This is a genomic window from Paraglaciecola arctica BSs20135, from assembly GCF_000314995.1.
GTDB classification, from domain to species: Bacteria; Pseudomonadota; Gammaproteobacteria; order Enterobacterales; family Alteromonadaceae; genus Paraglaciecola; species Paraglaciecola arctica.
The window spans coordinates 403701-457629 of sequence record NZ_BAEO01000062.1 but is presented as its reverse complement, the minus strand read 5'-3'; the positions used below and the strand labels follow the sequence as shown (position 1 = coordinate 457629).

40 protein-coding genes and 1 pseudogene (1 of these 41 running past the window's edge) are annotated in these 53929 nt (G+C 41.0%); 21 read left to right on the top strand and 20 right to left on the bottom strand.

The features are described from left to right. Window positions 1-99 precede the first annotated feature (99 nt). On the top strand, window positions 100-525 hold the full coding sequence (locus GARC_RS22240) for a PaaI family thioesterase (protein WP_007624746.1): 426 nt from the start codon (window positions 100-102) through the stop codon (window positions 523-525). Between the two features lie 96 nt (window positions 526-621). Here GARC_RS22240 and GARC_RS22235 read toward each other — a convergent pair whose 3' ends face one another. Next, the gene (locus GARC_RS22235) at window positions 622-1287 is read right to left on the bottom strand and encodes a DUF642 domain-containing protein (RefSeq protein ID WP_007624745.1); all 666 of its coding nucleotides are present in this window, start codon (window positions 1285-1287) and stop codon (window positions 622-624) included. Window positions 1288-1449: 162 nt separating this feature from the next. Next, the gene (locus GARC_RS22230) at window positions 1450-1881 is read right to left on the bottom strand and encodes a DUF4389 domain-containing protein (RefSeq protein ID WP_007624744.1); all 432 of its coding nucleotides are present in this window, start codon (window positions 1879-1881) and stop codon (window positions 1450-1452) included. A 306-nt stretch (window positions 1882-2187) separates the two neighbouring features. Here GARC_RS22230 and GARC_RS22225 point away from each other — a divergent pair, with 306 nt between their 5' ends. The 4 genes from GARC_RS22225 to GARC_RS22210 all read left to right on the top strand — a co-directional run bounded on the left by GARC_RS22225 (window position 2188) and on the right by GARC_RS22210 (window position 5305). Continuing rightward, window positions 2188-2748 carry an HdeD family acid-resistance protein gene (locus GARC_RS22225; protein ID WP_007624743.1) on the top strand — a complete coding sequence of 187 codons (561 nt, stop codon included), beginning with the start codon at window positions 2188-2190 and terminating at the stop codon, window positions 2746-2748. 334 nt (window positions 2749-3082) lie between these two features. Next, entirely contained in the window at window positions 3083-4078 is a 996-nt protein-coding gene (locus GARC_RS22220; RefSeq protein WP_007624742.1) for a permease, read from the top strand. 22 nt (window positions 4079-4100) lie between these two features. Beyond that, a complete protein-coding gene (locus GARC_RS22215; RefSeq protein ID WP_007624741.1) occupies window positions 4101-4337 on the top strand; it encodes a thioredoxin family protein in 237 nt (78 codons plus the stop codon). A gap of 59 nt (window positions 4338-4396) precedes the next feature. Further along, complete coding sequence (locus GARC_RS22210) at window positions 4397-5305, top strand: cation diffusion facilitator family transporter (RefSeq protein ID WP_007624740.1); 909 nt, start codon at window positions 4397-4399, stop codon at window positions 5303-5305. Window positions 5306-5529: 224 nt separating this feature from the next. Here GARC_RS22210 and GARC_RS22205 read toward each other — a convergent pair whose 3' ends face one another. Then, window positions 5530-7413 (bottom strand): propionyl-CoA synthetase, encoded by a 1884-nt coding sequence (locus GARC_RS22205; RefSeq protein ID WP_007624735.1) that lies wholly within the window; start codon window positions 7411-7413, stop codon window positions 5530-5532. A 252-nt stretch (window positions 7414-7665) separates the two neighbouring features. Between GARC_RS22205 and argJ the strand changes: the two genes are divergently transcribed. Further along, window positions 7666-8910 carry a bifunctional glutamate N-acetyltransferase/amino-acid acetyltransferase ArgJ gene (gene argJ / locus GARC_RS22200; protein ID WP_007624732.1) on the top strand — a complete coding sequence of 415 codons (1245 nt, stop codon included), beginning with the start codon at window positions 7666-7668 and terminating at the stop codon, window positions 8908-8910. A 165-nt stretch (window positions 8911-9075) separates the two neighbouring features. On the opposite strand, the gene GARC_RS22195 is transcribed toward argJ, so the two are convergent. Then, on the bottom strand, window positions 9076-10356 hold the full coding sequence (locus tag GARC_RS22195) for a spinster family MFS transporter (protein WP_007624730.1): 1281 nt from the start codon (window positions 10354-10356) through the stop codon (window positions 9076-9078). Window positions 10357-10685: 329 nt separating this feature from the next. Here GARC_RS22195 and GARC_RS22190 point away from each other — a divergent pair, with 329 nt between their 5' ends. Together GARC_RS22190 and GARC_RS22185 are read left to right on the top strand one after the other, a co-directional pair. Next, on the top strand, window positions 10686-10916 hold the full coding sequence (locus tag GARC_RS22190; protein ID WP_007624726.1) for a hypothetical protein: 231 nt from the start codon (window positions 10686-10688) through the stop codon (window positions 10914-10916). A gap of 78 nt (window positions 10917-10994) precedes the next feature. Continuing rightward, the gene (locus tag GARC_RS22185) at window positions 10995-12188 is read left to right on the top strand and encodes an MFS transporter (protein ID WP_007624724.1); all 1194 of its coding nucleotides are present in this window, start codon (window positions 10995-10997) and stop codon (window positions 12186-12188) included. A 33-nt stretch (window positions 12189-12221) separates the two neighbouring features. Here GARC_RS22185 and GARC_RS22180 read toward each other — a convergent pair whose 3' ends face one another. After that, a complete protein-coding gene (locus GARC_RS22180; protein ID WP_039990238.1) occupies window positions 12222-13232 on the bottom strand; it encodes a LacI family DNA-binding transcriptional regulator in 1011 nt (336 codons plus the stop codon). 373 nt (window positions 13233-13605) lie between these two features. On the opposite strand from GARC_RS22180, the gene GARC_RS22175 reads away from it, so the two are divergent. From GARC_RS22175 to GARC_RS22155, 5 genes are all read left to right on the top strand, one after another. Beyond that, a complete protein-coding gene (locus GARC_RS22175) occupies window positions 13606-16596 on the top strand; it encodes a TonB-dependent receptor (protein ID WP_081587605.1) in 2991 nt (996 codons plus the stop codon). A 122-nt stretch (window positions 16597-16718) separates the two neighbouring features. Next, window positions 16719-18338 (top strand): glucoamylase family protein, encoded by a 1620-nt coding sequence (locus GARC_RS22170; RefSeq protein ID WP_226989276.1) that lies wholly within the window; start codon window positions 16719-16721, stop codon window positions 18336-18338. Between the two features lie 39 nt (window positions 18339-18377). Continuing rightward, on the top strand, window positions 18378-20696 hold the full coding sequence (gene bglX / locus GARC_RS22165) for a beta-glucosidase BglX (protein ID WP_007624714.1): 2319 nt from the start codon (window positions 18378-18380) through the stop codon (window positions 20694-20696). A 306-nt stretch (window positions 20697-21002) separates the two neighbouring features. Further along, a complete protein-coding gene (locus tag GARC_RS22160; RefSeq protein WP_007624711.1) occupies window positions 21003-23153 on the top strand; it encodes an acetyl-CoA hydrolase/transferase C-terminal domain-containing protein in 2151 nt (716 codons plus the stop codon). A 452-nt stretch (window positions 23154-23605) separates the two neighbouring features. Beyond that, the gene (locus tag GARC_RS22155) at window positions 23606-24499 is read left to right on the top strand and encodes a DMT family transporter (RefSeq protein ID WP_007624710.1); all 894 of its coding nucleotides are present in this window, start codon (window positions 23606-23608) and stop codon (window positions 24497-24499) included. Between the two features lie 219 nt (window positions 24500-24718). Here the strand turns inward: GARC_RS22155 and GARC_RS22150 are convergent, their stop codons facing one another. The 3 genes from GARC_RS22150 to GARC_RS27070 all read right to left on the bottom strand — a co-directional run bounded on the left by GARC_RS22150 (window position 24719) and on the right by GARC_RS27070 (window position 26246). Next, window positions 24719-25324, bottom strand: coding sequence for an outer membrane beta-barrel protein (locus GARC_RS22150; protein WP_007624709.1), 606 nt, complete (start codon window positions 25322-25324; stop codon window positions 24719-24721). 196 nt (window positions 25325-25520) lie between these two features. Continuing rightward, window positions 25521-25970 carry a nuclear transport factor 2 family protein gene (locus GARC_RS22145; protein ID WP_007624708.1) on the bottom strand — a complete coding sequence of 150 codons (450 nt, stop codon included), beginning with the start codon at window positions 25968-25970 and terminating at the stop codon, window positions 25521-25523. A gap of 105 nt (window positions 25971-26075) precedes the next feature. Next, complete coding sequence (locus GARC_RS27070; RefSeq protein WP_162832684.1) at window positions 26076-26246, bottom strand: hypothetical protein; 171 nt, start codon at window positions 26244-26246, stop codon at window positions 26076-26078. A gap of 614 nt (window positions 26247-26860) precedes the next feature. On the opposite strand from GARC_RS27070, the gene GARC_RS22140 reads away from it, so the two are divergent. Further along, window positions 26861-28084 (top strand): apyrase, encoded by a 1224-nt coding sequence (locus tag GARC_RS22140; protein WP_007624704.1) that lies wholly within the window; start codon window positions 26861-26863, stop codon window positions 28082-28084. Between the two features lie 585 nt (window positions 28085-28669). Here the strand turns inward: GARC_RS22140 and GARC_RS22135 are convergent. The 4 genes from GARC_RS22135 to GARC_RS22120 form a co-directional block, all read right to left on the bottom strand. Then, entirely contained in the window at window positions 28670-29743 is a 1074-nt protein-coding gene (locus GARC_RS22135; RefSeq protein ID WP_007624698.1) for a hypothetical protein, read from the bottom strand. Between the two features lie 221 nt (window positions 29744-29964). Next, complete coding sequence (locus GARC_RS22130; RefSeq protein ID WP_007624696.1) at window positions 29965-30867, bottom strand: SAM hydrolase/SAM-dependent halogenase family protein; 903 nt, start codon at window positions 30865-30867, stop codon at window positions 29965-29967. 14 nt (window positions 30868-30881) lie between these two features. Beyond that, window positions 30882-33293: a TonB-dependent receptor plug domain-containing protein gene (locus GARC_RS22125; RefSeq protein ID WP_007624694.1), complete on the bottom strand. Its 2412-nt coding sequence runs from the start codon at window positions 33291-33293 to the stop codon at window positions 30882-30884. 663 nt (window positions 33294-33956) lie between these two features. Further along, the gene (locus GARC_RS22120) at window positions 33957-34781 is read right to left on the bottom strand and encodes a helix-turn-helix transcriptional regulator (protein WP_007624692.1); all 825 of its coding nucleotides are present in this window, start codon (window positions 34779-34781) and stop codon (window positions 33957-33959) included. Between the two features lie 189 nt (window positions 34782-34970). Between GARC_RS22120 and GARC_RS22115 the strand changes: the two genes are divergently transcribed. The 3 genes from GARC_RS22115 (at window position 34971) to GARC_RS22105 (ending at window position 37761) form a co-directional block, all read left to right on the top strand. Continuing rightward, the gene (locus GARC_RS22115) at window positions 34971-35681 is read left to right on the top strand and encodes a phytanoyl-CoA dioxygenase family protein (RefSeq protein WP_007624689.1); all 711 of its coding nucleotides are present in this window, start codon (window positions 34971-34973) and stop codon (window positions 35679-35681) included. Window positions 35682-35779: 98 nt separating this feature from the next. Continuing rightward, entirely contained in the window at window positions 35780-36781 is a 1002-nt protein-coding gene (locus tag GARC_RS22110; RefSeq protein ID WP_007624687.1) for a Gfo/Idh/MocA family protein, read from the top strand. A gap of 188 nt (window positions 36782-36969) precedes the next feature. Continuing rightward, window positions 36970-37761, top strand: coding sequence for an SDR family oxidoreductase (locus tag GARC_RS22105; RefSeq protein ID WP_007624685.1), 792 nt, complete (start codon window positions 36970-36972; stop codon window positions 37759-37761). 312 nt (window positions 37762-38073) lie between these two features. Here the strand turns inward: GARC_RS22105 and GARC_RS22100 are convergent, their stop codons facing one another. Next, complete coding sequence (locus tag GARC_RS22100) at window positions 38074-38943, bottom strand: EamA family transporter (protein ID WP_007624681.1); 870 nt, start codon at window positions 38941-38943, stop codon at window positions 38074-38076. 222 nt (window positions 38944-39165) lie between these two features. Between GARC_RS22100 and GARC_RS22095 the strand changes: the two genes are divergently transcribed. Beyond that, entirely contained in the window at window positions 39166-40923 is a 1758-nt protein-coding gene (locus tag GARC_RS22095) for a DEAD/DEAH box helicase (RefSeq protein WP_007624680.1), read from the top strand. On the opposite strand, the gene GARC_RS26540 is transcribed toward GARC_RS22095, so the two are convergent. Further along, window positions 40916-41047 carry a cold shock domain-containing protein gene (locus GARC_RS26540; protein ID WP_007624678.1) on the bottom strand — a complete coding sequence of 44 codons (132 nt, stop codon included), beginning with the start codon at window positions 41045-41047 and terminating at the stop codon, window positions 40916-40918. The two genes, GARC_RS22095 and GARC_RS26540, sit on opposite strands and share 8 nt — an antisense overlap. Window positions 41048-41418: 371 nt before the next feature. On the opposite strand from GARC_RS26540, the gene GARC_RS22090 reads away from it, so the two are divergent. After that, window positions 41419-42006 (top strand): porin family protein, encoded by a 588-nt coding sequence (locus tag GARC_RS22090; RefSeq protein ID WP_007624676.1) that lies wholly within the window; start codon window positions 41419-41421, stop codon window positions 42004-42006. Between the two features lie 248 nt (window positions 42007-42254). Here GARC_RS22090 and GARC_RS22085 read toward each other — a convergent pair whose 3' ends face one another. From GARC_RS22085 to GARC_RS22055, 6 genes and pseudogenes are all read right to left on the bottom strand, one after another. After that, on the bottom strand, window positions 42255-43124 hold the full coding sequence (locus GARC_RS22085; RefSeq protein WP_007624673.1) for a hypothetical protein: 870 nt from the start codon (window positions 43122-43124) through the stop codon (window positions 42255-42257). Between the two features lie 820 nt (window positions 43125-43944). Continuing rightward, a pseudogene (locus tag GARC_RS22080) lies at window positions 43945-44214 on the bottom strand (SbcC/MukB-like Walker B domain-containing protein); the annotation flags it as partial. A 501-nt stretch (window positions 44215-44715) separates the two neighbouring features. Next, the gene (locus tag GARC_RS22070) at window positions 44716-48387 is read right to left on the bottom strand and encodes an AAA family ATPase (RefSeq protein ID WP_007624669.1); all 3672 of its coding nucleotides are present in this window, start codon (window positions 48385-48387) and stop codon (window positions 44716-44718) included. Then, entirely contained in the window at window positions 48384-49619 is a 1236-nt protein-coding gene (sbcD, locus tag GARC_RS22065; RefSeq protein WP_007624667.1) for an exonuclease subunit SbcD, read from the bottom strand. Before sbcD ends, GARC_RS22070 begins: the two co-directional genes overlap by 4 nt. Before the next feature lie 205 nt (window positions 49620-49824). Then, window positions 49825-50997 (bottom strand): endo-1,4-beta-xylanase, encoded by a 1173-nt coding sequence (locus GARC_RS22060; RefSeq protein ID WP_007624664.1) that lies wholly within the window; start codon window positions 50995-50997, stop codon window positions 49825-49827. Between the two features lie 254 nt (window positions 50998-51251). Then, window positions 51252-52364 carry an MCP four helix bundle domain-containing protein gene (locus GARC_RS22055; protein ID WP_007624663.1) on the bottom strand — a complete coding sequence of 371 codons (1113 nt, stop codon included), beginning with the start codon at window positions 52362-52364 and terminating at the stop codon, window positions 51252-51254. Between the two features lie 216 nt (window positions 52365-52580). Here GARC_RS22055 and GARC_RS22050 point away from each other — a divergent pair, with 216 nt between their 5' ends. Together GARC_RS22050 and secD are read left to right on the top strand one after the other, a co-directional pair. Beyond that, window positions 52581-53162, top strand: coding sequence for a hypothetical protein (locus GARC_RS22050; RefSeq protein WP_007624662.1), 582 nt, complete (start codon window positions 52581-52583; stop codon window positions 53160-53162). 180 nt (window positions 53163-53342) lie between these two features. Continuing rightward, window positions 53343-53929: the 5' end (the start) of a protein translocase subunit SecD gene (gene secD, locus GARC_RS22045; RefSeq protein WP_007624661.1), read on the top strand. 1285 nt of this gene lie beyond the right edge of the window; the window shows 587 of its 1872 coding nt (coding positions 1-587); the start codon lies at window positions 53343-53345; its stop codon lies beyond the right edge, outside the window.

Sequence of the window (53929 nt, the reverse complement as noted above, 5' to 3'; positions counted from 1 at the left end):
TTAGTTTGAATCAACTCTGCCACTTTTTGTAGCGTCTGTTGCATCGAGCAAAAATCACCATTATTCTTCTTACAATATTAATTAAAAATAAAGGTATTTATGAAGAACAAAAAAATGGCTATTGAACAAATAAACAACCGCGCTCCAAAATTCCTTGGAATGCTTGGTGGGGAACTCATAGATTTCGATACTAAAAAAACATCTTGTACCTTTGAATTCAATATCAGTAAAGACTTCTGCCATTCAATTGATATTGTTCAAGGTGGATTTGTTACCGCCATGCTTGATGCAGCCATGAGCCATGCTATTTTTATCGGCGATCAAGAAATTGTAAGTGTCTCATCTCTCGAAATAAAAACATCTTACCTTGAGGCAACCCGAGCAGGAAAACTTCGCGTTGTAGGCTGGGTGATAAAACAAAGCTACAAAACAGCTTTTATGGAAGGTCACCTCTATAACGAAGCTAATGAGCTAACAGCGACCGCAAGCTCGGTAGCAAAATTAATTCGAGCATCCAAGCAATAAACAGTGAACCTGACTGCTTTATTGTTTGGATCTAATCGCAATTGTTTTATACACCTTCAAAAAAGGCGATTTCACACAATCATAACTGCTCACAAGCTATTTATTTTGAGTGATTTTGCCTTTAAATTTTTTGCGCATCATAAACAACAAACCAAATCCGGCTAAAAATAAACCACTGGGTTCTGGCACCTCGGCAGCTAATTGCTTATTAGCAGTTGATGCGATGATTTTAATATCGTCTAAAAAATTTCCTACTGTGGCAAACTCTGGATAAACCGACGTAAACCTTAAAGTTGTGGATCCACTAGTCGCTTTAAAGCTGTTGTTGTATTGACTCCATTTTTTAACTTCGTGGTCATCAATCAATTGAGATAACATATCAGTGTTATCTGCTGCAAAAAGATTAAGTAGAAATGCTTCATTATTACTGCTCCTAGCAGCATAAGAAAAGCTAAGATCGTAAGTTATGCCTGCCGTAGTATCAAAGGTTTGAAAGATTGAAAAGGCCTCACCATTGGATGGATGAGCATTAAGCTCAGCTAACTGATTGCCTTCGGCTGCTGAAAATATGGAATAATTATTCCATATCTCGATATTACTTCCTTGCCAGCCGTTTACGCCCGATGAATTAAACCATGCCCACTGTCCATTGCCCACAGTGGTATCTTCGAAGCTACCATTGGTGATTAAATTAGCCATAGCAGGTAAAGTTGTGCTGAATAAGGAAATAGTTATCAACACTTTTAGTAATTTAAAATTCATTTTGATGCTTCTTATTAAGCCCGCTAGAATGTTTACTATACCTAGCCCCAAAACATTAAAATATGGCTAAACTGTCCAAAATTTGAAGATCGAACAGCCAGCATATTGAATTTTAAAAGAACAACTATCGGACAGCATAAAGCGAAATCCCCCTAATTGGTTTTACCCATTAGTTGCATCATCCTTGGTATCTTTTACCGCCCTTATTTCATCTTTGACATCTTCTTCTGTGACATCAACAGGCGCTTCATCATTTATTGTCGTAGTCTCGTTAGTGGCGTTATTTCCTTCATTACCCTCATTAATATTTAATTCCGGTGTGCCATCAGGAAAAGGGCGAAATGGAAATGGCATATCATCAGTTTTGAAGGTTAAAAACAAGGTAATTTGATACAGATAGGTACTTAAGTTTTGACCAAAAGGTATCATTTCTTCATTAGTCTGCCCCTTAAAAAGAAGCGTGATAAATTGAAAAAGTGCAACCAAGGTTACAATCAATTTTGCCACTCCCGAAATTATGGTAAAAACAACCATAAATAAACCGCGTTTCCAAGTATCCAGATTAGCTAATGTTGTTTTAGTTTTTTGGTCCATTTTAGTCTCCTGATGACATTGTTATGAGTTGTATGCTTCACTTGAAGATAGCAAGTATGAGGCCAACAAAAATCACAATTAAATCAACCAGTTAGAAACGTACTTTAACTATCCGATATACAAGTCACTAGTTAATGCGTTTTCTAGCCAAATTGTGATAAAAATGACCTATTAGATTATCTTTTGTTTCTGCACCAAAAATTTTAATTTCTATGTATTTATAAGTACCTATCAATGTAAATGCTCTGCCCCTATTAATCTTGTGCTACCTTGACTGTCTAAAACTAACCCAAAAAGGCGATTATTTTGGATTCAAAAAAACAACAAATAAAAATCAATTTTAACGAATTTATGCAGCTTCATGTTAAAGGCATTAGAAACACTGGTATTGTCTTGTTTGTGGTCGGTGTGTTAGCCCTTATCCTGCCCATGGCTGCCGCCCTAGCTATTGAACTAATACTAGGTTGGCTGATATTACTTGCAGGCATCGCTCAGGTAATACATGCGCTGCGTAGTAAAGGTTCTAGTCGTTTTTGGTGGGAAGCAGGCATTGGTGTGTTGTATTGCTTGGTGGCATTTTCTTTATTATTGAATCCCCTGCAAGGACTAATAACACTAACCTTACTGCTGACTATTTTATTTATTGCAGAAGGCATATTTAAAGTTATATTAGCTTTGCAACTTAGACCTGCATCAACTTGGGTTTGGTTGCTGATAAGTGGATTATTGTCTTGCGCACTTGGCTTCATCATTCTGACTAATCTTTCAGGCAATGCCCGTTGGGTGTTAGGTATGATGGTAGGGATTAATTTTGTGTTTGCCGGATGGGCATTGATTAAACAAGCTAGCCACTTTAACAAGCAGTAGGGCATTTTAATGTATTTATAAAAACCCTCATGTTAATTTCAAATAAATTGTAGAGTGTTTTGGCTTGCAGATATTGGTGTAAATTAGGGATAAATTAAGGATTGTAGCAGGCCATCCGTTTTAATTAATCGCGAGACAGTTATTGCAACTCCCCTAGCTCATATCTATTGCTTGCGAGCCAAAGACATACCTTAAATCCGGTCACTGTAAAATGTTGATACAGGTCAGTATCAAAAACTAAGAAAGATATATGCTTGTCATTCGACAGAATAATCAGAAAATGCAAATTAGCTGATACCTCCAATACTAGTCATCCATGGTTGGGACAATCATAATGTTTCAAATATTCACAGATTTCGCGGCTTGGCTGACATACTCAATTTTTGGTTTATCAACTGATAGTAAGTTGGGTGATGCCGTTCATTTTTTCATCGAAGATGTGAGCAAAATATATGTGCTTTTAATCATAATGATTTATGTAATAGCACTTTTGCGTGCATCCCTAAATATAGAGGCCGTTCGTGATTATTTAGCGGGTAAACATAGGGGTGTCGGGTATGTAATGGGTTCTGCTTTTGGAGCAATCACACCCTTTTGTTCCTGTTCGAGTATCCCCATTTTCCTTGGATTTACTTCTGCAGGTATTCCAGTTGGGATCACCATGGCATTTTTGATTACTTCTCCATTGATCAATGAAGTTGCGGTACTTTTATTAGTGAGTTTACTAGGTTGGAAGTTCACCATTTTATATATCGTTATTGGTGTATCTGTCGGTATATTAGGAGGTTTATTCCTCGATATGATCAAGGCTGAACGCTGGCTTCAATCATTTGCAGCTGATGCATTAAAGCGCGCTCAAACTAGCGCTGGCACCACAAATTCATCAGGGCATAATGTCACACTGACTTTTACAGATAGGCATAAGTTTGCGATAACTGAGTCTAAAGAAATATTTGCTCGGGTATGGATATGGGTCATCATAGGCGTAGGGATTGGTGCTGCTCTGCATGGCTTTGTACCAGAAGGATGGATTAGTGCTAATTTAGGTGAAGGCCAATGGTGGTCTGTACCTACTGCGGTTCTGCTCGGGATCCCATTATATTCAAATGCGACTGGTGTCATTCCTGTTATGGAAAGTTTGATAATTAATGGCCTTCCAGTAGGCACTGCCCTAGCCTTTTGCATGAGTACAGTAGCCGCAAGCTTTCCTGAATTCATCCTTTTAAAACAAGTTATGCAATGGAAGTTATTAGCTATTTTATTTGTACTGTTATTAGTCTCATTTACCATTGTTGGTTGGATTTTTAACGCTTTTCTCCCCTATATTTGAAGTATCATTTGAGGTATCACATATGAAAAATATCCTAGTGCTTGGCAGTGGTTGCGCAAAATGCAAAAAAACCGCTGAAGCTATCGAAAAAATGGCAGGGCAGCTTGATGTAAAAGCCACAGTCACAAAAGAGACAAGCCCGCAAGTTTTGATGAGTTATGGAGTCATGAGTACTCCCGCGGTTGTAGTCAATGAAAAACTAGTACATAGCGGCTCTATTCCAAATACTGAAACCATAATCAGTTGGCTTAAGGAATAGTAATTTGCGACTTACGTCTGTATCTCAGCAAAACCAAACTCCATTGGTAGAAATTAATTATGCATAGTCACAACCACAATCATGCAACCGACAGCAATAGCGACGCCTCTAGAAGAATTGGTTGGGCATTTTTTCTTAATGTCGTATTTACTATTATCGAGTTCATTGGTGGATGGTTGACTAACAGTACTGCCATCATGGCCGATGCAGTTCATGATTTAGGTGATAGTTTGTCTATTGGCAGCGCATGGGTGTTGAATAAGCTCAGTGACAAAAAGGCAGACAATACTTTTTCCTATGGTTACAAACGTTTTTCATTATTAGGCGCATTAATCAACGGTATGGTGCTGACGCTTGGCTCAATATGGATCTTACTTGAATCGATCCCAAGACTGATCGAGCCAGAAATGCCCCAAGTTGAGGGCATGTTATTACTATCAATATTTGGTATCGCAGTGAATGGATTTGCTGCCTATAAGTTAAGCGAAGGTAACTCACTCAACGAACGTGTGCTTAACTGGCATCTACTCGAAGATGTTTTAGGTTGGGTGGCCGTACTGATTGTTTCGATAGTACTGATGTTCAAGCCTTGGCCAATATTAGACCCCGTTTTATCCATTGGTTTCACACTGTTTATCTTGTTTAACGTTGGCAGAAACTTGAAAGAAACCATACTGTTATTCTTTCAAGCCACACCAGATAATAAACAGTTACATGAGGTGCGAAGTATTCTCACCTCTAAGCCAGAGGTAAAAGAACTACATCATTTTCATATTTGGTCATTAGACGGTGAGCATAGTGTGATGACAGTGCACCTTGTATTAAATGCTGAGATCACTGTGGCACATATTAAAAACCTAAAAACCCAGCTACAAAAGGAACTTAAAGTATTTGAATTCGTCCATACAACGATCGAACTTGAATTTACAGATGAGGTTTGTAGGGATGACAATTCTCATAGGTTGTAGCTATGTATCAAAAGCTAAAAAATCTTATATCTATAGGGATTAATCTAGGTACTTAACGGCTCTGCAATATTGATTTAAATTACCCACCCTAAGCCATTTTTCTACCACCCAATTCATGACTAACCTGAATTCGATGTTGTCGGCAATTGCCGACATATTCAACGAATATAGGCACAATAATAGCGTTTTTGGACGGTATGACTTATCTCCCGAGTTCAGGTTACTTAATCTCTTACCATTTTCAACATAGGAGAAAGTTCAGCTAAAACCTCTGGATCTTCAATGGTAGAAGGCACCATCACCTCTTCTCCATCAACTATTTGCCGAAGCGTTTTTCTAAGAATTTTACCGGAGCGGGTTTTAGGTAATCTTTCAACTACTAAGACATCTTTTAACGCGGCAATGCCGCCAATTTCAGCCCTAATCCGCGCTTTAAGCTCTTTGACCAATTCTTCATTTGTTTGGCTAATGCCATTTTTGAGCACCACTAGGCCTAATGGTACCTGTCCTTTTAGGTCGTCATGAATTCCGATTACCGCACACTCAGCAACTGCTGGGTGATCGGTTAATATTTCTTCCATTTCACCGGTAGAAAGTCTGTGACCTGCAACATTGATAACGTCATCGGTTCTACCCATGATAAATAAATAACCTTCATCATCAATATAACCACCATCACCGGTAACATAATAGCCAGGTTGAGAAGTCAGATAACCGGCTTTAAAACGGGCAGAATTCTGCCATATTGTCGATAAACATCCAGGCGGCAATGGCAACTTGATGGCAACACAGCCCTGCTTATTAGCTTCAGTGGGGTTGCCGTGTTCATCTAAAATTTCCACATTATAGCCAGGTACGGGTAAACCAGCAGAGCCAGCTTTAGTTTTTTGCTGTTGTGTACTTAATGGGATACTAGCAATTGCCCAGCCCGTTTCGGTTTGCCACCAGTGGTCAATCACATGGACTTGGGTTTTTTCTTTTAACCAATGATAGGTTGCTGGATCTAAACGCTCTCCAGCTAAATATAAACGTTCTAATGAAGATAAATCATAGTCTTGCATCAATGCAGCTTCTGGATCTTCTTTTGCGATGGCTCTAAAGGCGGTAGGCGCACTGAACAGTGCCTTAACCTTATATTCTTCACATACCCGCCAAAACGCGCCGGCATCTGGTGTTCTAATTGGCTTTCCTTCATACATTATGGTGCTACAACCTGCCAGCAACGGCCCATAAACAATATACGAATGACCCACCACCCAACCTACATCAGAGGCAGCCCAAAATACATCACCGCTTTGCATACCATACACATGCCGCATGCTATAAAGCATGGCAACGGCGTGACCACCGTTATCACGCACTACGCCTTTGGGTTTTCCTGTGGTGCCTGATGTATATAAAATATACAGCGGGTCGGTGCTTTTTACTGGCGTTGGCGGCACGGGTACGGCATTAACCATTAACGCTTGCCAGCTGAAATCACGATTTTCTTGTAACTCTGCTTTAAGCATATCTCTTTGAAAAACAATGCAATAACTAGGTTTGAAAGCGGCACTAAGAATGGCTTGATCAATTAAGGGTTTATAAGGGATTATTTTATCAATTTCCACGCCACAACTGGCACTGACAATGACTTTAGGCTTGGCATCATCAATTCGCACGGCCAATTCATGAGCCGCAAAACCACCAAACACAACAGAGTGTATCGCACCTAATCGAGCACACGCGAGCATCGCTATTGCTGCTTGTGGGATCATCGGCATATAAATCAGCACTCGATCACCTTTTGCAACACCTTGTGCACGCAATACATCAGCAAATTTGGCAACTTGCTCAGTAAGCTCGTGATAAGTAAATTGTTGTTTTTGATTAGTGACGGGCGAGTCGTAAATAAGCGCTATCTGTTCGCCACGTCCCTGTTCAATATGATAATCGAGAGCAAGATAACTTGTGTTCAGCTCTCCATCAGCATACCAGTCGTGCCAATCATCACTATTTGTCGACAATATTACTTCTGGCTTTTTAAACCAAGTAAGGAGTTCTGCTTGTTCTTTCCAGTATACATCGGGCGATTGAGTTGAATATTTGTGTTTAGTGACATAATCCATTTTTTTATCTCTTTGGCGAAATATTGTACTAACTATAGAACTGTCGACAAAATAAAGGAATAAGACCTTGGGCTTATACGCTTGATATTAACTTAATGGTGTTTTTAGGCTGAGATCAACAAAAGTATGTCACCCTAAGTAGTTAAAATGGAAATTAGTTGTCGTGACTTAAATTTAACTATCAATGCTTTTGCATATCATCACTAGGAAAAGTAGTATTCGCGGCAACTATTATTATCTCATCTATTGAATATGCCTGTAAATTTACCTTCTATTGAAAATCAAATATTACCACCCGTGCCAGGGGTTCGTTTAGGTTGGTCCGAAGCCAATATTAAAAAAGCAAATCACAAAGATATATTAGTGATTGAAGTGGCCGATGGAAGCCGTGTTTCTGGTGTTTTTACCCAAAATCGATTTTGTGCCGCACCAGTTCATATTTGTAAACAACACTTAACTGAATCAGCTCAAATAAAAGCTTTAGTGATCAACACTGGAAATGCTAATGCAGGAACCGGTGAGCAAGGCATGCAAGACGCTATTGCTACCTGCGAACATCTGGCAAACCTATTACAGGTTCCGGTTAATTCTATTTTGCCTTTTTCTACTGGGGTTATTTTGGAACACTTGCCAATGGATAAGTTGTTGCCCGGATTAGCGCCAGCTGTTAGCCGCTTATCAGAAGATGCCTGGCACCCAGCCGCTTGGTCAATTATGACAACCGATGTTGCACCCAAGGCATACGCAACTTCTTGTCAGCTTGGTGAACACTCTGTTCAAGTAACAGGTATTTCTAAAGGGGCGGGAATGATCCACCCTAATATGGCCACTATGCTTGGATTTATCGCAACCAACGCGGCTATTTCTCAATCATTGTTAGATGAGATCACTAAACAAATTGCGGACTTATCTTTCAACTGTATTTCAGTGGATGGTGATACCTCGACCAATGATTCTTTTATTATGATTGCCACCGGTCAGGCCGGAAACACAGAAATCACTAGCCGTGAAGATGAAGGATTTGAGGTTATCTTTCAGTCTTTATTAGAAAGCGCCCAATATTTAGCTAAAGCGATAGTACGAGATGGTGAAGGCGCGACCAAGTTTATTACAGTGAATGTAGAAAGTGCCCTAACCCATGATGAAGCAAAAGCGATTGGATATGCCATAGCAAAAAGCCCATTAGTCAAAACGGCGATGTTTGCTTGCGATCCTAATTTAGGCAGAGTGCTGGCGGCAATTGGTTATGCATCGCGTGATTGTGCGTCTCTTGCGGATCTTGATGTCGATAATATCGAGCTTTATTTTGCAGAGGTTTTGGTGGCAGAAAAAGGCGGAAGAGCACAGAGTTATACTGAAGAAGCGGGTCAAAAAATCATGCAAAAAGCTGAAATTGATATCACTGTAAAACTTAATCGCGGCACGCAAAAAGCCACAATTTGGAGTTGCGACTTTAGTTACGATTATGTTCGGATTAATGCAGAGTACCGCACTTAGTTTTACCTAACGAAGGCAGGATCCAGCTCCTTACGTTTACCCCCGATAATTTTGAATGTGACTTTGCTCTTTCCTTGCAAAGTCACATTTCAAAAAAAATACACCAAATGTAACTTATTCCCCAATAGCAAATTCACCTAATAAATGGCGAGCTTTGAATCGATGTCAAGCATCCGCTTGACGTCCCTCATCGGCATGTTTTGATAATGCTGAGCCACTGCGAATATATTGAACAACAGCGATCAGCACAACAAGGCTAGAAAAAATCAATGCATAACGCAGCGATTCTACACCATACTCTGGTGCCAAATAGTCACTGACCATCCCCGTTACCACAGGTCCACAACCCAAGCCCACTATATTAAGTATAAAGAACAAAATAGCTGAAGTTGTGGCTCGCATAGATGGCTTTACCAAATGATGGGCAATCGCAATGGTTGGACCGAGATAACAGGACATAAACACATTACTGATAAATATACAGACCAATACCGCATTCAACGATTCTAGGGTCAGAGCCAACATACTAAAAGGCAACGAAATTAGGGCCCCCAAGCCTGGAACCCACATGTACCAACGTATATCGCTCTTGCCCAACTTGTCTGCCAAGTAGCCACCACTGATGGCGCCAATCATACCTGATACACCAATTATAAGACCTAGGGCAACACCCACTTCCGAGACACTCATTGCATGACTGCGAATTAAGAAAGAAGGAATAAAGGTTAATGTAGAATACCCCGCAAAGGCACAGAAACCGGCTGCGAAGGAGCCCGTTCGAAAAGCCTTAGACTTCCATAGATAACTAAGCGTCTCTTTAAAAGTAAAGCTTTCGCCAACACTAGGATCAGACACCATGTCAGCGCCACCACGAGGAGGCTCTTTAAGCGTTAAACGCACCACAACGGCCATCAATATACCGGGTAACCCCACAGCAAAAAACGCCATACGCCAACCAATTTTGTCGGCCAACCAACCACCTAATAAAAGGCCAACCAGAATACCAATATACAACCCCATGCTGTAAATAGACATGGCTGCGCCACGCTCTTCAGGGGCATAATAATCAGAAAGCATCGAGTGAGAGGGAGGACTGGCCCCCGCTTCACCTATACCTACACCAATCCTTGCGAGCAGCAATTGAACATAGTTTTGTGCCAACCCCGATACCGCAGTCATACCACTCCAAACCACCAAGGCCAGACTGACAATGTTTCGGCGATTTCCAACATCTGCCCAGCGAGCGATCGGAATACCCACTACAACGTAGAATAAAGCGAAGGCAAAACCGGTTAATAAACCAAGCTGAGTGTCGGACAGGCCAAGCTCAGCTTTGATCGGCTCCTGTAGAATGACCAAAATCTGTCGATCGACAAAATTAAATACATAAACCAAGGTAAGTATAAACAGTACATACCGTCGATAACTGCGTGTTTCCGCATCCATAGAGCATTCTCGAGTGATTATTTTTATTTAGTATGCCACTAAATATTTTACGCTCAAGCATCACTAAACGAGGTAAGTAGCCTCTTTTTTCAAACGGTTAGGCCTCTACGCGTTTACATTCGCGCTACAAGACGATTACAAAGTACATACAGAGGCATTTATTTTAATTATGAATGTTTTGCTATCGGATTTTATCAATTGTTGTTGGACGAATGGGATTTCGTTAGGAATAACCGTGAGGATCTCTCTGGCTCTGCCATCTTGATCATAAAACACCTTTTTATAAGTTGCCTAATTTTGCCTCCTAGCCTATCGCGGATTTTTATGAGATGACCAATAGCGCCGCTGCTAGCGCAAAACACTTTACCGATAAAAACGGACAACGCATAAGTGTTGCACTCAAATCTATTTTCCCCCCTTCAAACATCGAAAATGCCAATGCAAGACGCGCCATCACAATAGTGCAACAACGTCCCATTCAAGCATCACTCAGAAAAGAAAACCTCAACAACGGCTTAATGGCACTCGCCATAGGTTTGGGTTCAAAGACAGTAATTTAGCCTTTAGCTCATGGTAGTTCTATCATATGATGAGTAAATGTTATCAATAGCAGCCTTCTCAAATAGCCTTTTCTCTATATGAAAATCACGTTTTACCCTTCGTTATTAAAAGAGCAATCCTTGCCTTATTGGCGTCTTTCAAGTGTTTATTTTTTTAACTGTTTGATATTGGGGCTTGTTTTACCCTACTGGGGGATCTACCTAGATTTTATTGGACTCACGAGCAGTCAGATAGGGATCAGTAGTGCGTTATTGTTAATGTCTAATATCATAGCGCCTTTTTTTTGGGACAAATTAAATAACCGATTTGAGAATTCGATAAAAATCATCAAAATTGGCATTTTGTTAGCATTCATTTGGTCATTCACGCTGTTTGATTTGCATACTTTTTTGTCAACCTCATTGTTTATTTTATTTTTAAGCTTTTGTTGGCAGGGGATAAACCCTTTATTAGAATCATTAACACTTTCACATTTAGGACATTTATCGTCCCACTATGGTCAGATTAGGCTGTGGGGATCTATAGGTTTTGTGGTGTCTGTCTCCGGCTTAGGTTTGGCATTTGAATATATTGCCATCGATAATTTCCCGATTATTCTTAGCTGTTTCATCTTCTTTATGTTGATTAGCACACAGATGCTGCCTGGCAGAGCATATAGTGGCGAGAAAGCCCAAACGCTAGGCTTTTTAAGTACGTTAAAAGCAAGTGGATGTGTGGGTTTATTTACAGCCATTTTTTTTGCACAAATAAGTCAGGGGGCTTATATCGGCTTTTTTAGTTTATACCTGCAGGAACACGATATAGGAATGGGCGCTATCGGAAACTTATGGTCTGTTGCGGTAATAGCGGAAGTGATAATGTTTCTTTTTTCTTATCGATTAATTTCCAATTTTGGTGCAGATAGACTGCTCATTTTTAGTTTACTTATAACGGCAATTCGTTGGGTATTTGTGGCACTTTTTGTCGAATTGTTACCGCTATTATTTATTGCACAGCTTTTTCATGCCTTTACTTTTAGCGCCACACACTCGTCAGTTATTGAGCTTATTCGCCAACAATTTACGGATAAAAATCAAGACAAAGGAATGGTAATTTACTGCACCGTTTGTTTGGGTGGAGGCACTGCAATAGGTTCAGTATTGAGTGGCTATTTATGGCAGCAAGGTTCATCAAAAACCTTTATGGTTTCAGCGGTGATAGCAGTTATTTCTGTGTTGATAGCCAGTTATTGGGTTAAACAAAGAAACACTATTGAAAAGCACCTTCAATAGGATCTTTAGGAATACAGACTCAAATACCTAGTTTTATTTGCGAGCAATGAATGGCCCAGTACTTTCACGACATACAAGGAAGTGCGGTAATAATGACAGTTTATTTTGCGGTGCTTTTTTCTCAATAAGATCTATCAAGGTTGTCATTGACAGTTCACCTATTTGGTCCATTGGTTGAGCAACTGTTGTCAGTGGTGGGTTGCAAAATGGAGCCTGGGAAATATTATCGACACTGATAACTGAAATTTGTTGCGGTACTTTAAACCCTAATTTACTCAGCATATGTAAAATGCCAATCGACATTAAATCGCCAAAACTAAAAATAGCAGATATATCCGGAAAATCAGTGACCAGTTGTTTGGCTACTTGTGCTCCGGTTTCAGGTGAATATTCTGCATAATAAACCAAATTAGGGTCGTAACTAATATTAGCCTGCTGTAAAGCCAATTTATAACCTTGCAATCGGTCATTACAACTTTGCAGGTTTTTAGTTCCGCTGATAACCGCAATACGTTTATGTCCCAGCTCTAAAAGATGGGATGTGGCTAACTTTCCTATGGCCACGTTATCGACTCCTACACGGTAAATATCTTCATTTTCTACCAGCTCAGATACGCTGACCAAAGGTGGAATTGTAGTATTAAAATTTAAATCAAAAGGAAGACGTTGTGAATTAATGATAATACCGTCGGCTTGTTTAGATTGAACCATCTTTGCGTAAGATTGTTCTCTTTCTGGAGTGTCCTGAGTATCACCTAAGAGTACCGAATACCCCCGTAAATTTGCAGTTCTTTCCATTGAACGAACAACAGGAGAAAAATATGGATTGGTAATATCGGGAACCAAAACCACAATATTAAAGGTTCGGCCTTGTTTCAAACTCGCACCTAATCGACTAGGTGTAAAACCAAGATTGTTGGCAGCGTTCATAACTTTATCCCGGGTTTTTTGGGAAACTTTATGGGGCTCTCTAAATGCTCTAGAAACGGTAGCATTACTGACACCCGCTATTAACGCTATGTCATTTACATTTAATTTGGTCACAAATTATTCATCTATTTAAAATGACTTATTCTTATGGATCATAACATTTGGCCTTAGGCGATTCACTATTTCATATTCAACAAAGTAGCATGCTAATGGGATATTCAAAGCCTGACTGCTGCTTATCTAAGATTTTTCGGACAGAGAATGTTGGTTATTGAAAGACCAAATAACACTGCCCTACTGTTCACGTATTTTAAATTTTTTCCATTCAAGAATATTACCTCATCTATGCTGGTGCAAATGCATATTTGTGTGTTTAGGGTGAAAACAGGATTAATTTTATTTCTATTGTATACGTATACATTATGATTTAACATTTACATAACAATAAAGTATTTATTTTAATATTTTTGCTTCAGTTGAGGGAATCATGAGAATTCAATGCAACAAGAAAACTAACCTAATAGCCGCAGCCATTTTGGGATGCAGCGTAAGTGTAATGCCTATTGCCAATGCAAATGTTGGTGACTCATCGGTTAAAGGTCACGTTATCCTGGCGGGTCAATCGGCTAGCGAAGGCGTAAATATCACCATTATCAATGTTGATACCGGCAACAAATTAAACGTCACCACCAATGCAAACGGCAATTACACATTAACAGGCTTAAAGCCCGGAAATTACAGTATTCAAATCGGTGAGTCTGCCCGACTAAGTGATGTGTTCAATATTCAGGTTGGACAATCAAAGGTGATGGATCTAGATGATTCTGCGACATCTACAAGTGATGAAAACATTGAAGTCATAAGTATAGTCGGCAATACAAACAACTTTGATGTGACCTCTGAAGTGGGCACTAGTGTTTCAGCAATGCAAATTCAACGTTTACCGCAAATAAACCGTAACTTTTTGGCCTTTGCAGACCAAGCCCCCGGCGTAAATTTAAGTGTTAGCCAAGCTGATGGCAGTATTAAGGTGAGCAGCGGCGCGCAAACCGCAAGTGCAGTGAATGTATTTATTGATGGTATTGGACAAAAAGATTATGTCTTAAAAAGTGGTATCTCAGGTCAGGATAGTAGTCGAGGCAATCCTTTCCCACAAACCGCAATTGGCGAATACCGTATCATTTCGTCAAATTATAAGGCTGAGTTTGAACAGGTTTCCAGCGCTGCTATTGTTGCTGTGACTAAATCAGGCACCAATGAATTAAAGGGTGGCGTTTTCTATGACTTCACTGATTCAGGCTTACGTGAAAAGACCCCTATCGAAGAAACTAATGGTGAAAAAGCAGACAGTCAACAGGAGCAATTTGGATTTTGGCTGGCGGGCCCGCTCATTAAAGATACATTACATTATTTTGCTACCTATGAGCGTAAACAGAATGATGATTTGCGGGAAGTAAGAGTCAATAGACAAGACTTGGTGGATAATTATCCGCAGTTTTTACAGGATGCTATCGCTCAAAACGTCGGTGCAACTACGGCTAAATTTGAAGAGGATTTATTTTTTGCTAAATTGGATTGGAATATCAACGATGACCAAAATTTATCGGCCTCAGTCAAATATCGTGATGAAGTTGAAGTAACAGGTATAGGTGGTGAAAACACCGCGGAATATGGCACCGATAAAGAAAATGATGATTTACGCTTAACTGTGAATCATCAATATTGGGGTGACTCTTGGTCAAATAATATTGCCCTTACTTATGAAGATGCAGTATGGAGCCCTCACGCTAGAACATCTGGATTTGGCGCCAAATATTATATTGGCACTGATGACCAAATTTCAGGTGGGATTATAAACCTTGGTGCTGGTCCTGATTTCCAAGAAAAAGGCCAAAAAGGTTGGTCCATTAAAAATGATTTAACCTTCACTGATATCATTTGGAATGGCGAACATACAGTAAAAATGGGCTTTAATTATAAAACGATTGAATTGACCGCGATCGAGAAAAACCCAGCCAATCCACAAGTGTACTATGTACTCGATGCCACCAACATATCCGCTGATGACAGCACTACTATTATGACGGCTGTGCCATACAAAGTAGAATATGGACAAGCACTTGGCACAATAGGTAACGGCGCGGCAGTGTCGAAAAATAAACAGTTTGGTTTATATATTCAGGATGACTGGGCTGTAAATGATCGTCTAGAGTTGAATCTAGGTCTACGTTTGAGCTATGAAGATTCGCCTCTGTACACTGATTACCAGACACCTGAAGATGTAGTGAATGCGGTAACCAATTGGCCAAATATCGAGAATACCGATTACCAAATTAGCGATTACATAAGTACTGGCAATGAACGCAGCGGTAACGATGTGCAGTGGGAACCCCGTCTTGGCTTTTCTTATTTACTGACCGAAGACGCAACCCATTTGCTGTTCGGCGGCTATGGACGCTCTTACGATAGAAACCGTTTTGACAACCTACAGCTAGAAACCACCAAAGGCACATTCCCGAAACGGACTGTCAACTTTTCAGGCGATCATTTACAGCCCTGTAATGCGCCTTGTATTCCTTTCACCGAAGCGTATTTAACAACCCTTGATCAGCCAACTGCAACAGGTAGCAGAGAGGTGTTTATGTTAAATAACAACCTTAAGCAACCTTATGCAGATCAATACAGTATTGGTGTGCGCAGTACCTATCAAGATTTTAGTACCGAGTTTGGTTTTACTCGGGTCGAAACTCGTGACGGCTTTATGTATCAAATAGGCAATCGCCGTACAGACGGCACCTTTTTCGCTCCTGACACTACTTGGGGAGTACCTTGGGGTGATAATATCCCTAGCGACGACTTGAGTAATTTGTTATTGGGTAACAATGGATTGGAATCAGATCGCGACTCAGTACACGTTAAGCTGACTAAAGCCCATGACCAAGGTTCTAATTGGGGGGGAGCGCTTACATACACTTACACAGACGCCACAGAAAACCGTCAATTTGGTGAAATATTTGCATTAGATTACCCTAACATCGACGGGTTTGGCACCAATGCTTCTGCAGGTATAAGTGATCACGTCCTAGTGGCGAGTCTCACCTATGATCTGCCATGGCAAATAAAAATGGCGACAAAACTGACATTAAAGTCAGCCGCACCTTTTTACGGTACTGATTGTCGAGCGGGTTGGTCAGATTGTAGTTATTCCATTGGTTATCAAGATGAAAAAAATGTGTTGATTGGCGATTGGGCATATCGACAAGTGGATCTGTCTTTATCTAAAGATTTTAATATGGGTGTAGGTGCTATGTATGTGCGTTTAGATGTATTGAATCTACTTAACACTAAAAATTATGGGGTGTCTGACACCTGGTTTGGTGGTGCTGGGGAAGAGCTTCCTGCAAGTAATGGCGCCCATAATGGCCAACTAGCTGGTCCAACTCGAACCTTGAAATTATCTGTAGGTTATAACTTCTAAATAATACCTAACACAGCCGTGCCATTTTGAGATGTTAGTAAAACACTCAAATGGCACTCTATTTACTTTTTTAGTCTAACAAATTAGTTAGGCTTGTTGTTATATGGAGACTACAAGTCCAAATGAGAGTTACGAGAAACCACTCTGTGTTTGTCGGTATTTTTCTTTTATTAATATCGATGATTGCCAACATTGCTGCAGCCACAACCTCGCCTGTATTAAACGGCAAGGCTTATGATCAACACGTAGAACTGCATTGGGATACAACCCACAATAAAGACGCTACCTATAAAATATATGTCTCGGTATCTGGAAAAGCATGGCAACTGCGACACACCACTCAAGCCACAAGAATATTGGATTTTGTCGGTGAGCTAGGTAGTAATTTGTCGTTAAAATACAAATTAACCCAAGTGCAAAGTGATAACGAAGTTGAACTAGCTAAAATTAGTTTACACACCCATACCTTTTCTGACGACGAACTATTGGAAATGGTACAAGCCTATACCTATCGTTATTTCTGGCCAAATGACAACACCGCGACAGGTTGGGCAAAAGAGCGGATCCCCAATGGCGATGGCGATATTGTCACCTCTGGAGGGACGGGGTTTGGCATTTTGGCGCTCATAACCGGAGCCGAGCGTGGTTGGGCAACCCGTGAGCAAACTGTCAAACAACTACTCAGATTAACCGATTCATTAAAAACTGCCGAAACCTTTCACGGCATGTGGGCCCATTGGTATAAAAACTCAGAAGTGTTTCATTTCAGTCAATACGATGATGGAGGTGATATTGTTGAATCGGCATTTTTAATCCAAGGCTTACTGACAGCTCGGCAATATTTTTCACAAGATAACCAAGCAGAAAAACGTTTAAGAACTGAGATTACACAACTATGGCAAAACATGGAGTGGGATTGGTATACCCGTTATGAACTCGGAGAAGCTGAAAACGTATTAACCTGGCACTGGTCAAAAAATCATGGCTGGAAAATGGATCATCGCATTCGCGGTTATAACGAGGCATTAATTGTTTATATATTGGCTGCCGCTTCGCCCACCCACAGTGTTGCTGCTGAGGTTTATCACCAAGGTTGGGCAGCAGGTGAAACCGGTCACAAAACCTTTGAAAATGGCAAAGAATTTTATGGTTATCCACTTCCACTAGGGCCATCCAAAGAATTAGGTGGGCCACTGTTTTTTGCTCATTATTCCTATCTTGCTTTAGATCCTCGGGGTTTACAGGATCGTTATGCTGATTATTGGCAGCAAAACAAAAACCATAGCTTAATCAATCGCGCCTATGCCATTGAGAACAGCAAAAATTGGCAAGGTTACGGAGAAGATTTTTGGGGCATAACCGCTGGTGATATGTTACCCGATGGCTACATGGCGCACTCTCCTGGCGAAAAAGACACAGGCACAATCAATCCTACCGCCGCACTTTCATCCATACCATATACACCTAAAGAGTCGATTAAAGTGCTCAGGAACTTGTACTACCAACACGGCAAGGAAGCCTTTGGCATGATGGGGTTTTATGACGCTATCAATTTTTCGGTTAGTGACAATGCTGAGCAACAGGTCAGAAAAACCTATCTGGCCATAGATCAGGGTCCCATAGTGGCCATGATTGAAAATTATCGCTCGGGATTATTATGGAAGTATTTTATGCGAGACCCTGATATCCAACGAGGCTTAGCAAAATTAGAATTTACTGTAGACACTGAATTAGCCCAATAACACTTTCTTTTTACTTAATTATAAGCAGCAGATGACTTCATGAAAAAATATTTATTGGCAACCGCAATCGCCACCACCTTTGTCCTAACGGCCTGTAATTTACAGACCGACCAACCGCTTATGAATGCGGAAAAAACAAACACTCAAGCACCTATTTCGCAAACTATTTGGCACGATGATAAAGCACAAATGGATGCATTTATTACTGAGCTAATGGCTAAAATGACCCTCGAAGAAAAGGTTGGTCAAATGACTCTTTTTTCGAGTGATTGGGATGTGACAGGGCCGTCACTGCGAGGCGATTATCAAGAAAAAATCAAAGAAGGTAAAGTGGGCGCAGTGTTTAATGCCTTTACCGCAAAATACACTAAACAATTACAAAAAATTGCCGTTGAAGAAACCCGATTAGGTATTCCGTTGTTATTCGGTTACGACGTAATACATGGTCATCGCACAATTTTTCCTATTTCTTTAGGCGAATCGGCCAGTTGGGATCTTGACGCTATTAAGTTGGCAGCAGAAGTTGCCGCAGCTGAAGCAGCTGCTGAAGGTATTCATTGGACCTTTGCACCTATGGTTGACGTTGCCCGAGATCCTCGTTGGGGCAGAATCTCTGAGGGTTCGGGTGAAGATGTGTATTTAACCACGGCTATTGCCCGTGCCCGGGTACAAGGTTTCCAAGGCGATGACTTATCACAACCCCATACCATTCTTGCTACGGCTAAACATTTCGCGGCCTATGGACAAGGTCAGGCTGGCAGAGATTATCACACCACTGATATGTCAGATCGTGAATTACGGGACACCTATTTACCACCGTTTAAAGCGGCCGTTGATGCTGGTGTCACGAGTTTTATGACATCTTTCAATGAACTCAATGGGGTGCCCGCCTCAGCCAATAAATATTTACTGACAGATATATTGCGTGACGAATGGAGCTTTGAAGGCTTTGTGGTGACTGATTATACCTCCATCAATGAAATGGTTAAGCACGGTTTTGCCCGGGATAATGACCATGCTGGAGAATTGGCAGTAAAAGCAGGGGTTGATATGGACATGCAAGGCTCAGTGTATTTTGACTACTTGGCCAATCAAGTTACCCAGGGAAAAGTGTCTCCACAACAGATAGACAACGCGGCTCGTCGCATACTTGAAATGAAATATCGCTTAGGATTATTTGAAGACCCCTATAGGTATTCAAATGAAGAGCGCGAAGCTCAGGAAATCTATAAAGAATATAACCTGCAAGCGGCTCAAGACGTGGCCCGTAAATCTATGGTGTTACTCAAAAATGAAAATCAACAACTACCCTTAAGTAAAAGTGATTTGACCATAGCAGTGATAGGGCCATTGGCTGACAGCAAAGAAGACCTGATTGGTAGTTGGTCTGCTGCTGGTGATCGCTATGAAAAACCCATCACCCTATTGACAGGAATAAAAGCCAAGGTCGCTGACCCGTCTAAAGTGCTTTATGCCAAGGGAGCCAGTTACGAGTTTAGTCATCAAGACAATTCTGGATTTGAAGCGGCAATAGCCATAGCCAAAAAAGCCGACGTTATTGTACTGGCCATGGGTGAAAAATGGGATATGACCGGCGAAGCAACCAGCCGCACTAGCCTAGACTTTCCAGGTAATCAGCTAGCACTTATGCAACAGTTAAAAAAACTGGCGAAACCTATGGTATTGGTATTGATGAACGGTCGCCCTATGACAATTGAATGGGCAGACCAAAATGTGGACGCTATTTTGGAAGCTTGGTATCCCGGAACTATGGGCGGACCAGCCATCGCAGATGTACTCTTTGGTGACTATAATCCTTCAGGCAAACTACCTGTTACCTTTCCACGTAATGTGGGTCAAATCCCCCTATATTACAACATGAAAAATACCGGTCGCCCCTATAGCAAAGACAACGCGGAACAGAAGTATGTGTCACGTTATATTGATTCGCTCAATACACCACTTTATCATTTTGGCCACGGTTTAAGTTATACCACTTTTGACTACTCTAAGATCAGCTTAAACAAAGCAGTTATTACCGCCAAAGAAAAACTCACTGCGAGCATAGATGTCACTAACTCTGGCAACTATGACGGTGAAGAAGTTGTGCAATTGTATATACGGGATCGCATTGGTTCGGTAACTCGTCCTGTAAAACAGTTGAAAGGATTTAAGAAAATATTTTTACATAAAGGTGAAACAAAAACGGTTAGTTTCTCCATTAGCACCGAAGATTTAGCTTTTCACCGTCAGGATATGAGTTTTGGCGCAGAAGCAGGTGAGTTTGACCTATTTATCGGTACTAGCTCGGATAAGGTTCAAAGCAGTGAATTTACCTTAAGTGGCAGTGTCGATTGATAAGTGATTAACTGAGTTAGATAAGTTCAGTGATTAATAGGCAGGTATAGGTGTTGAATTTTGTTCATCTACCAGTTTGGCAGGCTTAGCCAGCCGCCAAACTAATTTAGACGAAGTAGATGCTTGTGATTTCATCGACTCTGATCACATTCATTACCGTGCCGGCCAATTCATTGGCTAACCTATGAATTAGTATCACCAGATTTTTTAAATTTTCCACCAAGTGATGTTTGCCTAAAATCAATTAAAATGTCTCTCTAGTGAGCTGTATTTTTGGTTACAATGTTCTTTCAATTAAGGAATAACATGACATCAGTCACAACTAAATTTTCAGATACAGTCACTTTGCTTGAAAGCAAATTGGGTGATAATTGGATCATCGGAACGCCATTGGGTATAGGCAAGCCCAACCCCATGATTAATCACCTGTACCAACATGCCAAAAGCAGTAAACAACTGAAGATGGAGATTTTCACCGCTTTGTCATTGGAAGTGCCCCATGGTGACTCATTATTAGAACAACGCTTTTTACAAAGTTTCAATCAACGTTTTTTTGGCCAATACCCTGAGCTAAGTTACATCGATGATGTAAAACACGATCGTGTGCCTGAAAATATCACGGTACGTGAGTTTTATATGCAATCTGGAAAAATGTTGCATGCCAGTACAGCACAAAAGAATTACGTCAGTAGCAACTACACCCATGTTGCTCGCGACATGGTGGACAGAAATGTAAACATCATCTTGCAGATGGTCGCCGTTAAACGAAATGAATCAACCACAGAGTATTCTTTGAGTTGTAACCCTGATCTAACCTTGGATATTTTGAAAACTGCACAGCGTGAAGGGAAACCTCGACCAGTGGTAATAGCCTTGGTAAATGAACATTTGCCGTTTATGGGCGGACAGGCGTTGGTAAACGCTGAGTTTTTTGATTTGATCCATGACCATGATAAAGATTATTTTGAGCCCTTTGCTACGCCGGCTCAACCCATCAATGTGACGGATTACAGTATTGGTTTGTTGGTCAGCACCTTGATTAAAGACGGCGGCACCTTGCAGATTGGCATTGGCTCTTTGGCCGATGCCATGGTGTATTGCACAGCGTTACGGCATCAGCACAACACTCAATACAAAGCATTATTGGATAAAAGTAACATAATCAATAATTACAACACCTTAATAGAAAAAACGGGTGGCACTGGAACGTTTAAACAAGGTTTATATGGTGCCAGTGAGATGTTCGTCGAAGGTTTTGTGCATTTGTATGAAGCTCATATATTACGCAGAAAGGTATATCCTGATGCTCAAATACAAGCCTTATTGAACAACAAAAAAATCACTGAACAAATTAGGCCAGGCCTGATAAAAAACTTGCTTGAGTGGCATGTCATAGATGAAGTCATCACCGCCAGAACCTTTATAAGATTGCAGTCTTTGGGCATATTTAAAGCAGAATTAACATTTAAAAAAGGCCGCATCACGGATAGTTCAGGACGTGAGTATTCTACTAATTTAGATGAAAAAACTAATCTGGCAGCCATTGAACAAAACTGCTTGGGTAAGAGCCTGCATCATGGCGTGGTGTTACATGCCGCATTTTATATGGGATCAAAGCGCTTCTATCAGTGGTTACATGCCTTGATTGATGAGAAAAAATCTTTATTTCAAATGACAGCCGTGAGTCAAATAAATGAACTCTATGGTGGTGAAGCATTAGATCGGGTACAAAGGGTCAAAGCCAGATTCATCAATACTTGTATGAAGGTCGATGTACTGGGTGCGGCGGCGTCTGACGCCCTAGAAAACCACCAGGTGGTGAGCGGTGTCGGCGGACAATACAATTTTGTGGCCATGGCTCATGCTTTAGATGACAGCCGTTCTATATTAATGCTGCGCAGTGTGCATAGCGGTAAAAACAAAGTTGAATCCAATGTAGTTTGGAAATATGGCTACTGCACTATTCCCCGCCACCTTCGAGATATTGTGGTAACTGAATATGGTATGGCAGATCTCAGAGGACAATCCGATGAAGTGTGCATTCAAAGAATGATTTGTATTGCAGATAGTCGTTTTCAAGAAGATTTACGGAAACAGGCTGTGAGCCATAAAAAACTGTCTGCCAGTTGGCAAGTCCCCGTTGCATTTACCAGCAACACCCCAGAAATGCTTGCCCAGCAATTTAAATCAGTTAAAGATCAGGGCTATTTTCCCACCTATCCTTATGGTGAAGATTTTACTGCTGATGAAAAAACCATTATTAACGCATTACAATGGTTGAAGTCCAATACCAGTAATAAATACACCACCTTACTGATCTTAATTAAAGCGCAATTTGTTAAGGCGGGAGGAAAGGAACAAGCCTATTTGAAAATGATGAAGCTTGAAAGCTGCAGCACTCTAAAAGAAAAGCTCTACGCTAAATTGTTTATCTATGCATTGAGACAGCCAAGTTAATATCTTCAATTTGTATAAAATCACAATAGCGCCAATCCAATAAAGATTGGCGCTATTTAACCTGATGTGATGGTTATTTAACAAAACAACAGTGTTAATTTATTAAAATTAACCACTGACTCTCCAATGTGAGATAAATTGCTCGGAAGTTTGATAAAGAAACCAATTAAAAAGGGACTTAAACGATATGCAGGAGAATTACTAAAGTGCTAGAAATAGCATAAAGGCATGCCTAATCGGGCACATCATCCATGATGAATATGACATAATATGCCCCCACGCCAATCTCCCTTTTTTTGCTCCCACAAAACAAAGCAATAGAATAATCACCTCTGCTCCGAAAAAATCTATTCCCAGAGTAATTCGTTGGCGATTGGGAATTTAAAAGGCAAATTGTGATGGGCAACTTAATAGTTTTTTGATGATTTTGATTTTTATATTTGGAAGTAGTAGTGAGTAATTTGAGAAGTAGTTTGTTTATGGTGTTGGCGATGGCAGCTTTTGCACTAGAAGATATGTTTATAAAATCAACCGCTGCTTTAGTACCTGTAGGTGAAATTCTATTATTGTTTGGTCTTGGAGGAACACTTGCTTTTATTGTAATGACTCTGAGTCGTGGCCAAGCTATTTTTCATCCAAAGATTATTTCTCAACCCGTCCTATTACGAATTGTTTTTGAGGTAATTGGACGATTATTTTATACCTTAGCTATTGTTTATACCCCCTTATCTAGTGCCTCCGCAATTTTGCAAGCAACACCATTAGTTGTGGTTATGGGAGCCGCTTTATTTTTGGGTGAGCGTGTTGGTTGGCAACGATGGTGCGCAATATCAATTGGTTTTATAGGAGTGTTAGTTATTATAAGACCAGGCCTTGAAAGTTTCGAAATATCGTCGCTATTGGGGATTATTGGAATGCTCGGTTTTGCTGGGCGAGACTTAGCAACACGTGCCGCCTCCCCTGTTTTATCGCATTTACAATTGGGTATTTATGGTTTCTTTATCTTAATCCCAACAGGCTTATTTATGCTGTATTTTAATATTGGCTCTGATGGCAACGATTTGACTAATCAAGGCTTTATTTGGCCGGATATCATGTCTAATCTGCAAATTTTGGCAGCGACAACCTTTGGGGTTACCGCTTATTATTGGTTAACAATCGCGATGCGTAATGGTGATGTTTCTGTTGTTGCCCCATTTAGATATACAAGGATCGTATTCGCACTAATTATTGGGGCAACTATCTTTAACGAAAGACCTGATAACTTAACCTTATTTGGCATAGTGATTATTGTCGCAAGTGGCCTGTATACCTTGTTTCGTAACAAACACACTAGCAGCAAATAAATTTTCGAGAACAGAACAAGGTTAATTCAGTTTTTGCGCCATTGTTGTTTCCTTGCTGATACTAAAGAATGCAACCCCCCTGCCTCTTAGTGAAGTCAGCCTACCTTTAAATCTATTAGAAATTAACAAGACATCAGCCTTGTTAATGGCTGCCTGCAATGGCCAGAAATAAAGTCACCTTGTGTTTTTAACTAATACAATCGATAGATTACGAATTAACTAAAAGTTATAATTAATGCCTACGGCGAAAACTGTTGAGTCCAGGTCACCCATATTATATTTTTCAAACCCCGCATTCATGCCAATGCCCATATCCCACTCATATTGCCATCCAACGGCTAAATAGGATCCAATACCGCTATCATCAAACAAGGTTCTGTTATAACGACTCAATTCATAATCATAGAATTGAGCGCCAATTTTAGCGTAAAGACCATTGCGTTTAGTAAGCGGGATGACCCCTTTAATCGCTGTAACTAAATTAGAATATTCAACTTCATCGATACCTAAGCCAAATAGCGAATCTTCATTATTTGTTGAACAGTGCCAATCATCATGTCTGTCTTCATAACATTCCCAGTCATCAACATCGGCGCCTATATTTAAACCCACTTCAAGTGATATATTTTCTGTAAAAGCATAGTTGTAAAAACCATAGACCTGAACCACACCATCCCCATCGTAACTTGAATTGTTAAATTCAATACCACCTGAAGCAACATGACCGCCAAAGCTGTGTGGGTTAGCAGGTGTTCTAGCAATAGAGCTAACTGAAAATATTGATATAAAAGCAAATAATAATGGAAGTGGTAATTTTCTAACCATGTGTTGATCCTCTTAACTATGATAAAAACGAATTTTAATGGCTATAATTTACAGTAAAGAAACTTAACTAATAGTAGAATTTTGTCTAGTAAATGTAAGGTTTTGTAATAATAATCCATTACCCAAATGTAACTTAGAGAGTAAATATGATGTCATCGTTTTGCTTCTTTAAAATAATCCGCAATGAGTATATCTATTAGGGCCGTATACCTGTGTATTGTGCATTATAGAATAACCAACTGCCGTGCGTTTTCTTTAAAGTAAAGGATACCCTCATGGAGAATTTCCGTTCGCTATTTGGGATAATGAACGTTTCTTTTGCGATTACAAACGCATATTTTCCATCAATTTTCGTTTCTAATTCACTGATCTCAATTTTTGGACTATTTTGCCCTTTCACTTTATGAGACTTATCATAGAAGCTCAAAACCTCTTTTCTATGATCAACCTCACCCGCTGGTGAAATTTCCACATAGTCGCTATGCAATAGTTCTGATAGTGCGGCGCTATCAAAATCGCGCTGAGCCGCCACCAACTTATCGACCAATAAATGAAACTCAGAAAGATTATCTTTAGGAGCAGCATGACTTAATAATGGCAAGAATAGCGAGACGAAAAGTCCAATTTTCACAAGTATTTTAAACATGTATTCACCTTTGATTGATTAATAAGATATCGTTTTAAATTGCCAACTATGTGCCTCAGAAAACACATAGATTTATCAATAACACTTGTTATCACTTTGCTTTGCTTAGGAAAGGAATTTACGAGAGGATTTAAATATACCAATCCAAAAAGCAAGTTCTAACAAAACCCCTAAGGTGATAAACGCAATGGCACTGAGCGTACTGCCAACAAACACACAAACTAGTGCTAAACAACATAGCGCGCCAAACATTAAATATTGACCCATTTTCGTCATAATTCCTGTCCTCGTTATTTTTGGATAAACCATTAATGTATAGACTTGCCGAATGTAACTCAGTTAATAAGTCGGGCGAACTGTGAAGTATATATTGCTGGCAACCTTTACTTCACAGAACTGCTAACGCCACATTAATCATGTTTTTATATATCAGGATTCTATTTAAACCAGAATAAGGGGATACCGTTTAAATGAAACTATTTTGATGTCTTAAAGGAGATGTTATTCGTAACAAAGAGTAACCGGCTCTCACAGAATGAGTCAAAATCCAGTACGGCTAGGAAGTGGAAATGTTTAAAACGATCCGCAGCTAATTACAAAACATCCATTTTTAATTTCGAATGAATTAGGATGAGTGTATTATTAAATATTCAGAGCTTAAACCCTATGTCACTTTGACTTAGCTCTATTTGCACAGGGAATATAGACATAAGTAATGGTGAAGCACCCCAAAAAAATGGATAGGTTTTGTTCTCGCAGGTCTAATGGTTACTTTTCAACTAAGCTGACAACCCTCTTTCCAGCTAACAGGCCTTTGTATACGTGGATATATCAGGAATATTTGAAGGCACTTAGTGTACGGTTATTTTCAGAATTTAAAGGATGATTTTTTGATCAAAATAATGAACAAGATAGCTCTGGTAGCCTTTGGTATTTTAACCTTGGTCAGTTGTAAAACTACCCATGTAATCCCAAGTCAAAATGCCTGTTATATTATGTTCGATGCGGGTAGTAGTGGTACTCGCTTGTATATATATGAACAATCAGGCTCACAACTGATAAAACATCTAGGTCCAAAGGTTGCTGCACTTGCTGATCCAGTGCGCAGTAACCAAGGTAAAATACCAGCTGATATCGATGCAGTCACCGACGAAGTGGTTGCGACTTTAGATTTGATCAAAACCGATGGGGCGTTAGAAAACGGTATGCCCAAATGGCAAGGTTTTGATTGGAGCAGCCAGTGTAAAGTGGTTTCGGCAAAAGTTTATGCCACTGGAGGTATGCGAATTTCTGAACAAGAAAATGCAACTGAAAGTATGCTTTTGTGGCAAAGCTTACAACCTAAGCTAGCAGCTAAAGTTGGGCCTAAAGTAATTGTAGACACAAGGACTATCACTGGATATGAAGAAGGTCTCTTTGCTTGGTTAAGTGTTAAAGGCGATAACCCAGCAAGCGATTTTGGCATAGTTGAAATGGGGGGAGCATCATCACAAGTCACCTTCCCATGCGCAGATTGTGATCCTACAAACGATGCAGTCAATACCATTAATTTAGATGGCAAAGCGCTACAGATTTATAGTTATTCGTTTCTAGGCTTAGGTCAAGATGAAGCCCCCTATGCCTTACCGACTCCCTTTGTTGATCCCGTCCCAGCTAATTGTGCGTTTGGTGTAGCAACCACTCAGACCGATTGGACTGAAGCTAAATGTGCGGATGATATTTTGATAACCTCAGCAGGATCTGCAACAGAGATCCGAGATCCCTACAATTATACCGCGGCAGGAATAAAAGGAAGTACGAACACACTTCCAACCTCACAAAAAAACATCCCCCAATGGTCATTAACCGGGGCTTTCAATTATACCAAAGATACAGACATCAATAATTGTTGTGTCAACAAAAGTGGCTTATGTTACAACCCTGCAACCGCTTGTTTTACGCCTATCTACCTGAAAAAATATTTAAAGACGCTTAATATATTACCCGAGAAAAGGGTTAAAAATGACGTCAGTTGGACTCTAGGCGCGGTGATCTGTGAAATCAAAAACTGTCTGGCCGATAGTGTTACCGATCCGGTTTGCCGCTGGACTGCTACGGGTTGTTTAAGCCACTAACAAATGAATAAAAACCTTCACCACCGAGAATGGTGATTTAGTGGTAGTGAAAAAAATTTTGAACCACGGAGGGCACAGAGAACACAGAGGAAAAAACATTTAGATCTTAACAATCTAATCGCTTTTCTCTGTGTAGCGCAGCGCTCTGTGCCCTCTGTGGTGAATTAGCTTTAAAAGCAAAAGATATTGAACCACTGAGGGCGCAGAGAACACAGAGGAAAGAAGGGATTTAAATCAAACGACCAAAATAATTGAGTAGTTAACTTACTAGAATTTTAAATTTTAACTTAACAATCTAATCGCTTTTCTCTGTGTAGCGCAGCGCTCTGTATCCCTGTGGTGAATTAGCTTTAAAAGCAAAAGATATTGAACCACTGAGGGCGCAGAGGAATAGATCAAAAAAGAATACCTGTGGGGCTGTGGCCACTTGCAGATGTGAGTGATAACGGCTGACTTATCGGTAGTCCCGCAGGTACTTTATTCATAACACTTTTTACCTTACTTGGGTTTCTAAATAAAAAGTGCCTACATATTTCAAGGAATATAAAAATAGGCACTGTAGTATTTCCCTACAATGCTTTTTAATTACATACACGCCATGCGAGAATAATAGAAATAATGTAATGAATCTTCCATAGATCCTGTTGCAACAGTCCACACATGCCCAGGAATAAAATTCCACGTTAGCACACATGGTTGCTCTTCAAACACCCAAGTTTCTTTTCCATCTATAGTACCATCATCATCTAGATCGAAATGGACTTCTTCAATATAGCCATCCTCATGGTAAATTAGATCGTATCTTTCTCCAACGCTACCATCACCATGATGATTAAATTTTCGAATGAAACTGTCGACTTTATCACCATCGAAAAAGTTTTCCCAATAATGAGTCAGCTTAACAACAGGGTTGGCTAAAGTGGTATTAAATTCGCCTTCAGTAATGGATTTCATTTTTCCATCACTTGTATAGGTATATCTACTGCCACTAAATTGAGTCGCGTCTGCCTCTGTTCCATTTTTTGATTCAATAACTCTATTATTTGCATCATAAACATAAACGGTAGAACGGTCATAACCTGCACCATTTTGCGTCGAACTTGTCAGTTTTGTCCCATCATATTCCAATGAGGTATTTACAATCGTGCCATATTCGACTATTTCAGATTCTATAGCTGACAACAGGTTATCTGAATTATAGACATCCCAATGATTAGTAGTAGTTACGCTATTGGATCCAGAAATTGTAGTTTCAACTCTTTGAGTAACAGTTTTTACCTGACCATCTGTAGAGTTTTCATATGTGATGGTTGTTTCATCTAGCATTTTTGATTTTGTGGAGTCTTTGCCTGTGCCTTCAGCCCATACCCAGACTTTGTCCAATTCATCGTCACCATCGTAAATAATTTTGTGATTGATCAATCGGCCTATTGAATCATATTCAAATTCCATACGTCCGTCTTCATTACCATTATTGTCATAGTCTCCAATTATGGTGACTAAGCGATAACTTTTAGACGATGGATTATCGGTGCCGGAAGAGCCCGTGTCGATGTTTGTATTTGAAGAGCTGTTTTCATCGGAAGAACTGGAAGAATCACCTCCCCCACACCCCAATAATGAAAAAGTAAAAATAATAATCGCAAATATACGTAACATTTTTTTCTATCCTTGTATTAGCTACTAAATCACCAATTTAGATTAATTAATGAGCAAGTCAAGGGAGAGTGTCAGTTTTATGCGACACATTTGGGGAAACTAAGATCAGGTTGGGAGTAACATCACGTTTAAGAAATTTAGGGTTCAGCCTAGAACTCAAAACAATAAAAAAGGGCCAACAAGTGTTGACCCTTTTGCCAGTAAAGATGTTGAAACAATGATTAATTACATTGTTTAAATTCTACTTCCCATGCAGCACCTGAAGCAATGTTGTGCGCTTTAGCAAAGTTGGCTTGGTTAAATGCGATCGACACATTGAGTAGGCTATTTACATAAACTAATGGCTCACCAACGGCCACTTCACCAAAAGAGGCGATATAGGGGAGTTGCGTGTCTAACACTGTTTTACCCTTATTTTGTACTTTCACACATACAGTATCATTTAGCTTAATCCCTGCCTCAGCCAGTTTATCTTGATGAATGTTGGTCCAAACGTTACCAAATTGTGGGTCTAAAATGGGGATATTGCCACTGATCACACCGTCTTTAACACTTGCATGTTGATAGTCAATTGCAATCACTTCATTGGGTAGTTTAGGGCCAACTTGCTCAAAGGTAATCACCCCTGCCGCAAGCTTTGCACCTGTATAAGCGTAGACATCACGACCATGAAAAGTATAGGACTGCCCAGAGCCTGCTAAACGATTCACTTTTTCATCAATTTCACGCACTTCACTAATGCCTTGATGCTCTGCCACCATAGTTAATGTGCCGTTATCAGGCGTGACAAAGTAATAGCCAGCTTTGGTTTTTAACACCACAGACTTACGTTTAGTGCCAACCCCAGGGTCAACTACTGAAACGAAGACTGTGCCAACCGGCCAATATGATGATGATTGGTGTAAACGGTATGATGCTTCCCATACATTATAAGTGGGTACTTCATGGGTTAAGTCATAAATAGGCAGGCGTTTATCAACACCTACCGCAACACCTTTCATGGCAGAAACAGCGCCATCTTTGTCGCCAAAATCAGATTGAAAAACCAGAGCCGAATCGGCAAAACTCAGTTGTGCAAAGCTCACAGTTAAAACTAAAGTGAGTATCGTTTTAATAAATTTCATTAATATTCCTTGGATTAAAATGTATAACTAGTACGGGCATAAATATAACGACCATTCATGCCTAATGGCGGAATGATATCGTATGGAAAGTTACCAAAATAGGCGATGTCTTCGATGGACTCATCGGGATATTCATCTAATAAATTATTGGCCCCAATCGCAAAGGACAAACCATTTTCAAAGACATAATTGACATCTAAATCTATCGACAAATTCCCTGAATAGGTTTGTTCTGGTTCATAGCCGTCCCCAAAATCAAACACTCGAGTGGTTTTTCCGTAACGTGTGGCTCGGGTCATTACCGACCATGCGCCAGATGACCATTGCCCTGCTAAGATCATTTTATTATCAGGTGCCACGGTTTCTAAGGTATTTATTTCTTCCACATTAATCACGCTGTCATTGGTGATTTCAGTGTCATTTTTATTGTACGCAAAGCTGAAATCAAACGCATTCCAAGTGTATTGCATAACTAAGTCCAAACCCTTAGTGCGGGTATCAACATTGTTGCTGAAAAATTGCACACCGTTAATACCAGGGTGATTACTTGCCTCAGGCATATCACTAACAGCCACACCGTTTTGGTCAACAAATAAACCTTCACTTAATGTAATTCTGTCATCAATGTCGATTCGGTAAAAATCTAAAGTGATATTCAGGCCCATATCCAAATTCGCAGACAGACCCACACTAATGTTGTCTGAATCTTCTGGGTTTAACGCTTCTGCACCTAATGCAAGTGCCAGTGAATCAGTCGCTGGCAATATAGCAAAAGTAGATAACGCGCCCATTTCACCAAAGTCAGTGGATGTGGCTTGATAGTTATTTTGAATTAAAGATGGCGCTCTAAACCCAGTGCTTAAGGCCGTGCGCAAGGCAATATTATCAGTAATAGCATAACGAGCTGTTAGTTTGCTCACCAGAGTATCACCGAAGTCGCTGTAGTCTTCATAACGCACTGCTGTGCCAACTAACAGCTCATCAGTGATTTCAAATTCAATATCGACATATACACTAATTGCATCACGATCCACATCAATCGCATCTTCTGGGCGTAATCCTTGGATCCCTTGTGAACCAGGTGCTGCACCTAAGTTACTACCTAGTGCATAGGATGCTTCATCACCTTGGGTTGTTTTATAGTTTTCGTTGCGGTACTCCACACCCAATGCAAGGGCAACCGGCACATCGGCCAGTGATAAGGACTTAGTGACATCAAAGTTAAGCAGTACTTGGTCGTATGCAAAATTACCAATATGAAAACTAGTTGGGCTGTTGACGCCTATTGACGCATTCAGTGAATTCTCAACATCGAGCTCAAATTCATTGGCGCCATAGTTAACACTTGCATCCCAGTACCAGTCATCACCACCTTTAACACCAAATACTAAAGATGTATCAGTGGTTTTGCCGACACTTTGTGGGATATAACCATTAGGGTAAATCTCTACCACGTTATCGTAAGTATTATGCGGATAACGATAGAAGTTAGAGCCCCTAGCTTCGCGTTCACTTAAATTAGCAAAACCATACAATTCGATGGACTCGTTTAAGGTTTTTCCCATATTAGCAAATAAGCTGAAGCCTTCTTCATCTGGGTCGCCCACAGTGTAATTTTTGTTGCCTACTGCCGCGTCAAAGCTTGCGCCTGACCAGGACCACTCAGGATCCATTTCCCAACCAGGCACTTGGTCAAAGCCAGCTCTGTTGGTGGCATTACGTGTACGATATTGTACAGTTGCATTAATAAAACCGTCATCACCTAGACTAAAGCCTGCATTGGCTGTAGCTAAAACGGTTTCACCATCCTTGAGATGTTCATCGGTAGGATCGAAGTTAGTATTATGCTCACCGTAAGTCAGTGAGACCTTGCCGCCCTCGTTAGCATCTTTTAATACAATATTAATAACACCAGCAATAGCGTCCGAGCCATATTGCGCCGCAGCGCCATCACGCAGCACTTCAATGCGTTTAATCGCGCTCATGGGTATGCTGTTTAAATCAACAGGGGCACTGCCACGACCGGTTTTACCCACAGTATTCAATATTGCTGTGGTATGACGGCGCTTACCATTAATTAGCACTAGCGTGTGATCAGGGCTTAAACCGCGTAATTGTGCAGGACGCACTATATCGGCAGTATCAGAATTCGATTGTCGAGGAAAATTAAATGACGGCACTAGATTATGTAATAGTTGGCTTAATTCACCGCCCATGGAACCCGATTTTTCTAAACTCTCGGCGTCAAATATATCAATAGGCACAGGACTCTCATGGACACTGCGCGGCGCAACTCGAGAGCCTACCACCGCTATTTTTTCCATTTCTTGTGCAGTATTGTCGTTTTCTGCGGAAAATGCAGATTGACTCGCTAGTGCAGCACCTATGGCTGTGACTAGTGCTGTCATAGCTATTTTATGACTCATATCTTTTCCTTGTTAGTGTTCAATGTGTTGAGTTATATACCTAACCTCTAAGTAACTATCTGATACTTAGTACTTTTATTATAAAAATGCGTATCCTCACGCTCGACCCTTGTCGCTTCGAGTAATAAGTTATTCGGCAAGCTTAACAGCAGCAAGCCTAACTGGACATTTATGCAACCAGTATAAATGGACAGTTTTCACTAATGTAACCCTAAGTTCTCTGTAATTAGATGTTTTTGGCAGTTGTGTGCAGCCAATTAAAACTGCCACAGACCTTATATGACGGGCTATAGAAGCAGCATTCCAGTTTCTATATAATTGGCATAAATTAGTAGTAAATCATATAAATTAGCTAGACAGGCACGATAAAAAAGCTGAAGCATTACAATAAAAATCCTGAGCATAACTACAACAATTATATGACGCTATAAAAAGCAGAGTTAGTAACATAAAGAACGATTACCTGCGTACTGATTTAGTTGGCCACTTCACTTAAATGTTTTCTTTGACCCAAGATATTTTAAAGTTTAATAGAACATTCCATTTATCCAATTCAACAGTTTTCAACGATCCTGTCCGCCCTTGAACTTCTATCTTTGGTGTAAAATAATGGCAAAGAAAATTGCTTATGATCCATTAGGAAATACATAACTGTGCTGTTGTTTATGTTCGATATTGTTTCGGAGATTGTCCTACCGACTTATTGAAACGCTTAGAGAAATTACTGACCTCTTGATAACCCACTCTCTCGGCAATATGCGAGATGGAAAAATCACTGTGACGCAGTAGGTATTTTGCTCGTTCCATGCGTAAAAAGATAACCTGCTGCATTGGGCTTCGGCCGTATTGCAGCTGACATAACCTGTGCAAATGGGGTGCTGAATAATACGCCAAAGTGCATAATTGCTCGATACTCCATGCTGATTGCAACCGCTGTTCAACATGCAGAAACACAACCTCTAAGCGGTGTTGTCCTTGGCTAGAGGTGACCAAAGGCTTCAAACTTTCATTCAGATAATGCACTAACTGGCTTAAACATCCCGCTCGCAATAATTGACTGGGTTCATGATAAATAAGGCTGAGTGCATGATACATAGACTGACACTGCTGGTTTGGCTGATTCAATGGCTGGTATTCACATAAGTTACGCCAATGCGCCGTATCATTTACGTTAAACCACACTAACTTCCACTTTTGGCTATTGAGAGTCATATTAAAAGGCACCCCGGCTGGTAATGTCGTAAGGGTTTGTTTTTCAATTATCTCTGTGCCGTAAGGTGTTGTTACCTGGCCGGTGCCTTCAATTGTGTACAGCAATGTATGATTGTTAGGGTTCACTCGCTCAAGACAAAAGGATCCCAACATGGTCGATATCCCAGACATCTGAATACCTAGGTCTTCTATTTCCGGCACTCGCTTAGTGTCTACAAATAGTTCCTGACATTTAGAACCAAGCTCCAAACGGTCTTGCCATTGTTTTTGTAACATTACTAGCACCTAAAAAAGCAACCCACCACCACAGCAAATGATAGCAATGGATAACTTATTGATACTATTACACCTAACTATTCAAGACCATGCAATTTATCATAGTTATCCGTATCGAGTGTTATGGCACTACTATTTTGACCAAGACAAGCATGAATACTAGTCTGTATCAATGAACAGGATTTAGAAATGAATATAGAATTATTGGCAAAACAATTTTGGGAACAAGGCTATATAAGCATTGACGGTTTTTTTGAAAATGCGTTAATGGATAACTATCAGACCCAAATTATAGAGCACTTTGGTGACGACCCAGAATTTCAGCACAACGAAGAATTTTTGAAGAAATCGAATACCGATGTCATCCCCTGGTTTCCGCAAAAGGAAGGCAAAGATCAATTTGATATTGTTGAAAAAGATCAGCGATTTATCGCCTTAACCGAAGCGATACTCGGCAGCGGTTGGTGTAGTTTATACAGTATGGTTATGTTCAGTAAAAAAGGATCACAAGGACAAGCTTGGCACCAAGACTGCCCTCCCGAAGATAAACAGCAATTTAATCTAAATCGTTTGGTTTATACCATGGATATTGACGAAAATACTGGCGGCCAAACACTGGTTGTGCCCGGCACTCACAAAGGTGGTGCAATTAGCGTCGGCGATGTTAATGAAGAGCTACCAGAACAATGCGTATTAAGTCCCAAAAAAGGCACGCTGGTTTTGTTACACGGCCACACTTGGCATCGTGTATTACCCATAAACAGCACATACCGTGTATCAACAAATTACCGATGCTGCCCGGCCAACACGCCGAGTAACATTACCGATACTTGTGTCTATAGAAATATGCGATACCACTTTCCCACAAGCACAGTAACTAAGGATAGAACGATAGAGTAGCCAAGGACTATCTCCTAGGCGGAACGCTCAGTGCAAACACATAAATTTCCAAACACTTGTCGACAACAAATTGATTTAGGTAATGCAGCCAGAACATTATGAATAATATAAATAATCTGAATAATATAGACAGTACAAATCCGACCATTCGCTGGGGCATTGTGGGTGCAGGTCGTATTGCAAAAACCTTTGCTAACGATATCCAGCTCGCAGAACATGCAACATTGGCTGCGGTAGCGTCTCGTAATCTAGACTCTGCCCAAGCTTTTGCAAACGAATGTTCGATCGAAACCGCCTATGGATCCTATGCTGAGCTATTCGCGTCCCCCGAGATTGATGCTGTTTATATCGCAACACCTCACACCCACCACAAAGAACAATCAATCGCAGCACTGCGCGCAGGCAAACACGTGTTATGCGAAAAACCTGCAACCATCACTCCTCAAGAGCTAGAAGAGGTACTGACAGTAGCCAAGGCAGAAGGCCGCTACTTTATGGAAGGCATGTGGACCTACTTCCTGCCGGTCATATTAAAAGCACAACAATGGATACAACAAGGTCGCATTGGTACATTACGCCACGTTAGAGCAGACTTTGGATTTCACTTGCCGTATAACCCAGACCTCAGAGAATACGACAAAAACCTAGCTGGAGGTTGCCTATTTGATATGGGAATATACCCTATCGCAATGGCGTGGTTATTTTTAAAACAAGATCCTGACAGCCAAAACGTATGGCATCACAACGCCGAAAATGGCGTTGAAGATGATATTGCTGTGTTTAATTCATATAATAAAAATACCGCTACCGCACAGTTAAGTGCCTCATTCCGCCGTAAATTACCAAATTACCTAACACTTATTGGAGACAAGGGACTTATTTCCATATCTGATTACTGGGGGGCACGAGACGCCAAACTGTATGAACAAGAACAATGTATTGATACCTATACTGAGTCGCGATCTTGCCAAGGTTTTAATCACCAAATTGAGTATGTGAGTCTAGAATTACTCTCAGGAAAATTACAACCCAAACGCGTTAGTTGGGATGACAGCCGCGCATTTCAACGACATATAGCCACAATCAAAAAAAGTTACTGAGACACACAGCCTATCCGATACAGCAGAGCATGGTTGAGAAGATACTGACTTTAAACACCTGTGAGGTCATCCCCCCACTATGTCGAAGCCAATGCTTCCTCTGCTACCAATAGATTTTTTAGCTGTTGATAAGCTGCATAAAATATCAGATAGTGCCTACCTAAGTTAACACAATCATTGGGTGAAATATGGCAGTTGTATGGATTACCGGAGCGTCTTCTGGTATCGGTGAAGCGCTTGCAAAACAATATGCCAGACAAGGCGCAAAATTAGTTTTATCTGCTAGGCGAGTCCCCGAACTTGAGCAGGTAAAACAAGCCTGTATTGAATTAGGTTGTGCCGACAGTAATGTGTTTGTGTTGCCCCTAGATTTGCTAAAAGTAGACATCATGCCAGCTCAAGTTGAGCTTGTGTTAGCAGAATTTGGTCGTATAGATGTGCTGATTAATAATGCTGGGATTTCTCAACGTTCGCTGTGTATTGATACTGAACTAAGTACCTATCGCACCCTGTTTGAAGTAGATGTGTTTGGTCAAATTGCCTTAACCAAGGCGGTATTGCCGATTATGCTTAAACAGGGCTCGGGACACATAGCGGTGACCTCAAGCGTAGCGGGTAAAGTTGGCGTGAAGTTACGCAGCGGTTATTGCGCAGCTAAACATGCAGTAATGGGGTTCTTTGATGCATTACGAGCAGAGGTTGCCGAAAATAACATTCAAGTAAGTACTATTACGCCGGGATTTATAAAAACCGATGTGTCGATTAACGCTATCACCAGCAATGGCGATAAATTTGGCATAGAAGACGATGATATTAAAAATGGGATGGATGTTGACCAATGCGCCCAAGTCATTGTTAATAAAATGAATAAAGGGGTGAAAGAAATTGTAGTGGGTAAAGGATTATCGATTTTTATACTCACCCTAAAGCGTTACGCGCCTAATCTGGTATTTAACCTAGTAGCCAAAAGAAAAATATAACAGCGAATAAAAACCGGAGCACGCTGCGCGTCATCGTCCTGATGGTTTTTATCTCGAATCCCTTCGAACCAGTTACTTCTTTTTATTAAATGCGTCCATGCAGTTAATCTTACCGGCCAGCTAAAGCTGTTCCATATTTATCCCGTAAATATGGAACAGCCAAAAGAAGTAACCAAGAAAAGCCGCTCGCTGCTAAAGTTCCTAATTGCGGAAAAAGCAGTGGCTGAGCCACAAAAATTTCAGCGACTTTGACTCATTTATCCGTTTCAACGAACTTGGCCCATCGATTATAAAGGAAGATTAGAAACGGGGTTACACCCCCATCTCGATGGCTTTTTTAGGCGTAAAACTACTACCTATTGAAGCGATAATGACTAAACCAATTGCAGCCCACTGTAGCAAGGTCAGTTGCTCACTTAAAATAACAAGACCAGCCAAGGCCGCAATCGCTGGCTCTAAACTCATCAGCACGCTAAAGGTCTGTGTTGGCATATTTCTAAGGGCTACCATTTCCAAGGAGTAAGGCAAAGCACTGGATAACACCCCCACCAATAACCCAAGGGGTAAAACCTCCCAGCTAATTAACGCTAAGCCTTGGCTCACTGCGCCAATTGGCACAATCACTATGGCAGCCACTGTCATGCCTAGCGCCACTGTAATGCCACCTGATGCTTGTTTGCCAGTGCGAGTCCCAAACAAGATATAACCGGCCCAGCATCCACCAGCCCCTAATGCCATTAAGGCACCAGTAAGATCCAGCCCTTGTGCGCTAGCTAAATCAGGCAGTAGCATAAAAATCCCAGCTATGGCTAAAGCAACCCAGAGCAGATCGCTTTTTCGCTTAGACCCAAATAAAGCCACGGCTAAAGGGCCGGTAAATTCAAGAGCCACGGCTATTCCTAAAGGAATGCGCTCAATAGCTAGGTAAAACAGAATATTCATCCCACCTAAACACAGGCCGTAAATAATAATACTCTGCCAATCTCGCCCCTGAGGTAATGCTCGCCATGGGCGATACACTAACCAAAGTACGGCAGCGGAAAAACCTAAACGCAATGCAGTGGTGCCTTCCGGCCCAACCAAAGGAAAAAGTTGTTTTGCTAAAGACGCGCCGATTTGAATTGTCACCATAGCTAATAAAATACTGCCCACGGCAGTCAGCAGTACACGATTAATTTGCATCTAAAATACGTCCCCCAAAAAATGAATAAGCTAAGCGGCGGCATTCTACCTGAGGCAACTCAAACCCGGCAGACATTATTACTGATAATTGCGCGCTTAAGTTGATTTAAAAAAGTGACTTGCCCCCCTGCTTTTATATTTTGTAAAACATCTCAACCAACTTTGCCGTTACTGTATAATCAACAACTTCCCCTCTTTCAACCACCCAATATTCCAAGCATTATGAGCCAAGCATTCATATTACGAGATTACCAAACCCAAGCTGTTGAGGCGGCTGTAAAACACTTTCGTCATGACGATGACCCAGCTGTGATTGTATTGCCTACCGGTGCAGGTAAAAGTTTAGTGATTGCTGAGCTGAGTCGACTGGCAAAAGGTCGGGTTATTTGCCTTGCCCATGTAAAAGAGTTAGTTGAACAAAATCATGAAAAATTTCTTGCTACGGGTTCGCCAGCGGGTGTTTTTTCGGCAGGGCTAGGCCAAAAAAATACTACCGCAAAAACAGTCTTTGCCAGTATTCAATCACTTTCTGCTAACCTAGACGCTTTTCAGGCCCCTGCCAGCTTGATTATTATTGATGAATGTCATCGAGTGGGCCAAGACGATAGCGGTCAATACCATAAAACCCTGGCGCATTTTCGCACCCTTAATCCTAACGTAAAGATCCTTGGCTTAACTGCTACACCCTATCGATTGGGCAGCGGCTGGATTTATCAGCATCATTACCATGGTTATACACGACCCTTCACCGACTCTTTTTTTAAAAAGTGTATTTTCGAACTACCACTGCAGCACATGGTAAAAAAAGGTTATTTAACGCCACCCATTCACTATGATGCGGCTATTGCCCATTATGACTTTAGTTTGTTGACACAAAGCTTGGACGGTGAACAAAACACCGATGATATCGCCTTAAATGAACTCATCCACAAACACCCACGAGTCACAAAGGCAGTTACCGAGCAAATTATACAGCTTAGCCAAGACCGACAAGGCGTGATGATTTTTGCTGCAACCATAGATCACGCCCAAGAAATCTGCGGTTATTTACCAGCAGAGCAAACGGCCTTAATTACCGGCACCACAAAAATAAAACAACGTGATGGGCTAATAGCCGCGTTTAAAGCCAAAAAAATTAAGTACCTAGTGAATGTTTCTGTATTGACGACAGGCTTTGATGCGCCCCACGTGGATGTCATTGCTATTTTGCGCCCCACTCAATCGGTCAGTTTATTTCAACAAATTGTAGGTCGTGGTTTGCGCCTAAGTCCGGGAAAAAAGGACTGCCTAGTATTGGATTACACCAATAATGGTTACAATATTTTTCAGCCAGAAATTGGAGAGAAGAAGCCCACACAAGATTCAGTTGCGGTTCAAATCCACTGCCCTCAATGTGATTTTGCCAATGCATTTTGGGGCAGAAAAGACCCAGAAGGTAATATTCTTGAACATTTTGGCCGTCGTTGTCATGGCTTGATTGAGGGCCCAGAAGGCGAAACCCAATGCACTTACCGTTTTCGCTTCAAACACTGTCCTCACTGTAACCAAGAAAACGATATCGCCGCCAGACAATGCCAACATTGCTCAGAGAAGTTAATTGATCCCGATGATTTATTAAGAAAAGCGTTAAATTTAAAAAATAACAAAGTACTACGCTGCGCTGCCATTACCCCAGAGATTAACAAGGCCGACAAGTGCTTAAAAATCACCTACCACGACGAAGACGGCCTCACGTTATCGGAAACCTTCCGCTTTAATTATAAAAATTCGCGACAAGCCTTTAACGATTTATTTGCACGAAGAATAGCCAATGGCAGTCAGTCGATTCAGTTCAACTCACTTGAAGAATTAGAGAAGTTTTTACCTTACCTACCAACGCCTGACTTTGTGATAGCCAAAAAGCAAAAAAATCACTGGCAAGTGACCGAACGTTTATTTGATTACGAGGGGCCTTATCGAAAGGCGAATGAGCTTAGTTAGTAATTAATAGTTCAAAGAACCTGACCCCACAGGTCATATGGGCAAACACATCACCATCACAGTCTTTTGATGAAATAAACCCAAATCCTCGATCATCATTCCATCGTATTATTCGTCCTTGCATAACACCTCCTTTCGCTCTATTCCAAAATTCCCCCAACTTATAGGGTACCACCAGTAATTAAAATCAAATTAACTTAAATTAGTCGATATTAGAAAACAGCGCCCACAGACAGAATTGCGCTAGTTTCTCTTTACGATGGATGTCTAGTTAGTGCTTAGGCTTAAAAGTTTACCCTGACCCAAGATACTTAAGTCGCTCAATTGAAGCTGTAAAAATTACTCACACAGTGTTTCATATTTTCATACATCACTTCATAACAGCATGAAAAACATACAAAAAATGGCTATTTTAAGGAAAAATAGTTGGCATGTAACTTGTTATTTAAGGATTAAGACTACAAACATTTATTAACCACATGAGGAAATCTAACGATGAAAAATTATATTCGCCATTCAATTACCGCAATTATGACTACTGGCCTTTTATCATCTTCTGCCATAGCCCAATCCACTTCGTATAATGATGATTCATCCGGTTTATATATAGGGGCTAGTTACGGCCACCTTAGAGTAGATGGTGATAATGAGTTTGACGACAATAAAGACGCTTATCAAGGGACTTTAGGTTATGGGTTCAATGATTACTTTGCTTTAGAGGCGAGTTACATTGATTTTGGTGATTACGGTAACGATATTGCAAAGGCTGCTACAGATGGGTATACATTAGGTATTAGATTGGGATTACCCATCACTGATAACTTGTCTATTTATGCTCGAGGTGGTCAACTTTGGTACGAAACCGACTACGATGTTTTGGGTGTGAACGACTCGACCGACGATGAAGGATTATTTGCTGGCTTAGGTCTAGGTTATCACCTGAACGAGGATTGGACCTTAAAAGTTGATTACACCTTGTATGATAGTGACTTAAATATTGATAGTGCCACTGATGATATCGATGACGCTAATTTTTCAACCGATTTAAAACATGCTGCGATTGGTTTTGAATATAAATTTTAATCCATTAAATATTTAACTAACAAAGCACCCCTCTAGATAGACGGTTGCTTTGTTATTTCTTTTATTAAGCCAAATAGAGGCTGGAAGGTGGAAGCCTAGCCACATTCTCTGTGCGTTTACCCCATTGCATAACATGGGGAATTGGCCTTAACAAACCAAGGACTAGAGTCCGATGGGTGACTGTTGCGGATAATTTATCCAGTAACTACTTTATTCCAACGAACGACCCCGTAGGTTCTTGTTTTACTTTACGCTGATAATATTTGTAATGAGGGGTATTTATCTTCAATTTTTTCAAATAATTGCTGCTTGCCTTCCACCGTTTGAGCACTTTCCCAAAGCTCAAGCAAAGCTTCAGGTAAATCAGGCTCTGTTAATTTTTCACGTACCTTATTAACCAATATCCATGCGCGTTTATAATGTAATTCGTCAGTCCCTTTAAATGGGTCTAATAACTCATAATATGCAATAATCCGTAGGAAAAAATTAACCTCTCTCACTTTAGCTGTTACTGTATAATCGGTTTTACGACTCGTACAAAAATAAAAATCAGTTAAATACTGTTTATAATGATGAATGTAACTTTGACTATCAAGTAAAAATGGGATGAGTTCCTGGCAATAACCACGAAAGGCGGTATAGTCTTTTATCATATGCAACTTCGCAAACTCTGCCTTTGAGTCACCAAATAAAATTTGGCAATATAGCGCCTCATTACCGTTTAAAATACCGTTTAAAATACCGTTTTCACCAAAATAATGCCCTGCAATTTCACGCGTAAAATACCTAGCGCTATTATCACAGCGGTCTTTTCTATAAACGGTGGTATATTGCGTATAAATAGTTAATAAATTTTCTGCTGATTGATCTGGATGAAACATCATAAATATTACGGCATTAAGAGTTGGTGCAAAATCGAATTCAATACCGTCTTTAATAATGTGTCCTGTTAAAAAATAATGTTTGTAATATTTCACATCTTTAGGAAGCAAAGCACCTTCTTTTCGTAACGCGCTACTGAGCTTTTTCCACTGCTGCAGGCGCTGTTTAGCCCAAATTTTATCATCGGTTTGCCATGCTGTTTTATCTATTTTCGCATCCAGCGTTATAGTGTGCATAAATCAAGCCCTTCAATTTTTATGTTGGTGTCTTCTAATTCTCCATTATTAAACTCATCTATGATGGAGTCAAAAACAAATCAATTTAGCTGCCCCCTTGTTGCATATTGTTTTATTTTTCGCGGACAATATTCCTTGCTTCTGCCAATAAAAAGTAATATTTCTCACTATCAAGCAAAGTAGCTTTAAATATGTCGAATTAACAGCGAATTAACAGGACATCCATGATAATTAATTGCGAAGCAACCCTTTAGTCGGCAACGCCGATGCTCTTGCCCCGCTTATCAAGATGCCCCGCTTATCAATGCCCCGCTTATCAAGACACCCACTGTAACAAAAACGATAAAGCATAATAAAATCAATACACTATGGAAGATGGTACTGCGGAAAAAGCAGTAGCGTAGCCACCAAAGTGGTGTCGGCGAAGCCGATTTTTTTATCTTTTGATTTACCCTCGCATTTATGTTCGCCGGCTATCTGGTGAATTTAGTGGGGCAATTTGCAAGGACGCAAATTGAGCTTGTCCTCGTCGGGAACGAGTACAAGCGACCCACTAAATTTGCCTGATAGTCGGATGAAGAACATAGTTGGCGAGCGGCCTTTTTTGCCTACTTTTTTTGGCTGTAGAAAAAAAGTATGGTCGCTTGGCAGGGATGCCAATCGAAAAACGTCATGAATGACGTAAGCGCAGCGCATGCTTTTAAAGAAAAGGGATTCCGGCCCAAAAGACTACCGGAATGACGGTGTGGGGGAGTCACGGAATGTCGGTGTGACGGAATGACGGAGTTACGGAGTGACGGCTTCACGCTGTAAACCACAATCAAACCGCAAATTCACGATCCAACTCACTCACCCCCAACCCACTCTTCTTAGTCACCCGCAACTGCGTAGGAATACGTTCCTTCATCGCCTCAATATGACTAATCACCCCAATCATCTTGCCAGAAGCATTAAGGTTATCCAGCGCATCTAAAGCGATATCCAAAGTCTCAGCATCCAAAGTCCCAAACCCTTCATCTAGGAACAGCGAATCAATACTGGTTTTATGACTAACTAAGTCAGACAACGCCAAAGCAAGCGCAAGGCTAACCGCTTATCAAGACACCCACTGTAACAAAAACGATAAAGCATAATTAAATCAATACACTACGGAAAATGGTACTGCGGAAAAGCAGTGGCGTAGCCACCACAGTTGTTGTCGGCGAAGCCGATGCTTTTGACTTACCCTCGACTCAAGGCTCGCCAACTATTGCTTCAATTTGGTAGGTCAATCGCCATGGACAGGCGATTGAGCGGTGCGCCGTCGGGAACGGCTCAGCGCGACCTGCTAAATTGAAGCAATAGTTGGATGAAGAGCATTGCCCTCGAGCGGCCTTTTTTGCCTACTTTTTTTGGCTGTAGAAAAAAAGTATGGTCGTTTGGCAGGGATGCCAATCGAAAAACTGCATTGATGCAGGTAAGCGCAGCGCATTATAAACAAGGAGATTCCGGCCCAAAAGACTACCGGAATGACGGTGTGGGGGAGTCACGGAATGTCGGTGTGACGGAATGACGGAGTTACGGAGTGATGGAATCACGCTGTAAACCACAATCAAACCGCAAACTCACGATCCAACTCACTCACCCCCAACCCACTCTTCTTAGTCACCCTTAACTGCGTAGGTATCCGCTCTTTCATCGCCTCAATATGACTGATCACCCCAATCATCTTCCCAGAAGCATTTAGGTTATCCAGCGCATCTAAAGCGATATCCAAAGTTTCAGCATCTAACGTGCCAAACCCTTCATCAAGAAACAGTGAATCAATACTGGTTTTATGGCTGACTAAGTCAGATAAGGCCAAAGCCAAGGCAAGACTAACCAAGAAACTTTCACCACCCGACAAGGTTTTGGTATCCCGCTCTACGTCACCTTGCCAAGTATCAAGCACAGTCAGGGCTAGACCTTGCTCTTCTTTACGTTTAAGCAAATAACGACCATGGATGCGATCGAGTTGTTTGTTGGCTAGGTATACCAAATTATCTAGGGTTAAGCCTTGGGCAAAGCGGCGGAATTTGTCGCCGTTGGCTGAGCCTATTAAGCCGTGCAGGTAACTTAGCTGATCATAATCTTGTTTTTGTTGTTCGATTTGATCGAGTAATGCTTGCTGGCGTGACGTTTCTTTTTGGTCTGCTGACAATTGGCTACTAATGCCACCTCGGCGTTCTACAAGCACGTCTTTTTCAGTTTGTAACTGTTGTAGAATTACTTTGACTTCATCTTGTGGGGTTTGCTGCCACAAGGCTGCGTCTTCGACATTATTAAGCTCGTTGAGCTGAGTGGCGGATTGTTCTAACAAGGTATTAGCACGCTGTAATTGTGTATCTAGTTTTTGTTTTACACTTATAAGATGGTTGCGTTGTTCTTCGGGTAGCAGTGCCATTTCAAATTCGGCTTGGTTAACAAAAGGGCTATTGGTGAGTAATTCATGCCAGTTTTCGGTGCGTTCTTTTAGTAAAAGTTCTAGCTCTGTTTGTTGTTGTTGTTTTGCTTTGATGGCGGCTAATAGATCGTTATCTTGTTGCGCAATATTTTTATGGATCAGACTCGCTGACTGATTTGTTTGTTCTGCGCTGTCGAGCTGTTTGTTAGCTTCTGCCCTTGCTTGCAAAACGGTTTTGTCGCCAAATAACTGTTGGCGCTGTTTAGTGGCTTCTTCCCATTGCTGTTTTAGGGTAACTTCTTCTAACTGCATCGATATCACTTGTTCATACAGACCCAGCAACTGCTGCTCAATTGCTGCATGTTCAGCACTTTTAACTGCTACTTGTTGACTTAACTGCTCTTTTTGGTGCGTTTTTTGTTGAAAAACCTGAACGTCTTGACGTTTACTTTGTAGCCATTGCAGCAGTTCATTTTCTGGCGGTGCAATGTAACCTAAGGCAACTATATTGGCGATCAAAGCCTTTCGGTTTTTATCTACAGACTCAATAAGCGTTGCGTATTCTTGGGACGTTTTTTGACTGCTTTGTTGCAAGGATTGTTGGCTTTGATCCAGTAATTTTAGTTCGCTGTTGAGTTTGTCCCCTTCCCGCTCGGTAATGTTTAACGCTTCTTTGTTTGTTTGGCGTTCTTTATCTAGCTGACTAAGTTGCTTTAATTGTTTTGATAGTTGTTCGGACTGATTTTGCATACCTTGCTCGAAGGCTTGCATGCTCTGCTGATCGCTTATGGCAAAGTCTAATTGTAAGGTTTCTACTCGGCCTTGCCATAAAGCGGATAACTCAGTTTCGAGTGTGTTCAATTCAGCCAAGTGGCTTTGTAGCTGATTGATTTTAAGCTCTAGGGAGTCGAGTTTTTCGCGAACCGCTTTACCGTCTTGTTCTAATTGGTTTAACAGCGTTTCTGCTTGGTGTTTTCTGGTCACGGTTTCAGGAATATCTATCGCCATCTCAGAAGATTTGGGGTGTTCGGTCGCCCCGCACAATGGGCATTCTTGATCTGCTTTAAGTAACTGACGATACTGAGCCAGTTGTTCTTCTTGGCTAACTAGTTGTTGTAAATCTTTGCAATGTTGCGCTTGTTCTTGGTACTTCTGCAATAAAGTATTGCGCTGTGCCCTTAGTTCTTCAGCTTGTGGTTGGCTAGTTTGCAACTCACTCTGGTTGGTTGTTTTGTCTTTATCTAATTGCAAATAGCGGCGTTGGATTTCTTTGGCGCTATGTAATTCAGGCCAGCGAAGATTAATAGCGGCTAAGTGGTTTTCAAGACTTGTTACGTCTGACTCAAGGGTTAAGGCTTGATATTGCGATTCTTTTTCTGCAAGTTCCGCCTGTTGCTGTTTTAAACGTTCGGAAAGGTTTTGCCATTGCCCCTGTAGTTGTTGTTTAACCTTGTTGTTCTCATTGAGCTGGCTGTCGATGCTTAGGGTTTGTTTTTGCAGAGTTTGGGCGGTTTGACTATCTCGTTCAAGTTGCGCAAGTGACGCACTCCAGCCGCTGAGTTGCTCGCCTACAGCACTGTCTGCAGCATGCTCAGTTAGGTAGTTTTGGGCAAGGCTGTGCTGCTCGTTTAAGCCTGTTAACGCCACCTGTAAGTCTTGCAGTTTTGTGGCCGACTCTTGCTGTTGTTGCTGTAACTGGCGAATAGTCTGTTGTTTATCACTGTGCTTTTCAGTTAAGGCGCTAATTTGACTATCAAGGGGCATAACTTGCTCGGTGATAAGTTGTTCCTGACTTTGCTGCGCTTGTTTGCTTCTTTTTAAGGAGTCTTCGGCCAGTGATAACTTGTCGGCAGCGTTTGTTAGCTCTATCTGTAACTTGGCTTTAGATTCTTGCTGGGCAGCCAATTGCTCATTTGTTTTAGTCTGTTGCTGGGTTACCTCAACTAAACGTTGCCAATTAGGTCGCAGGCGTTCAGCTGGCTCGCTTTTTTCGAGCAAACTCAACTCAACTTTTGCGTCAGCAAAGGCTTGCTTAGCCTCGGTGTTTAATATGTTGGCGGCTTGTTGGCTTTGCTGGGCACTGAGTTGTTTGTCCCACCAATTCATATGGTTGCTATGGGTAGTAATTTGTTGCTCAATGCCGCTTTGTTTGTCTTGTAGTTGTTTGAGTTCGTCTTGTAAAGCTTGTTTCTGCTCTGCGCTGAGCACTTGAAACGTATTCGCCCCCATCTGTAATTCATTTAATCTTTGTTTGGCTTGGCTGTGATGTTCATGCACTTTAACTGAAATCTGCCCATAGACTTCAGTGCCGGTTAGCTCTTCGAGTAACTCAGCTCTTTTATTTTCATCGGCATTCAAAAACGCCGCAAAGTTACCTTGGGATAACATCATAGACTTAGTAAAGCGGCCAAAATCTAGGCCGGTGAGTTTTTCTATTTCTTCACTTTTTTGGCGAATTTGTGTGGCCAATACTTTGCCTGTGGCCACTTCGGCCAATTCAGCATCTGCTGGTTGTAAGTTGCCATCCGCGTTACCCCTTGAACGGCGCATACTCCAAAAAGCCCTATAAGCGGTGCCTTTTACTTCAAACTCTACTTCGGCCAAACACTCGCTGGTGCCTCGGGTCATAATTTCATTGGAAGAATTAGTGATTTGCCCAAGCCTAGGGGTTTGATGATAAAGGGCTAAACAGATTGCATCGAGTAAGGTAGTTTTACCTGCGCCTGTTGGCCCAGTGATAGCAAATAGGCCGTTTTCAGCGAAGGGTGATTGGGTAAAATCAATTTTCCATTCACCCTTAAGTGAATTGAGGTTTTTTAATCGTATGCTTAAAATTTTCATGCATCAGTCCCCTGATGCTCTACCTCAGACAATATTTGGCTAAAGCGCTCTCGCACGTGTTGCCGCGTCTCTTTTTCATCGTCGGATTCGAACGACTCCATAGCTAAGCGTTTTTCAAATACATCTGCGGGGGTTAACTCAGCCAGAGTTTCACTTTGCATTTGGCTAAGTAATTGCCTGCGCTCGTTGCGCGAACGGCGTAGTTGCAACACCTCAACATTTAACCCTTCGGTCATGGTTTGAATGCGCTGCTGTAAATCAGACAGATAGTCTTGGCTGTCAACTTCTAGGCATAACCAGCAAGGTAATTCTGACGAGTTAGTTTTTAAAGACTGTAACCCGGCTTCTATTTCTACCAAGTCGCCTTTGATCACCTGCATGGGCTGAAACAATGGCACTTCAATTGGCTGTAAACTTGTGCACTGTGCGCCACTAAATTCCACCAGCATCACTTGCTTGGCTTTGCCCAGTTCATCAAAACTCAAAGGAATAGGTGAGCCGCAATAACGAATATGTTCAGACTTGGCGACTATTTGCGGTTTATGAATATGCCCCAGTGCAATGTAGTCAGCCGGTGGAAAACCGTCTGCTGCAAAGCCATCTAAGGTGCCGATATAAATATCGCGGACACTTTCAGACTGGCTCACACCTAGCGCGGTTAAATGACCGGTGGCAATAATAGGTAAATCTAGTCCGCTGTCTTGTTTCTTAGTTAAGGCTATTTGGTAAAGTGTTTGATAATGCTGTTTGATAGCATCGCCCAGTGCTTGGCGCTTTTCTAGCCCAGTTTCACCTGCGACACTTTGCAATACATCTCTAGCCCTAATAAAAGGCACAGCACACAAAATGGCCCTTGGCTGGCCTAGCTTGTCGGGGATAGTGAACACTTGCTCATCAATAGAAATACCCGTACTGGCCACTACAAAAGTATTCAAACAGGCGAGAATTTGTTTTGATTCGTTTAACGTAGACACCGAGTCGTGATTGCCGCCAAGCACCACCAACACACAGTTGAGCTTTTGCATGTCTACCACAAACTGGTTATACATTTCACGAGCGTAACTGGGCGGAGTGCCGGTATCAAAAATATCACCAGCAATAATCACAGCATCAATCTGCTCGCTTGCTACCTGCTGTAACAGCCAATCAATAAACCCTTGGTGCTCGTCTTTGCGGCTTTTAGTGAAGAAACTTTGGCCGAGGTGCCAATCAGAGGTATGCAGTATCTTCATTGTGACTCTTCCCAGACTTCTAAAAATAAGTTATTTCGGTGCAATAAGTGCAGATGGGCATTATACCCATGCCACTGCATTTTGTTGAACTAACTATCTCTGGGAATTTAAAATTTGAATGGAGAAAACAATCAATATTTCAGCTATTTAAGAACTTCAATTTCAAGATCCCAAGCAAACTTAAGATTGCATTTCCCCAATAATGTTATTGCTCAGCGATGGCCGCAATGGATTTTACTGTTGATTTTGCCTGTTTATTTCTGTCCCAAAGCAGCGGGTAATTGGTTCTGTTTGCAATGGGGTAATCATTTTTCCATGACATGCCGTCGTGCAATCCCCAAAAGGTGACGCGATCTATTTTGTCTCGTTTTCGATAAAAAATTTCAAAGATTTCAGCATAACGTTGGTCGAGTTGTGTTTGTACGTCATCAGGCAGACCATGCTTGTAGGGATCGAGGAAAACCTCAAACTCTTCTAACTGAAATTGCGGATGCAGCAAACCAGTGCCAATCACTTGCCCTTCTTTAGTGACAGGTAAAACGTCGATATCCAACTCGGTAATCATCACTTTTAAGCCTAATGCGGCATAGGCATCTATCGCATCTTCAATATACTTGTTTTTAGGGAAGTTGAGCCCCCAATGGCCTTGCATGCCAATACCATCAATACGTATACCTGCAGCTTGAAGTTTTTTCACCATTCGTACTATGCCATCACGCTTTTCTGGGCGCCAAGCGTTAAAGTCGTTGTAATACAGCTCAGTATTCGGTGAATATTGTTGCGCAAATTTAAATGCGGCTTGTACCATAGTATCGCCGTCGCCCACAGAGTTAACCCAAGTTGTAGGACGATAGGAACCGTCGTTGTCTATCACTTCATTCACTACATCCCAGGCATGCACTTTATCGGCATAACGTCCGGCGACTAATTGTATATGTTCTCTCATCCGCTCAAGTTGCTGCTTGGGTGTATTCGGTTGGTTATCTGCATTAGTAAAAAACCAGTCGGGAGTTTGGTTATGCCAAACCAGAGTGTGAGCAACAATAAACATGTTATGTTTTTGCCCAAATTCCACAAAAGCATCGGCAGGGGCAAAGTTGTACACACCGGGCTGAGGGTTAATTGGCGCGGCTTTCATGTCATTCTCAACGGTAATGGTATTAAATTGTTGCGTGATGATGCCTTGGGAAACGGCATCTTTTCCGGTCACAATATCGTGATTAGTTGCAACACCAACTTTAAACGCTCCTTTAAATGATTCTTTTAAAATAATGAGATCACTTTGCTTGTTGTTGCTATTGGCAGCAAATGCCCCAAAATTCATCAATCCTAATGGGATTAATATCAACCAATAAAATGGTTTTTTATATGCTTTCATATTGACTCCTTATACATCACTTTACATGACAAACTTTACAACTAGTCAGTAATCCATAAGCCGCAGAGTAATTCAATATTGCTACCTAATTTCACAATAGAATTACCAGTTATATTAATTTTTTGCCTTTGGCTTTAGGGATTTTGACGATTGCCAAAATAATGTTTGTGGCTGTCTGTGAAAAAATCGGAGTCAATAAAAAGTATCATCGGTTCTGCCCCCACAAGTTCAGTTACTAACAAACCTCTATCTATTCACTGCGCTTTAATGCTGTCATCATTCACTTTTTCTAATTCAGCAATATGTTTGTGGGCGGCTTGTAGTTGTCGCTCAATATCACAACGGGCGTCGATCATTTCGTTGGCAATCGTGGCTAAATATTTAAACTCCGAGAACCCCAACTTTTTGCCATCCATATGTTGATATTCCCGTTTGCATCGATAAAAAAACATCACAAAGTTTAAAAAAGCACGTTGAAAGGTAATGTAACTTTTAATCAGTAAAATAATTAACGCCAATGAGGTAATAGTCATAATCAACAAACTGATACGCTCTACCTGTTCTTCAGCATCAGTGATAAGTACTGCCAGTTGGTTATTTACGCTAGTCAGTTGTGCTTCTAGGGTGTGAGCTTGCTCTCGAAACTGCCCCTGTAAACCAAGAGTATGGTCTAAACCAATAGTTTGATAAGCCTTCACCAACTGCAAAAAGCTGTGTTGGTAAGTGTTCAATAAGCTTTGTTGTTGCTGCACATTAAGCTGGTTGCTTTGACTAATAGCTAAGGATAATTGTTGGTAAATCAAAGTCTCACGTTCAACATAATCCATATGTTTACGCAGTAAAAAGTCTTTTTCACTACGGCGCATTTGCAGTAAAAGTACTTGTAAATCAGTTTGATTGAGCCGTTGTAATTGCTTTTCTAAACTATGGGTTGCTTCACGAAAACGCCCTTGAAAACCACTATTTTCATCGAGTCCAATTTGAGTTTGTAATGTCACCAAAGAAAAAAATTGCGAGCGATACTGGGCAAAACTAAAACTTAGTTCATCAAATAGAGGATCGGTGTCACCTAGCTTGGCAAAAACAGGTTGGATCTGGTTAATTTTCTGAGAAAAACTATCAGCGCGATCTTTAAACTGCTCTACATATTTGGGTTCTAAACGTAATAAAAAGTCTTTTTCATGGCGACGTAATTGCAGCAATTCATTGCTCAAATTAAGTAACTGTTTACTTTGGGTATTAAGGATAATTAACCGGTTTGAGTTATAAATTTGGTTGCCAACCAACACTAACATCCCCAACAAACACACCGCGATAATAATGATTAAGCGAGTTTTAATCGAATCAAACTCTATTGTTGCTAACATAATCAAGCGCCCATAAATAGCATACCTAAGCATGGCATTTTATTATGACGTTTTTATGTATCTAGCCATCAGCAACTCGATTGATTAACCACTTGAGCAATCATTCAGTCTTTTAAAAAGGGGACATTTTTGTATTTAGCCACAATATTTCACTTGTATTTGTGAGTTTCGCCCCTACTATAGCTTCACTTTGAAATACAAATTTAATTAATCTTTATGTGGGTTTGGCGCGCGTTTATTTTCAGCTTAAGTATTGCTCTTTTGACAGCAATATCAGCGCCTGCCCGCGCGTTAGAAAATTCACCACAAAGCCATCAATATACTGCTAACCTGTTGGTTGATTTGCATAGTGACTTCAGCAATACAGACAGTACAAAAACCTTTAACAATAGTACATTACTCACTCAGTCCTTACTTTCTGACTATCTGTTGTCCAAACAAAAAGGCAAGTCAAAAACCCAGCCTGACATTGATAACAGCAAAGATGACGGCGATAGCACCCCCCCAAGTAAGACGCCATCTTATCAAGGCAGATTTAATCCTAATATCAGTTTGCCAGCCTTTGAGCGCCAAGCCGCCAGTGTATTTGGCTCAGTCTCTCAAAATGAACCTATTTTTGTTTTAGCCTATGAATTTCAACCCGAAATTTTAGGTCTTAAGCATTTCTTAGCGCCGTTAATCGCTAACAATGCTGTGCCATGGTACTTGCGTCCCGACGCAGCTAATAGTCATGGCCGTGTTGCCGGCTGGAAAGACGGTAACACCCTGTACAGCGGCACTATCACCTACCTTAGTTAATTCGTTCTCGCGCTTTTTACAGCGCACTTTTATTAATTTTATGAGTTTTATTAGTACATCTGTACTGACTTTGAACTGAAATTTATTTCGCGCCCGCGTATTACTGCGCCTGCGCTGCCCATTTGACCAATGCACTTTTAGCATTTCATCACCGTCACTTGGGAACAAAAGAGAACGAACATGCGTAAATCAAATACAAAGCCCAAGCATACTTGGCAAATTTTGGTGATCATTATCACTGTGGTTATTCTGGGCTTAAATGCCATCCCTACTTTATACGGTAACAACAATGCTTTGTTGATAAGCACTGTTAATCCAACTCAAGCACTGCCTAACCCGCAACAGCTGCGAAAAATAATGCAGCAAAAAAACGTGCAAGTAACCCAAATCATCAACGGTGCGTCTGATAGCAAAATTGTTATTGATGGCGACGACGAAGCCCTTATGCGCGCCCAACAGCAGCTAAAAACCACCTTAGGCGATGAGTATAACGTGCGCTTGGGCAATCAATCGGCTGCACCTAAGTGGCTGCAAGAACTAGGCGTGTCGCCTATTAAATTGGGATTAGACTTAAGCGGCGGTGTGCTGTTTGTTTTAGAAGTGGATACCCACAAAGCCGACCAAGAACGTCTTAGTAATGCTAAAGACGAAACCTTACAAATCATCCACGACCAAGGTTTACGGGGTATGAGTGTGAAAATCGCTGCTGCTGATAACAAGGTTGATACAACAACCAACAGCATAGGCAAAATTGACTTACATTTTCT

Excerpts from the sequence above, each read along its gene's own strand:
- GARC_RS22240 (WP_007624746.1), top strand. The coding sequence starts at position 100 with ATGAAGAACAAAAAAATGGCTATTGAACAAATAAACAACCGCGCTCCA.
- GARC_RS22235 (WP_007624745.1), bottom strand. The coding sequence starts at position 1,287 with ATGAATTTTAAATTACTAAAAGTGTTGATAACTATTTCCTTATTCAGC.
- GARC_RS22230 (WP_007624744.1), bottom strand. The coding sequence starts at position 1,881 with ATGGACCAAAAAACTAAAACAACATTAGCTAATCTGGATACTTGGAAA.
- GARC_RS22220 (WP_007624742.1), top strand. The coding sequence starts at position 3,083 with ATGTTTCAAATATTCACAGATTTCGCGGCTTGGCTGACATACTCAATT.
- GARC_RS22215 (WP_007624741.1), top strand. The coding sequence starts at position 4,101 with ATGAAAAATATCCTAGTGCTTGGCAGTGGTTGCGCAAAATGCAAAAAA.
- GARC_RS22210 (WP_007624740.1), top strand. The coding sequence starts at position 4,397 with ATGCATAGTCACAACCACAATCATGCAACCGACAGCAATAGCGACGCC.
- GARC_RS22205 (WP_007624735.1), bottom strand. The coding sequence starts at position 7,413 with ATGGATTATGTCACTAAACACAAATATTCAACTCAATCGCCCGATGTA.
- argJ (WP_007624732.1), top strand. The coding sequence starts at position 7,666 with ATGCCTGTAAATTTACCTTCTATTGAAAATCAAATATTACCACCCGTG.
- GARC_RS22195 (WP_007624730.1), bottom strand. The coding sequence starts at position 10,356 with ATGGATGCGGAAACACGCAGTTATCGACGGTATGTACTGTTTATACTT.
- GARC_RS22190 (WP_007624726.1), top strand. The coding sequence starts at position 10,686 with ATGACCAATAGCGCCGCTGCTAGCGCAAAACACTTTACCGATAAAAAC.
- GARC_RS22185 (WP_007624724.1), top strand. The coding sequence starts at position 10,995 with ATGAAAATCACGTTTTACCCTTCGTTATTAAAAGAGCAATCCTTGCCT.
- GARC_RS22175 (WP_081587605.1), top strand. The coding sequence starts at position 13,606 with ATGAGAATTCAATGCAACAAGAAAACTAACCTAATAGCCGCAGCCATT.
- GARC_RS22170 (WP_226989276.1), top strand. The coding sequence starts at position 16,719 with ATGAGAGTTACGAGAAACCACTCTGTGTTTGTCGGTATTTTTCTTTTA.
- bglX (WP_007624714.1), top strand. The coding sequence starts at position 18,378 with ATGAAAAAATATTTATTGGCAACCGCAATCGCCACCACCTTTGTCCTA.
- GARC_RS22160 (WP_007624711.1), top strand. The coding sequence starts at position 21,003 with ATGACATCAGTCACAACTAAATTTTCAGATACAGTCACTTTGCTTGAA.
- GARC_RS22150 (WP_007624709.1), bottom strand. The coding sequence starts at position 25,324 with ATGGTTAGAAAATTACCACTTCCATTATTATTTGCTTTTATATCAATA.
- GARC_RS22145 (WP_007624708.1), bottom strand. The coding sequence starts at position 25,970 with ATGTTTAAAATACTTGTGAAAATTGGACTTTTCGTCTCGCTATTCTTG.
- GARC_RS27070 (WP_162832684.1), bottom strand. The coding sequence starts at position 26,246 with ATGACGAAAATGGGTCAATATTTAATGTTTGGCGCGCTATGTTGTTTA.
- GARC_RS22135 (WP_007624698.1), bottom strand. The coding sequence starts at position 29,743 with ATGTTACGTATATTTGCGATTATTATTTTTACTTTTTCATTATTGGGG.
- GARC_RS22130 (WP_007624696.1), bottom strand. The coding sequence starts at position 30,867 with ATGAAATTTATTAAAACGATACTCACTTTAGTTTTAACTGTGAGCTTT.
- GARC_RS22125 (WP_007624694.1), bottom strand. The coding sequence starts at position 33,293 with ATGAGTCATAAAATAGCTATGACAGCACTAGTCACAGCCATAGGTGCT.
- GARC_RS22120 (WP_007624692.1), bottom strand. The coding sequence starts at position 34,781 with ATGTTACAAAAACAATGGCAAGACCGTTTGGAGCTTGGTTCTAAATGT.
- GARC_RS22115 (WP_007624689.1), top strand. The coding sequence starts at position 34,971 with ATGAATATAGAATTATTGGCAAAACAATTTTGGGAACAAGGCTATATA.
- GARC_RS22110 (WP_007624687.1), top strand. The coding sequence starts at position 35,780 with ATGAATAATATAAATAATCTGAATAATATAGACAGTACAAATCCGACC.
- GARC_RS22105 (WP_007624685.1), top strand. The coding sequence starts at position 36,970 with ATGGCAGTTGTATGGATTACCGGAGCGTCTTCTGGTATCGGTGAAGCG.
- GARC_RS22100 (WP_007624681.1), bottom strand. The coding sequence starts at position 38,943 with ATGCAAATTAATCGTGTACTGCTGACTGCCGTGGGCAGTATTTTATTA.
- GARC_RS22095 (WP_007624680.1), top strand. The coding sequence starts at position 39,166 with ATGAGCCAAGCATTCATATTACGAGATTACCAAACCCAAGCTGTTGAG.
- GARC_RS26540 (WP_007624678.1), bottom strand. The coding sequence starts at position 41,047 with ATGCAAGGACGAATAATACGATGGAATGATGATCGAGGATTTGGGTTT.
- GARC_RS22090 (WP_007624676.1), top strand. The coding sequence starts at position 41,419 with ATGAAAAATTATATTCGCCATTCAATTACCGCAATTATGACTACTGGC.
- GARC_RS22085 (WP_007624673.1), bottom strand. The coding sequence starts at position 43,124 with ATGCACACTATAACGCTGGATGCGAAAATAGATAAAACAGCATGGCAA.
- GARC_RS22070 (WP_007624669.1), bottom strand. The coding sequence starts at position 48,387 with ATGAAAATTTTAAGCATACGATTAAAAAACCTCAATTCACTTAAGGGT.
- sbcD (WP_007624667.1), bottom strand. The coding sequence starts at position 49,619 with ATGAAGATACTGCATACCTCTGATTGGCACCTCGGCCAAAGTTTCTTC.
- GARC_RS22060 (WP_007624664.1), bottom strand. The coding sequence starts at position 50,997 with ATGAAAGCATATAAAAAACCATTTTATTGGTTGATATTAATCCCATTA.
- GARC_RS22055 (WP_007624663.1), bottom strand. The coding sequence starts at position 52,364 with ATGTTAGCAACAATAGAGTTTGATTCGATTAAAACTCGCTTAATCATT.
- GARC_RS22050 (WP_007624662.1), top strand. The coding sequence starts at position 52,581 with ATGTGGGTTTGGCGCGCGTTTATTTTCAGCTTAAGTATTGCTCTTTTG.